At 61.5% G+C, this 57671-nt stretch carries 48 protein-coding genes, 1 tRNA gene and 1 pseudogene (2 of these 50 cut by a window edge); 22 read left to right on the top strand and 28 right to left on the bottom strand.

Annotation, left to right across the window (positions count from 1 at the left end; genetic code table 11):
* Positions 1 to 659, bottom strand: partial view of a tRNA lysidine(34) synthetase TilS gene (tilS, locus tag INP52_RS00525; RefSeq protein ID WP_194371481.1) — the 5' portion only. The gene continues 844 nt to the left of window position 1, outside the view; the window shows 659 of its 1503 coding nt (coding positions 1–659); the start codon lies at positions 657 to 659; its stop codon lies off the left edge, out of view.
* A gap of 111 nt (positions 660 to 770) precedes the next feature.
* Here tilS and INP52_RS10105 point away from each other — a divergent pair, with 111 nt between their 5' ends.
* The 4 genes and pseudogenes from INP52_RS10105 to INP52_RS00505 all read left to right on the top strand — a co-directional run bounded on the left by INP52_RS10105 (position 771) and on the right by INP52_RS00505 (position 3172).
* A complete protein-coding gene (locus INP52_RS10105) occupies positions 771 to 980 on the top strand; it encodes a DNA cytosine methyltransferase (RefSeq protein ID WP_408647681.1) in 210 nt (69 codons plus the stop codon).
* Positions 929 to 1639 (top strand): DNA cytosine methyltransferase, encoded by a 711-nt coding sequence (locus INP52_RS10100; RefSeq protein ID WP_194371479.1) that lies wholly within the window; start codon positions 929 to 931, stop codon positions 1637 to 1639. Before INP52_RS10105 ends, INP52_RS10100 begins: the two co-directional genes overlap by 52 nt.
* A gap of 55 nt (positions 1640 to 1694) precedes the next feature.
* Positions 1695 to 2369 (top strand): annotated as a pseudogene (locus INP52_RS00510) (DUF4928 family protein).
* Positions 2366 to 3172 (top strand): MBL fold metallo-hydrolase, encoded by an 807-nt coding sequence (locus tag INP52_RS00505; RefSeq protein ID WP_194371478.1) that lies wholly within the window; start codon positions 2366 to 2368, stop codon positions 3170 to 3172. The pseudogene INP52_RS00510 and the gene INP52_RS00505 overlap by 4 nt, the downstream one beginning before the upstream one ends.
* A 70-nt stretch (positions 3173 to 3242) precedes the next feature.
* Here the strand turns inward: INP52_RS00505 and INP52_RS00500 are convergent, their stop codons facing one another.
* The gene (locus INP52_RS00500) at positions 3243 to 3674 is read right to left on the bottom strand and encodes an Hsp20/alpha crystallin family protein (RefSeq protein ID WP_194371476.1); all 432 of its coding nucleotides are present in this window, start codon (positions 3672 to 3674) and stop codon (positions 3243 to 3245) included.
* Between the two features lie 269 nt (positions 3675 to 3943).
* Between INP52_RS00500 and INP52_RS00495 the strand changes: the two genes are divergently transcribed.
* Positions 3944 to 4393 (top strand): hypothetical protein, encoded by a 450-nt coding sequence (locus INP52_RS00495; protein WP_194371474.1) that lies wholly within the window; start codon positions 3944 to 3946, stop codon positions 4391 to 4393.
* 46 nt (positions 4394 to 4439) lie between these two features.
* Here the strand turns inward: INP52_RS00495 and INP52_RS00490 are convergent, their stop codons facing one another.
* The 4 genes from INP52_RS00490 to INP52_RS00475 all read right to left on the bottom strand — a co-directional run bounded on the left by INP52_RS00490 (position 4440) and on the right by INP52_RS00475 (position 11681).
* Positions 4440 to 4631, bottom strand: coding sequence for a hypothetical protein (locus INP52_RS00490; protein ID WP_194372950.1), 192 nt, complete (start codon positions 4629 to 4631; stop codon positions 4440 to 4442).
* Positions 4632 to 4636: 5 nt separating this feature from the next.
* Entirely contained in the window at positions 4637 to 6286 is a 1650-nt protein-coding gene (locus INP52_RS00485) for a PASTA domain-containing protein (protein ID WP_194371473.1), read from the bottom strand.
* Between the two features lie 499 nt (positions 6287 to 6785).
* Positions 6786 to 9032 (bottom strand): discoidin domain-containing protein, encoded by a 2247-nt coding sequence (locus INP52_RS00480; RefSeq protein WP_194371472.1) that lies wholly within the window; start codon positions 9030 to 9032, stop codon positions 6786 to 6788.
* Between the two features lie 102 nt (positions 9033 to 9134).
* Positions 9135 to 11681 carry a discoidin domain-containing protein gene (locus INP52_RS00475; protein ID WP_194371471.1) on the bottom strand — a complete coding sequence of 849 codons (2547 nt, stop codon included), beginning with the start codon at positions 11679 to 11681 and terminating at the stop codon, positions 9135 to 9137.
* Between the two features lie 203 nt (positions 11682 to 11884).
* Here INP52_RS00475 and INP52_RS00470 point away from each other — a divergent pair, with 203 nt between their 5' ends.
* The 5 genes from INP52_RS00470 (at position 11885) to INP52_RS00450 (ending at position 16747) form a co-directional block, all read left to right on the top strand.
* On the top strand, positions 11885 to 13288 hold the full coding sequence (locus INP52_RS00470) for an IS3 family transposase (RefSeq protein ID WP_194370839.1): 1404 nt from the start codon (positions 11885 to 11887) through the stop codon (positions 13286 to 13288).
* A gap of 272 nt (positions 13289 to 13560) precedes the next feature.
* On the top strand, positions 13561 to 15489 hold the full coding sequence (locus INP52_RS00465; protein WP_194371470.1) for a heavy metal translocating P-type ATPase: 1929 nt from the start codon (positions 13561 to 13563) through the stop codon (positions 15487 to 15489).
* 22 nt (positions 15490 to 15511) lie between these two features.
* Positions 15512 to 15739 carry a heavy-metal-associated domain-containing protein gene (locus INP52_RS00460; RefSeq protein ID WP_024540562.1) on the top strand — a complete coding sequence of 76 codons (228 nt, stop codon included), beginning with the start codon at positions 15512 to 15514 and terminating at the stop codon, positions 15737 to 15739.
* Positions 15740 to 15790: 51 nt separating this feature from the next.
* Positions 15791 to 16072 carry an iron-sulfur cluster repair di-iron protein, ric gene (locus INP52_RS00455; RefSeq protein ID WP_194371469.1) on the top strand — a complete coding sequence of 94 codons (282 nt, stop codon included), beginning with the start codon at positions 15791 to 15793 and terminating at the stop codon, positions 16070 to 16072.
* 24 nt (positions 16073 to 16096) lie between these two features.
* Positions 16097 to 16747: a Crp/Fnr family transcriptional regulator gene (locus INP52_RS00450; protein WP_194371467.1), complete on the top strand. Its 651-nt coding sequence runs from the start codon at positions 16097 to 16099 to the stop codon at positions 16745 to 16747.
* Between the two features lie 73 nt (positions 16748 to 16820).
* Here INP52_RS00450 and INP52_RS00445 read toward each other — a convergent pair whose 3' ends face one another.
* On the bottom strand, positions 16821 to 17072 hold the full coding sequence (locus tag INP52_RS00445; RefSeq protein ID WP_194371465.1) for a SemiSWEET family transporter: 252 nt from the start codon (positions 17070 to 17072) through the stop codon (positions 16821 to 16823).
* A 57-nt stretch (positions 17073 to 17129) separates the two neighbouring features.
* Here INP52_RS00445 and INP52_RS00440 point away from each other — a divergent pair, with 57 nt between their 5' ends.
* Positions 17130 to 17675: a hypothetical protein gene (locus tag INP52_RS00440; RefSeq protein WP_228478352.1), complete on the top strand. Its 546-nt coding sequence runs from the start codon at positions 17130 to 17132 to the stop codon at positions 17673 to 17675.
* A 440-nt stretch (positions 17676 to 18115) separates the two neighbouring features.
* Here INP52_RS00440 and INP52_RS00435 read toward each other — a convergent pair whose 3' ends face one another.
* The 12 genes from INP52_RS00435 to INP52_RS00375 form a co-directional block, all read right to left on the bottom strand.
* Entirely contained in the window at positions 18116 to 19936 is a 1821-nt protein-coding gene (locus INP52_RS00435) for a TIM-barrel domain-containing protein (protein WP_194371464.1), read from the bottom strand.
* Positions 19937 to 20716: 780 nt separating this feature from the next.
* Complete coding sequence (clpB, locus tag INP52_RS00430) at positions 20717 to 23386, bottom strand: ATP-dependent chaperone ClpB (protein WP_194371463.1); 2670 nt, start codon at positions 23384 to 23386, stop codon at positions 20717 to 20719.
* Between the two features lie 240 nt (positions 23387 to 23626).
* Positions 23627 to 24682 carry a MupG family TIM beta-alpha barrel fold protein gene (locus tag INP52_RS00425; protein WP_194371462.1) on the bottom strand — a complete coding sequence of 352 codons (1056 nt, stop codon included), beginning with the start codon at positions 24680 to 24682 and terminating at the stop codon, positions 23627 to 23629.
* A 78-nt stretch (positions 24683 to 24760) separates the two neighbouring features.
* Positions 24761 to 26191 carry a PTS transporter subunit EIIC gene (locus tag INP52_RS00420; protein ID WP_194371461.1) on the bottom strand — a complete coding sequence of 477 codons (1431 nt, stop codon included), beginning with the start codon at positions 26189 to 26191 and terminating at the stop codon, positions 24761 to 24763.
* A 61-nt stretch (positions 26192 to 26252) separates the two neighbouring features.
* Positions 26253 to 27146 (bottom strand): N-acetylmuramic acid 6-phosphate etherase, encoded by an 894-nt coding sequence (gene murQ / locus INP52_RS00415; protein ID WP_194371460.1) that lies wholly within the window; start codon positions 27144 to 27146, stop codon positions 26253 to 26255.
* A gap of 10 nt (positions 27147 to 27156) precedes the next feature.
* Positions 27157 to 28032 carry a MurR/RpiR family transcriptional regulator gene (locus tag INP52_RS00410; protein ID WP_194371459.1) on the bottom strand — a complete coding sequence of 292 codons (876 nt, stop codon included), beginning with the start codon at positions 28030 to 28032 and terminating at the stop codon, positions 27157 to 27159.
* 251 nt (positions 28033 to 28283) lie between these two features.
* The gene (locus tag INP52_RS00405; protein WP_194371458.1) at positions 28284 to 28745 is read right to left on the bottom strand and encodes a heat shock protein transcriptional repressor HspR; all 462 of its coding nucleotides are present in this window, start codon (positions 28743 to 28745) and stop codon (positions 28284 to 28286) included.
* On the bottom strand, positions 28729 to 29703 hold the full coding sequence (locus INP52_RS00400; RefSeq protein WP_194371456.1) for a DnaJ C-terminal domain-containing protein: 975 nt from the start codon (positions 29701 to 29703) through the stop codon (positions 28729 to 28731). Before INP52_RS00400 ends, INP52_RS00405 begins: the two co-directional genes overlap by 17 nt.
* Before the next feature lie 64 nt (positions 29704 to 29767).
* Positions 29768 to 30565, bottom strand: a complete 798-nt coding sequence (locus INP52_RS00395) for a nucleotide exchange factor GrpE (RefSeq protein ID WP_194371454.1) — start codon at positions 30563 to 30565, stop codon at positions 29768 to 29770.
* An 89-nt stretch (positions 30566 to 30654) separates the two neighbouring features.
* Positions 30655 to 32565, bottom strand: a complete 1911-nt coding sequence (gene dnaK / locus INP52_RS00390) for a molecular chaperone DnaK (RefSeq protein WP_194371451.1) — start codon at positions 32563 to 32565, stop codon at positions 30655 to 30657.
* A gap of 504 nt (positions 32566 to 33069) precedes the next feature.
* Positions 33070 to 33627 (bottom strand): phosphodiesterase, encoded by a 558-nt coding sequence (gene yfcE, locus INP52_RS00385; RefSeq protein ID WP_194371449.1) that lies wholly within the window; start codon positions 33625 to 33627, stop codon positions 33070 to 33072.
* A gap of 264 nt (positions 33628 to 33891) precedes the next feature.
* Positions 33892 to 34857 (bottom strand): homoserine O-succinyltransferase, encoded by a 966-nt coding sequence (locus INP52_RS00375; protein ID WP_194371447.1) that lies wholly within the window; start codon positions 34855 to 34857, stop codon positions 33892 to 33894.
* A 160-nt stretch (positions 34858 to 35017) separates the two neighbouring features.
* On the opposite strand from INP52_RS00375, the gene INP52_RS00370 reads away from it, so the two are divergent.
* The 5 genes from INP52_RS00370 (at position 35018) to INP52_RS00350 (ending at position 39852) form a co-directional block, all read left to right on the top strand.
* Entirely contained in the window at positions 35018 to 35956 is a 939-nt protein-coding gene (locus tag INP52_RS00370) for an aldo/keto reductase (protein WP_194371445.1), read from the top strand.
* Between the two features lie 158 nt (positions 35957 to 36114).
* A complete protein-coding gene (locus tag INP52_RS00365; protein WP_228478351.1) occupies positions 36115 to 36894 on the top strand; it encodes a methionine ABC transporter ATP-binding protein in 780 nt (259 codons plus the stop codon).
* Positions 36895 to 37572, top strand: coding sequence for a methionine ABC transporter permease (locus INP52_RS00360; protein WP_194371441.1), 678 nt, complete (start codon positions 36895 to 36897; stop codon positions 37570 to 37572). It abuts the gene before it with no gap.
* A gap of 72 nt (positions 37573 to 37644) precedes the next feature.
* Complete coding sequence (locus tag INP52_RS00355; RefSeq protein ID WP_194371439.1) at positions 37645 to 38499, top strand: MetQ/NlpA family ABC transporter substrate-binding protein; 855 nt, start codon at positions 37645 to 37647, stop codon at positions 38497 to 38499.
* Between the two features lie 90 nt (positions 38500 to 38589).
* Positions 38590 to 39852, top strand: a complete 1263-nt coding sequence (locus tag INP52_RS00350; RefSeq protein ID WP_194371437.1) for a DEAD/DEAH box helicase — start codon at positions 38590 to 38592, stop codon at positions 39850 to 39852.
* A gap of 125 nt (positions 39853 to 39977) precedes the next feature.
* Here INP52_RS00350 and INP52_RS00345 read toward each other — a convergent pair whose 3' ends face one another.
* The 6 genes from INP52_RS00345 to INP52_RS00320 form a co-directional block, all read right to left on the bottom strand.
* Complete coding sequence (locus tag INP52_RS00345; RefSeq protein WP_194371435.1) at positions 39978 to 41303, bottom strand: alkaline phosphatase family protein; 1326 nt, start codon at positions 41301 to 41303, stop codon at positions 39978 to 39980.
* 50 nt (positions 41304 to 41353) lie between these two features.
* Complete coding sequence (locus tag INP52_RS00340) at positions 41354 to 42265, bottom strand: metallophosphoesterase family protein (RefSeq protein ID WP_194371433.1); 912 nt, start codon at positions 42263 to 42265, stop codon at positions 41354 to 41356.
* On the bottom strand, positions 42216 to 43559 hold the full coding sequence (locus tag INP52_RS00335) for an ABC transporter substrate-binding protein (protein WP_194371431.1): 1344 nt from the start codon (positions 43557 to 43559) through the stop codon (positions 42216 to 42218). The genes INP52_RS00340 and INP52_RS00335 overlap by 50 nt, the downstream gene beginning before the upstream one ends.
* A 74-nt stretch (positions 43560 to 43633) precedes the next feature.
* Complete coding sequence (locus tag INP52_RS00330) at positions 43634 to 44512, bottom strand: carbohydrate ABC transporter permease (RefSeq protein ID WP_194371429.1); 879 nt, start codon at positions 44510 to 44512, stop codon at positions 43634 to 43636.
* Between the two features lie 13 nt (positions 44513 to 44525).
* Complete coding sequence (locus INP52_RS00325) at positions 44526 to 45500, bottom strand: carbohydrate ABC transporter permease (protein ID WP_194371427.1); 975 nt, start codon at positions 45498 to 45500, stop codon at positions 44526 to 44528.
* On the bottom strand, positions 45500 to 46579 hold the full coding sequence (locus INP52_RS00320) for an ABC transporter ATP-binding protein (protein WP_194371425.1): 1080 nt from the start codon (positions 46577 to 46579) through the stop codon (positions 45500 to 45502). Before INP52_RS00320 ends, INP52_RS00325 begins: the two co-directional genes overlap by 1 nt.
* Before the next feature lie 222 nt (positions 46580 to 46801).
* Here INP52_RS00320 and INP52_RS00315 point away from each other — a divergent pair, with 222 nt between their 5' ends.
* Complete coding sequence (locus INP52_RS00315; RefSeq protein ID WP_194371423.1) at positions 46802 to 48085, top strand: class I SAM-dependent rRNA methyltransferase; 1284 nt, start codon at positions 46802 to 46804, stop codon at positions 48083 to 48085.
* A 55-nt stretch (positions 48086 to 48140) separates the two neighbouring features.
* On the opposite strand, the gene tadA is transcribed toward INP52_RS00315, so the two are convergent.
* Entirely contained in the window at positions 48141 to 48641 is a 501-nt protein-coding gene (tadA, locus tag INP52_RS00310; protein ID WP_194371421.1) for a tRNA adenosine(34) deaminase TadA, read from the bottom strand.
* 59 nt (positions 48642 to 48700) lie between these two features.
* Between tadA and INP52_RS00305 the strand changes: the two genes are divergently transcribed.
* Both INP52_RS00305 and INP52_RS00300 read left to right on the top strand, forming a co-directional pair.
* Positions 48701 to 48788 (top strand) — tRNA-Ser (locus INP52_RS00305).
* 44 nt (positions 48789 to 48832) lie between these two features.
* A complete protein-coding gene (locus INP52_RS00300) occupies positions 48833 to 49384 on the top strand; it encodes a LemA family protein (RefSeq protein ID WP_194371419.1) in 552 nt (183 codons plus the stop codon).
* A gap of 145 nt (positions 49385 to 49529) precedes the next feature.
* Here the strand turns inward: INP52_RS00300 and INP52_RS00295 are convergent, their stop codons facing one another.
* Positions 49530 to 52586 carry a glycoside hydrolase family 3 N-terminal domain-containing protein gene (locus INP52_RS00295; protein ID WP_194371417.1) on the bottom strand — a complete coding sequence of 1019 codons (3057 nt, stop codon included), beginning with the start codon at positions 52584 to 52586 and terminating at the stop codon, positions 49530 to 49532.
* A gap of 347 nt (positions 52587 to 52933) precedes the next feature.
* Here INP52_RS00295 and INP52_RS00290 point away from each other — a divergent pair, with 347 nt between their 5' ends.
* The 3 genes from INP52_RS00290 to INP52_RS00280 all read left to right on the top strand — a co-directional run bounded on the left by INP52_RS00290 (position 52934) and on the right by INP52_RS00280 (position 57548).
* Positions 52934 to 54805 carry a magnesium transporter gene (locus INP52_RS00290; protein WP_194371415.1) on the top strand — a complete coding sequence of 624 codons (1872 nt, stop codon included), beginning with the start codon at positions 52934 to 52936 and terminating at the stop codon, positions 54803 to 54805.
* 74 nt (positions 54806 to 54879) lie between these two features.
* Complete coding sequence (locus tag INP52_RS00285) at positions 54880 to 56070, top strand: Nramp family divalent metal transporter (protein WP_228478441.1); 1191 nt, start codon at positions 54880 to 54882, stop codon at positions 56068 to 56070.
* 107 nt (positions 56071 to 56177) lie between these two features.
* Positions 56178 to 57548, top strand: coding sequence for an endonuclease/exonuclease/phosphatase family protein (locus tag INP52_RS00280; protein ID WP_194371405.1), 1371 nt, complete (start codon positions 56178 to 56180; stop codon positions 57546 to 57548).
* A gap of 36 nt (positions 57549 to 57584) precedes the next feature.
* On the opposite strand, the gene INP52_RS00275 is transcribed toward INP52_RS00280, so the two are convergent.
* On the bottom strand, positions 57585 to 57671 hold the 3' portion of the coding sequence (locus tag INP52_RS00275; protein WP_194371403.1) for a PRC-barrel domain-containing protein. Its footprint extends 960 nt past the window's final position; only the last 87 of its 1047 coding nucleotides appear in the window; the start codon falls outside the window, past its right edge — the gene reads right to left on this strand; its stop codon occupies positions 57585 to 57587.

Below are 57671 nucleotides of genomic sequence, written 5' to 3'. Positions count from 1 at the left end.
TAGCGCGTATTTGCGTTGCCCTCGTCCTCACGCCAGACGATTCCGCGCATGCGCAAGAGGTCGCAGAGCTCGTTGTGCGCGCAGTCCAAAAGCGGCCGCACGATGCGGTTGCGGCGACGGGGGATCGATGAGAGGCCCGCGGCGCCCGTCCCCCGAATCGCATTCATGAAGAAGGTCTCGGCGCGGTCGTCGGCCGTGTGGGCCGTGAGGATGCGCGCCGCCGAGCGCGGCGTGCCAAACGACGCAGACAGCTCGTTGGCAAGGCGCGCCGCCTCCGCGTAGCGCACGATGCGTCCCGCATTCTCCACGTTGCCGTCGGTCGACGCGGCGCGCGCGGCTATGTCGACGCGACGGATCGTGCAGGGGATGCCATAGCGTCGGGCCAGATCGCTGACGAACTCCTCGTCCTCCTCGGCGTCAATGCCGCGCAGCTCATGATTCACGTGCAACACGTGGAGCCGCTCGCGGGCGATGCGTGAGCGCCCGCGCCCGTCGTCGATGTCAAGCGTGGAGGTCACCGCCAGGACCAGAAGGGCCGTGGAGTCTGCCCCACCCGAGACCATGAGGACCACGGGAGCGGCAAGCTCGTTATTGGCGCGCCCGCTCGGGCGCTCAAAGCGGTTCTGGCCCGTTGCGTAGCGGCGAGAAACACTCGGCATAGGTGTCACCTCCAGCATCATCTCTGCGCGTCTCAGTGTATCAACTCGAGCCCACTATTATTGTCCTAGAGATGCACCATACTATGGCATAGGATACGCGGAGGGTTGTATATGTCTTTGGGCAAAGTCATTTCATTCGGAAATAAACTCACCGCACTAGAATTCTTCTCGGGCATCGGGCTCGCTCGAACAGGGCTGGAGCAGGCTGGGGTAAACACCATCTGGACAAACGACTTTGACTCCACCAAGTGTGCAATGTATCAGCAGCAATGGGGGGTTCCGAGCTCCATCATGAGAACGTCCATCAAGTTGATCCCCTGAGTGTCCCCCAGGCTGACATCGCTTGGGCGTCGAGCCTCTGTACTGATCTCTCTCTTGCAGGAAGGCGCGAAGGCCTTGCTGACGGGAGGGAGTCAGGCGCGTTCTCTGGATTCACCCATATCATTGAGATGATGCCTAAAGACAAACGCCCCAGCGCATTGGTGCTTGAAAATGTTACTGGTCTTGCCTCGTCTCATGATGGCAATGATTTTCGCACTATAGTTAGCATATTTAATGAACTGGGATATTCTGTCGACGCACTAGAAATCGATGCGCGAAGGTGGGTTCCTCAGTCTCGTCCAAGGCTGTTTATCATCGGCCTGCGGTTCCCCGTAGATTCTCCTGATTTACTCAGCTCATCTCTTCGGCCCGATCGAGTCGCCTGGATACATTCAGACCCTTCTCTTCGTACACATGTCACATCCTTGCCTGAGTATCCTCCCCTGCTCTCAAGTGGCTTTTCGGCCATTGCGCTGGAAGCGCCAAAGACAACCGACGCTTGGTGGTCCACCGAGAGAAAAGTGCGTTTCATTGATTCACTCTCTCACGTACAGGCAGACCGGTTGCGTGGGCTTGTGGGGGGGCGACGCATTCATTTTTCGAACCGCCTATCGACGCACCCGCTCGGGAGTATCTCACTGGGAAATTCGAGGGGATGACATTGCGGGATGCTTAAGAACCGCGCGCGGAGGATCCTCTAGACAGGCTGTCGTAATGGCGGGCCGGGGGAACCTCAAAATCCGTTGGATGACCGGGGCGGAATACGCTCAGCTCCAAGGTGCCATCTGGTTTAACCTCTTTTCTAAACAGCGATTAAAAGTTGATTTTGATTCCTCAAAGCCTGTATTATCAATTATTCGTGATATTCTTGATGTTGCTGACGCGCGCAACGATAAGCCCACTGGACTGGTTGCCCAGCATCTTGTTGGAGCAAAGCTTGAGCTTCGCTTCCCCGAAGCAGAGATTGGGCGCGACAACGCGACCGCTGCTGACGAACAAACTAATCGCGAAGGAGACTTTTAAATTGGAGATACCGCATTTCATGTAACCATTTCTCCTATGACAAAGCTTGCTCAGCGCTGTCAAGAGAACCTTGTAAATGAATTCAGGCCTGTTGTCCTTGTCCCTGACGAAAAGGTCATCTTTGCACGTGTCCTCTTTGAATCGGAGGGGATGAGCGCTCGCGTCCAAGTCCAAGGTATCGAAACTTACGTGGGGACCAACATCGAGGAGCTTGCTCTATACAGTTCCGCTGGCATTGGGACTGGCGTCTCTATACTGATACGGCAATACAATGATCGTATTCAAGAAATCGAATCCGATCAGTCTCTTCGTATAGAGGAACCAAAATGGATGACTTCTCTTTTGAAGGGTTATCAAACCACATGACCCCCCAGATTCACCTGCACGTCCTTGTCAGCGGATCAAAGGGCAACGCGGCGGTGGTCGAGGGACCCCAAGGCTCCGTGCTCGTGGACTGCGGCATCTCACGCCGCGCGCTGTTCGCGCGCGCCGACGAGCTGGGACTTGACATGAGCCGCATAGAGGCCGTGCTGCTCACGCACGAGCACACCGATCACGTGGGCGGCCTCACGGTCTTCTGCAACCACTTTGACGGCGCGCTCGTCGCCACTGCCGGCACCGTGGCTGCGCGCCCCTTCCTCTCCAAGCTCCCCTTCACGCTCGTGGGGCACTCGGACACCCTGGAACTCGCCGGCATGCAGATACGGACGTTCCCCACCTCGCACGACGTGGCCGACCCCATGGGATTTCGCTTCTCGACGTCCGACGACGCGCTCGGATTTTGCACGGACACGGGCGTGCTGGGCGACGAGGCCCTCGAGTCCCTCTCCAACGTGCGCATCCTTGCGCTCGAGTCCAACCACGACGAGCGCATGTTGGCCGCGGGTCCCTATCCGGGCTACCTCAAGCAGCGCGTGGGCGGAACGCGGGGACACCTCTCCAACGACCAGGCCGCAGAGGCGCTCGGCCAGCTCGTGGGCAAGGACACCGAGACCGTGGTGGCCATGCACCTCTCGCAAAAGAACAACCGCCCGAGCGTCTGCGTGCGCGCGCTCGCCGAGGCAACAGGGGCCGAGCCCATAAACGACGTGGCCACCCAGGCGCGCACCCCCGATGGGCATCTGAGCATCTGCGCCGCCGCGCAGGACCGCCCTCTTTCTATCTGGTAGCCGCACGCGCAAAGAGCGGGCCGGTACCCGAAGGCACCGGCCCGCTAGAACCTCATAGCGCAATTCCGAGCTAGTCGATGGAGACCTTGGTGACGTTGGCCTGCTCGGCCTGCTTGGGAACGTTCACCGTAAGAACGCCGCCCTCGAGCTTTGCCGTCAGCCCCGCGACGGCCGCATCCTTAAGGTAGACGCCACGCGTGGCGCTCCACTCGCTGCTCTCCTTGTAGAGGTAATTCTTGCCCTTGTCCTCGTCGCTCTCCTTCTTCTGGACGCCGATGGAGAGACGGCCCTCGTTAAGCTCAACGTCAATCTCGTCGCGCTTGACGCCCGGAAGCTCGGCGGTGACCACGTACTTGTCGTCCGCGTCCTCGACGTTCATCTTGAACGTCGAGCCGGGGGCCGACAGGGACTCGATGGGTGCCTCAAAGAAGTCACCCAAGCCTCCGAACGGCCAGGTGCGCAGCGCTCGCGCGTAACGATCGTAAGGAACCATGCTTGCCATAACGATCACTCCTTCACAACGTGTGAGCGTCTCAGAGACGCTCTCTTTGTACATAGATAGTTGTTCCCGCCTCGACGAGTTCTATACGCGCTCCTCAAATTTTCTTAGTCGTATTTACTCATACTATCTAAGCGTATATAACTTAGATATGACCTGTGCCGTGAGAAAACCTTATGCTTTGTACAGTCTTCTCGATGAATTTCACTCAGGACCCGACCTGCTTTATCATGACCCTATTGCCGTGCACAATCGCTATCGGAGGCACGAAGATGACTGACGAGAAGGACCTTCACAAAATCGCGGCAGCCGACCCCGAGGAGCCCTCCTCTCCCAAAGACGCCGCCAAGGCCCCCGCGCCGTCCGTCCCGTACGTGCGGGAGCGGCCCGCGCACCGAAGCGTTGCTCCCATCGACGGCCTTTCCCAGGAGGACGAGGACCACGAGCAGGTGGCTCACGACTCCGGCTTCACCACGGGAGGCGGCGCCCTGTCAGGCCGAGCGTATCGCCGCTCGCGTGCCGAGGGCCAACAGCTCCGGCGCGATCTGCACTATGGCCAGTACCTCGAGATCCCCAAGGGCCGTCGCGACATTTTCGCGTCCCGCGAGCACAAGACCCGTGCCAAGACGATCGTGGCGCTCGTGGCCGTCATAGCGGTGCTGGCCGTGGTGATCTTCTTCGTGTGGGAGTACATGCAGATGAACTGGGGCGCCGTCAGCTAGGGCGAGGCGATCAGCCGGCGCGATCGAGTCTCGCGGCCTCTACATCCTACGTCCAGGGGTCGCGCTCGAAGAGTGGCTCGGTTCGGGGGCGACGATCGGAGTAGGGATCGTAGCCGTCGTCGTCCTCGTTCTCGGCGCGTGCGAACTCGGGGCTTACCTGCTCGCCCGTGGCCTTCTCGGTAGGGCTCTTCTGGCGCTCGCCCTGTGGGTCCTGTCCCTTTGCGGTCTCTTCGTCCATTCCCGTTACTCCTCGTACAGATTGACGTAGGCAACGTAGTCGCAGACGCTCTGCCCATAGGCGGAGAGGTCAAGGCCCGAGAAGTGCTCGGTGGGCACGACCAGCGCCACGACCTTGGTCGCCTCGTCGCGGCCTCCTATGGCTACGGCCCACGTGTAGCCATCCTGCTGCCCGTGGCCGCAGATGAAGTGCACGTGCCCACTGTCCCTCTCGACGCCTTCGGGAAGCGCTACGTCATCTTGCGTACAGGTGTCCACAAGGTTACTAAGGCCGCAGGCAGACATGACCGTGCGCACGCCTTCCGCGCTCTCGCTCGCGGCCCCCTCGGGAAGCGAGTCGGTGGAGAAGGCGTAGCGCACTCCCCCGAGGGGCGCGCCCTTCGCGAGAATGTCTGCCTGAGAGCCGCCCGCATAGCTTCCCGACTCGGGGTCGTCGGAAATCTGGAGCACGTCGCCCGCGGCGTTCTGATAGGCCGCGTGCGCATTGCCGCCTGCGGCGTAGAGCTCCCCATAGAGCAGGGAGAACTTCTGATCAGAGAGGTAGGACGAGAGCTCCTGCGGCGTCGCCTCAAAGTATTCCAAGAGGCCCCACGGCTGCGACGGGTAGGGGCTCGAGACCTTGAGCTCCACCGTGGCACCGGATGACAACCGCTCGCCGGCTGCGGGACTTGTCCCCACGACGGTGTTCTTCTCCGCCGTCGAGTCGACGTAGGTCACGCTTGCGGTGAGACCCTCGTCCTCGAGGGCGGCCTGCGCGTCCGCCAGCGACATCCCCCCAAGGTCGGGGACCGTGTAGGCGCGCGCCACCGTGAGCGTCACCGTGTCGGAGGAGGTGAAGGCCGCCCCCTCGTCGGGGTCAACGGAGAGCACCGTCCCCTCAGCCTGGTCGGAGTTGTGATATGTAAGATGAATGGTCCCGACGCCAGCATCGAGCAACGCCTGGCGAGCGGCGGACACGTCCATGCCCACAACCGAGGGGATCGTGCGCTGCGCGGAGACGACGATTGTGACGCCTGCGGAGGGATCCACACGCGTGCCCGAATCAGGAGAGCATGACAGCACGACGTCAAAGCCATCGTCGGCGGCCTGATACTCAACGCTCACCGAGAAGCCACGCGCCTCAAGAGCCTGGGTCGCCTTGTCCTCGCTCATACCTATGACGGAGGGGATGGTCCGACCGCCCCAAATCTCCTGGTCATAGGCATAGTATGCCACTCCTCCCGCCGCCGCGAGCAGCGCCACGATTATGAGCGCCACGGCCCAGCGGGGCAAACGGTGCTTGCGCTCGGGCAGGCTCTGAACTGGCGACGGAATGGACACGGGGCTATGGGGCGCCGTGAGATCCTCGGGAACGACCGGCGAGTAATACGGATCGTCGAGCGCATCAAGGCCGTCGGGAGCTTCGGCAGGGGCCACGTCCCCTTGCAGGGGTCCCACAACCGTGGGGAGATCGTCAGAGGGGACTGCTATGCGCGTGGGGGCCGCGTCAGCCACCTGCGCGGCATTGGGGTCGACGCGCTGGGCGTCCTCGGTCGAGAGCTCTGCGGGTTTGGGTTCATTCGCGTACAGCTGCGTCGCGTCGGGGTCCTCGCTGGGACGCGACGCTGCGTCAGGGGAGGAGCCCATGGCCACCGTCTTGTCGTCCTTCTTGTCCATGACGCCCCCCCCCCCGCTCTTCCAGCGCCATCAAAAGCGGCACGCAAAAGGCCGCCGCCGCGAAACCACGGTTCCATCGTATCAGTTCCCCTCGTACGCTTCGCTTGCTCGCGTGGCCCCGCGTCTGATGGGTGCAGTTTTGCCCTTCGATGCATGAAATCTCAAAAGCGAATGTAGTTTTGCCCTTCAACGCGCACTCTCCTAGGGTTCGCCACTGACCCATCAGGAAAATATGCAATGGACATGGCTGGCAACGGCTGTTTTGCGGAAAATGTTCATTCGACATATGATTAATTTCGATTGGATCAGAAAAGATGCGCGTCGAAGGGCCACTCTACATCCGAGCCGGGGAAAACGCGCATCGAAGGCTTAGACTGCAGGGATAAGCGCTGCGTGCCCAATAAATATGCATGTTTGAATATGCTGGGCAGCAGAAGAGCCCCGAGCTATTGCCCGGGGCCCCTGAAGATCAACAGATCCTTCCTTCTAAAACCTTTCTTTAGCTCTTGAGATGACGAGAATCCTTACCAGGCGTTCGGCTATTCCTGAGACGAAGACCGATGCCCGCGCCTACGGCTGCAATACCCACAACCACGATGCCGATGATGAGGGGCAGGCTGGTGGCATCACCCGTGTTGGGAACGCCCGGCTTCTTCCCGCCGTTGTTGGTATCGCCCTTGTTGCCGGCACCACCATGGGAGCCGCCACCGTTGTCGTATCCGCCGTTGTCGCCGTTTCCGCCATTGGTGCCATCACCATTGTCGGTGCCGCCACCGGCCAGAAGGATTTCGTTCATGACCTTCTGGAGACGCACGAAGGCAGCGTTGACCTCATCCTCCGTGGCGTCGTCATCGGCCAGGGCGGCCTTGGCGTTCTCGAGCGCATCCTGGAACTCGGTAACCAGATCCGCCGGCATACCCTCGGTGCTCATGTTCGAAGCCACGTCAATGAGCGGCTGGAGGTCGCTCTTGTCCACCTCGACAGGCGCTGCCACGAGGTTGCTCGCGGCGGTGCTCAGACGCGTGTGGGCATCATTAATCTGGACCTGCGTGGCGTCGCCGTTTGCCAGAACGGCCAGCGCGTTGGTGAGCGCCGCACGGTACTCCGTGACCACATCGTCGGGCTTGCCCGCAGCCGAGAGGTTGGAGACCTTGCTGATCAGGCCCTGGAGGGCGGACTTGTCCGGATTCTCCACGGGCGGGGCAACGTCCTCGATCAGCTCGTCGCGAGCGGCCTGGAGCGCCGTTGTCGCGGCGTCCACCTCGGCCTGCGTGGCGTCATCGGTGTCAAGCAGGCGCTGGGCGTCGGCCAGGGCGTTCTCGAACGGGGTCCAGCTGTCGGCCGTGTAGTCGGACTCGACGAGGTTCTCGTCGGTGATCTTGTCGACGAGGACCTGGAGGTCATCCTTGACCACCGAGGCAGGCTCCTCGTGCTTGGTACCGTAGAAGCGAATCTCGGACAGGCTGGCGGCCGTAGGGTTCACATCCTTGGTGACCTCAAACCTCACGTAGCGTGCGGCCGTGGGGGCAAAGCTCGCACGACGGAAGATGGCACGGCTCACACCATCACCGCCCTCGAAGGTATAAGTTCCCAAGAGGGTGTATCCGTCATCGTCCTGGGCTTTGGAGCGGGTCAGGCCCTCGGAGTCGCCGTTCGTGGCCACGTATGCGTTGACCTCGAGGACGTCGGTCTTACCGTTGGACTGGCGTGGGAGGAACGTGACATCAGTGAGGTCGTACGTGTCACCGAGGTCGAAGGTCAGGCTCTGTGGAAGGCCCGCACTGTGGAGGTAGTCACTGTGCCAAAGGGTCCCGTTGTCGTAGTCAAGCACGTTCTCCTTGGCGTTGCCCTCAAAGCCAGCCTCACTCGTGGCGTCAATGACCGTGACGTCCGTATCGGCGCTCGTGTTGATCAGGTTAGCCTCGTTCAGGGGTTTGACCACCAAGGCGTCGATGGCATTGCGGATGTCCCCCGTAGCGGCCGCGATGTCGGTAGCCGTGTACTCGTCTGAGGCGAGCAGTTCGGTTCCGACCTGAACGGCATCGGCGAGCGCCGCGTAGCTCTCCTCGGTATAGGTATAGCGAGAGTAGACGGCCGCATCATGGAGGGCCGCCTGGAGCGCGGAGACGTCCACGCCTTCGTTGACCATGAGCTCATAGGAGGCGCTCTTGGTGGAGTCGAGCACGGAGGCGACCGTGATGGTCACGATGCCAGGGGCGTTGCCGCGCACGAAGTTAAGCACGTCGTCGCCGGACTGTGCCTGCGTGACGCTCGCGATGGAATCGTCGGAGCTGGTGACCGTGAAGTACGGGAAGTCGATCGTGTCGGGCAGGACCGTTGCGGTGACCGGAGCGAGGTCGCCCACGTAGATGCTCGTGGCGTTATCACCCAGCCGAACGCCCGTGACCTCGTCGACTCCTGTGATGTAGTTGAAGTTGATCTCGCGCAGCGTGAGCATGCGGTTTGAGGGGTTGTCGCCAGCAGCCGTTCCCGCTGCCGCAAGCGGTGTGATGTTGACGTTGGTGACCAGCTTGTCCTTGTTGGACTCGTCCACGGGGAGCGTGTACACGCTCTGTCTCGTATCGAAGTCCCCGCCTGCGAACTCCTGTGTGGTGCCATCCTCGAAGGTGATGGTCGCCTTCATGGTAGCTACGGAACCATTTCCGCTTGGCCGGTTGACGATCTGGACGTTGTCGAGCTTAGAGGGCTCCTTGAAGGAGAAGCGCAGCGTGGTGGGCAGCGTCACGTAGCTGGGGAGCTCACCGTCAATGCGGTTGACATCGGTGTCCCAGAGGAATTCGAAGTCGTTAGTCGTCTCGCCGCCGTCGAACAGGCCGGCGTAGGACTTCTACTGGATGAGCTTGGTGACGTTGGTGCCGTCATCGGTCGTGCGCTCGTCGTTGGTCATTGTGATGTCAAAGGCATCCTGGGCATACTCGGCTGCCGTGGGCTCGGGGACGTCGGGGAACTCGACGCTGCCGTCGCTTGAATCCTCCACGTAGTCGAAGCCGGGGCCGACAAGATAGGTGGTCGAAGGCAGGGCAACGTCACCGTCGGCCTTTGCGCGGAGTTGGAAGCTCGCGACCATGCCCGAGCCATTGTACAGAGCCTTATCGCCCCTGTTGGCAAAGGCAAGGTTCACCGTCTGCATTCCGTCTGTGAAGTCCGTGACAGCAATGGAACGGTTCTCCATACCAGAGATGTGGGGACTCTGAGCGACGCTTCCGGCCACGAATTCAAACTGGGAGCTGTTGAAGTTCACGAGGGCTCCGAGCGCGTTGGCGTTTTGAACACCATCGGCATAGAGGTCGACCGTAATGACGTCTCCCACCTTGACTGCGGTGGAGCTGGGGATGACGGCGAGCTCCCCGCCGATTTCGCCCTTCTTCTGGGTACCACCGTCAAGCTTGGTCATCGTAAACGAGAGATCATAAACGTCATAGACTCCGTTGCCGTTGAAATCGACGGAACGATTCGAGACATTTGTCTTGAAATCATCCGCATGCGGATCCCGATTCTCCTTGCCAATAACCTGGCTCAGATTTCCATAATCGGTGTCGGTTACGCTCTCATGATGGTCAAGGGACCCCACCTCATACCCACTTGTTCCGTCTTTCTTATAAAAGGCCAGTTCAGAGGCTGAGAAGTAACCGCCCACACTTGCGAGTGGAGTCAGTTTGACATATCGCGACGAGAAGTGAGTCCCCAGGTCAACGGTCTTGACATCGCTGCTCTTCTCCCATTCGACCGTCTGCTCGGCCCAATGGTTGCCGTCAAGGCTCGTCTCTATCTTCATCTTGGTAACGGTGCCATTTCCTGCATTGGCACGCGGATAATACTCGAACGTATTGAACTCATACGCGCTACCGTAATCAAGTGTCAGGGCATGATCAATGGCATTCGAATCGGTATGGAAGAGATTGTCATCGACCGAGTGGTCAAACGCGCGGCTCTCGACGCTGTTGCTGTAATAGCCTCCATCCCAGTCTGCTGCAACGGGAACCGGGGCGTTACGCCAAGGATCGGGTTTGGAGGCAAAGCTCTGCTCCGGGCTCCACACGGAGTAGCCGTTGGCATTGCGCGCACGAACTTGATACGTATGCGTGCTGTTATAGGCGAGATCTTCGTGGACAAAATCAGTCGCACTTCCCACGTTGAAGATCTGGCCATCAATCAAGAGCTCATAACTTGTAGCACTCTCAGAATTCTCGTCGCTCTCCCCTGCCCTTACTTCGTCCCAAGCAAGCGAAATGCTCGTGGGAGTGCTGGAGGTATCCGTGAGATTCTCCGGCGCGTCCAGGTGCTCGTTCAAGGTGTCCGCAGAAATCTCGCCGTCATTGACGAAGCCCGTGAGCGTCAGGATCTGGGCGTTCTGCTGGACGTCGGTCATGGCGAACTTGACGTAGAGCTTGGGCGTGGTCGTAATCTCGGTGTTGGAGAAGTCCTCGTCGGAGGGCGTGGCATTGAGGTTGGGGGCCTCGTCATAGAAGACGACGGCCTCGCTCGCAGCCGGCTCGACAGCGTCGAACTCGTCCTTGGAGGAAACCGCGATCTGCGTAAGCTCGGCATCGCCGTTTCTGGCAACGATCGTATCGGGCTCCTGGGACACGTTGACCACGAAGGTACTCGCGCGGTTGGAGTCATACCCGTCGTAGCCGCCCGTGGAGGCATCGATGGTGAAGGTCGCGGTACCATCCTCGCCCACGTGAGAGCTGTAGCTCGTGCTCACGTGGTCGCCGTAGGAGATGTTGTCGATCGTGCCGTAGGCCCCGTCGGACTCGTCCGTGTCGTTTTTGATGGATGCGCCATCGTCCTCGTAGGAGGTGTAGGACCCGTCGCCCGCGATGGCAAAGAACTCCGTGGTGCGCCGCGTCTTGTCCAGGCCCTCGGGGTTGGTGTCCGAGGGGACCACGGGGTTGTTGTTCGGCTCGTACATGGGGATGATCGCGTTGCCCTTGACGAACAGCGGGAGCTTCCACAGCGGGGCGTCAAAGTTATTGAGCACCTGGCCACCGCTGTACTGCTCGCCGGTGAAGTAGTCGATCCAGACCTGGTCCGCGTCACCGGGCAGGTAGATGTTGTTGCGGATGTCGTTGCCGGCATCGTCAGCGGCAGTGTCCTGGTACACCAGGGCCACGAGGAAGCTGTCACCGAACAGGTACTGATACTGCGTGGCGGTGCTCGCCGCGTAGTCGGAGTCGTCGTAGAGGAACATGGCGCGGATCATGGGCAGGCCCTCGTCGCCGTTGCCCGTGTCGATGTTGGACGCGCTCGCGGCGCTCGTGTAGATGTAGGGCATGAGCTGGCTTTTGAACTTGAGGTACATACGCGAGATGCCCGTGTAGGGGTCGCCGCTCGTGTACGGGCTCTTGACCAGGTTGCCCCAGCCGTCCATGTGGAATGCGTGACCGTGCTGACGAAAGAATAACTTAGTCGGTCAACCGACCAAGATAAGCGACTAAGTTACCGACTAAGATAAAGAAGAGTCCCTTCATGTTTAAGCGTGAAGGGACTTTTTTGTCCAATTATTTGCTCTTTCGTTCAAAATGGGACCCCGGACGAACGATCGGACCTTCTTGGTCCGGGAGGGAGCCCGGGATGTATACCAAAGGGGAGCGCGAGGGGACACTCTGGGAGTTCCACCGTAGCGGGATGAGCGTGGCGGAGGCCTGCCGCAGGCTCCCGCTGTTCCCCAACGAGTGGAACCTGAGACGGTGGCTGCGCATGGAGGAGGCGGGGGAGCTCGCCGCCCGCGAGATGCCCGAACGGGCCTCCCGCATGCACTGCGCCCACGGCGAGGGCAGCCCCGCGTACCGGAGGGCGCGCCCCCGCCCCGGGCCCGCGGCACGCGCGCGCACGGAGGGAAGGGGGCCCGACTTGGCCGGCACCGAGGGGCGCGAGGGGCAGACCGACTGGCGCGACTGGGGCGCCGACCTGCCGGAGGACCCGGCCGAGCGGGCGAGGGTGGCCGAGGCCAGGCTCGCCGAGGCCCTGGCGGTGTTGGACGTCCTAAAAGCACCCGGCCCTGGCTCTTTGACCAGCGAGGAGAGGTACCTCGCGGGCCAGGCGGCCAGGGAGGCGAGCCCGGCGGTGAGGCTCGCTGACGTCTGCGAGACGCCCTCCATACCCAAGAGCACCTACCTCTCGCAGCGGGCGAGGCTGTCGCGGCCCGACCCCGAGGCGGCCCTCAGGGCGCGCGTCCGCGCCTCCTTCGAGGCGTCCGGCGGCGCCTTCGGCTCCGAGAGCGTGTGGGCCGACCTCAGGCGCGGGGAGGGCGAGCCGGTCTCCTGGCGCGGCCTCGCGGAGGGCGACATGGCCACGCCGGTCGTCGTCTCCGAGAAGGTGGTGCGCCGGGTGATGCGCGAGGAGGGCCTCGTGCCCCGCAAGGCGGCCCAGGTGCGACGGAGGGCGAGGTGCAGCAGCTACGCCGGGGAGCGCGGCGAGAGGCCGGCCAACCTGCCCCTCCGCGAGGACGGGGCGCACGACTTCCACGCCGCCGAGCCCGGCCTGCTCTGCGTCACCGACGTCACCGAGTTCCGGCTGGGCGGCTTCAAGGCCTACCTCAGCGCGGCCGTCGACTGCTTCGACGGCTGGCCGGTGTGCTGGAGGGTGTCCCCGCACCCCGACGCGGGGCCGGCGCTCGGCACGCTCGGGGACCTGGTCGCCGCCGTGCGCCCGACGGAGGGGAGGCCGCTGGTCCTGCACAGCGACGGGGGCGCGGTGTACATGACCGACGAGTGGGCGGCGGCGTGCGCCGCCGGCCACGCGGCGCGCTCGATGTCGCGCAAGGCCAGGAGCCCGGACAACGCGAGGTGCGAGGGGTTCTTCGGCACCCTCAAGAGCGACTTCTTCCACGGGACCGACTGGAGGGGCGTGACGTTCGCGGAGTTCCGCGAGAGGCTGGGCGCCCACGTCGAGTGGCACGGGGGCGGCAAGCCGAAGAAGGCGCTAGGATGGAGGACGCTGAGGGAGCACCGCGCGGCGCTGGGCTACGCGGCGTAGCGGTGGTCCAGAGGAACGTCCGGGGTCCCGATCGGGCAAAATTGGACGAAAAAAGAGCTGGCTGGACGAAAGGAGCAACAGTCACATGAAGACAACTTGGCAAAAAGATGGCTTTACAATCCGCCTGGCAAAGGCCAGTGATGTAGACGATTATTATTTCCAGAACTACTGTCCCTTGGACAAGGAAGTGGCCAGACCTTGATAGAAATCAATTGGGGAATCCTGCTTTCCCGGTATATTAAAAGCATCAAAGCAAGGAGGTCAAAAGATCAATGCAAAAATGGTTAATGAAAAATCGCAACCGGCTGACGGCCGCTACGGGCATCTTAATCGTCCTGGCCTTTGCCGCAAAATGGTTATTTAAAAGTGAAACAGCAGAGTCCGGCCTGCTCCTGGCCGCCTCCCTCATCGGCGGCTTCCCGATCGCCGCATCCGCTTGGCAGGCCCTGAAAGTCAAAGTCATCAGTATCGACTTGCTGGTGACCCTGGCCATCTTAGGTGCCTTCGTCATCCAGGAATTCGAAGAATCCGCCATCGTGGCCTTCCTCTTCTTGTTTGGGGCTTACCTTGAACAAAAGACCCTGGCCAAGACCCGGTCAGCCATCAAGGAACTGGTGGAGATGGTGCCAGAAACCGCCCTCCGGCAGACGGCAGACGGCGACTTTGAAGAAGTTGACTTAGACGACCTGGACGAAGGGGACATCCTTTTGGTCAAGACCGGCGGCAAGATCCCGGTTGACGGGGAAGTCGTCTCCGGTTCCGGGACGGCCAACGAAGCCAGCATTACCGGTGAATCCATGCCTTTAGGCAAAAAGCCCGGCGACCCGGTCTATGCCGGTACTATTTTGGAAAACGGGACCATCCGGATCAAGGCGGAAAAAGTCGGGGATGAGACGACTTTTGGCAAGATCATCGAACTGGTCGAAGAAGCCCAGGACTCCAAGTCCCAGGCTGAGCGTCTAATTGACCGCTTCTCCAAGTACTACACCCCAGTCGTCCTGCTCCTGGCCATTATTGTTGGCCTCATCAGCCAAGACCTGGAACTGGCTGTAACCATCCTGGTTCTCGGCTGCCCGGGTGCCTTGGTTATCGGGGTTCCGGTCTCCAACGTGGCCGGAATCGGCAATGGGGCCAAGCAGGGGATCCTTTTTAAAGGCAGTGAAGTCATCACCAAGTTCAGCAAGGTCGACACGATCATGTTCGACAAGACCGGGACCTTGACTTACGGCGACCCCCGGGTCAGCCAGGTGAAAAAGTACGGCCAGGGCCAGCTGGCTGAACAGCTTTTGGTCAGCGTGGAAAAAGAATCTGCCCACCCTTTGGCGAAAGCCATCACTGGCTACTATGAAGACCTGGAAGCTAAAGAAGTTGAAGCTTCCCAGGTCCTCCAGGGCGGCGGGATCGTTGCTCAAGTAGCTGGCCAGCAGGTCCTGGTCGGCAACCGCTACCTGCTTGACCAGTACCATGTCCCAGTCACAAAAGAAATGGAAAGGGACATGGAAGAGCTGGCAAGTGCTGGTAATTCCCTGGTTCTGGTGGCTGTTAACGGGCAGCTGGAACTTGCTTTAGGCTTAAAGGATGAGATCCGGGCCGGGGTCAAGGAAGACCTGGCTGCTTTAAAGAAGCTGGGCGTCAAGAACCTGCTCCTCTTGTCCGGTGACAACCAGAAGACGGTTGACCTGGTAGCGGAAGAACTGGGCCTCACTGAGGCATATGGCCAGCTTTTGCCAGAAGACAAGGCCGAATTTGTCAAAAAGCGGCAGGCAGCCGGTGAAATCGTGGCCTTTGTCGGCGACGGGATCAACGACAGTCCGTCACTGGCCCGGGCAGACATCGGGATTGCCATGGGCAGCGGGACTGACGTGGCAATTGAGACTTCAAACGTGGTCCTCATGAACGGCAGCTTTGACCGGATTCCGCGGGCCCTGGCCCTGGCTAAGGCCACCCGGCGGAACATGATTGAGAACATCACCATCGCCCTGGCTGTCGTAGCCGTCCTGCTGGTCAGCGTGTTAGCCAGCTCATGGATGAACATGGCCATCGGGATGTTTGTCCACGAAGGCAGTATCCTGGTTGTAATCTTAAACGCCATGCGCCTTCTGGCCTACCGGTCAAAATTACAAAAATCGCGAAAGTTGATAGAAAACAATTTTTCGCAAGCAGCAGGCCCGTATACTAAGGGCATCGAAAGTATCCAATAGAAAAAAGAAAGGACAAGAAATCATGCAAAAAGCAATTTTACAACTTGAAACATTAGCCTGCCCGACCTGCATGCAGAAGATCGCGGGGGCCATCGCCAATGTCGACGGGGTTGAAAAGACCAGCGTCAAGGTCCTCTTCAACGCAAGCAAGGCCAAGGCCAACTTCGACCCGGAAAAAACCAATTTGGACACGATCACTCAAGCCGTGAAGAATATCGGCTATGACGTCTTGAAGGCCAGCGCTAAATAAGAGAAAAAAGCAAAAACAAGAAAAACGACTAATCAAGAAAAAAGGAGAAAAATGATGATCAAGGAATTTTTTACCAAGAACGATGAAATGTTAGACTTATATACGCAGGCAATTACCAAGGCCCACGGCGCCCACCACCCGGAAGTCTTTGAAGTCCGCAAGGTTTATGAAGACATCCAAAAGAAGGTGAAAGCCGGCCAGGAAGACTTGACTGCCGACTTCAGCAAGCTGCGGTCCTTGACCGCGGATTACGCCATTCCGGCCGACGCCTGCGGGGCGATGACTAAGACCTATCAGACCCTGGAAGAATTCGACCACTTGGTCCAGGGCTAATTTTTACCAGCAGAGAAGAGCAAAATGCAGCATATATGTGTCAGCCTGGTTCCCTTATTCGTGGACCTGCCAGAAAAAGACCAGCTTAAGATCAATTCCCTGGCCAGCCACCGGCGCTATCAAAAAGGTGAGACGATTTTTCAGCCAGGGGATGAAAAGCTGCAGATCGTGGCCCGGGGAAACATGAAGGTTTACCAGCTGTCCGCCAGCGGCCGCGAGCAGCTGCTCCGGGTTGCCCAGCCGGGTGACTATGAAGGGGAAAAGCAGCTTTTTGGCCTGGAAAACGACAGCTTCTTCGGCCAGGCCATGGAGAATACGGAAATCTGCAGCTTGAGCAAGGCCGACTTCAACCGGGTCCTCCTAGAAAATCCCCAGCTCTCCCTCAAACTGCTGGAACTCAGCACCCAGAAGCTGCTGGCCACGGAAAGACAGACCCAGTTCCTGGCCATGAAGCGGGTCGAAGAAAGGCTGGCCAGCTACCTGCTCGACTTGGCTAAAGTGGCTGGAAGCGACCAGGTCCAGCTGTCCATGAAGATGAAAGATATCGCCCTCTACTTGGGAACTACTCCCGAAACCCTCTCCCGCAAATTCAAACTCCTCGAAAAAATGGGCTATCTGAAAAGGACAGGCAAGCAGGTGAAAATCCTTGATGAAGATGGCCTGCTGGACTTGTAATAGACAAGAAAAATCTCCCTCTAGATTACTAGGAGGAGATTTTTTACTATCGAAAAAGAAAGATGAAGACGGCTTAGTGCAAGGCAGTTACAAAAGTGATCAGGCCGAAGATAATGCCAGGGACATTGGCAATAAAGACCGGCCAGTCCTTGTACTTCTGCAAAAGGGCGTAGCTGCACCAAAAGGAGCTGTTGATGGAGGCAACCAGCGGCTGCATGGGATTGCCATATTGGCCGTGCAAGTTGTTGATGATCTGCGGAATATATGAGACGTACATCAGAATTGACATGATGCTGGCAATCCGGCCGACAAGCATGGCTTTCATGCGATTCCTGACTTCAGTAAGCAAAGCATCGCAGACCGGGCTGAGATCTATCTGAGAATGGCAAGTGACATCTGGAATCCAGACGCCATTAAGGAAATCGTTGGTGGATGGGCCGATGACGATGAGAAGGACTTCTTCAAGAACGAGAAGGGCCGTGAATTTACAGTCGGCTATGCAGAAAGAAGCTGGCCAGACGCTCTGGAATACGGATTCCTGTCTGCGAACCTTGGCGGCAGCGGGAAATCTATTTATAACGTTCAGGTCGGAGATACGGTTTATTGCCATATCGCTGGATATGGCTTTGTAGGTATTGGCGAATGCACATCAACCGCTGTGCCGATGAAGAACTTCAAAGTGATGGTCGACGGCGCTTCAACTCCTGTAGCAGACGCGCCGTGGAAATCCGAGGAATCCAAGGAGAAACTTGATCCCAACAAGGAAGTATTTATCGGAGTTGCATGGAAGAAATATGTGACGGATATTAACGACGGCTACTGGGAGAAAGGAATGACGACAGTCCCGCTTGTAGCCTACATGCTTAATGATAAGACGACGCATCAGAAGGTCAGAGACCATTTCGGATACACCGACAGCGCCGATTAAATCTTTCATCGGTGGCCATACTTTTTAACGATTGCAGATTGGAGGTGTCGCGGAGCCAGTAGCAGAATGCCAGTCGAGAATCTGCGACGGTAGAAACCGGACATTGAAAAGCAAAACCGGACATTCAAATAGAAAACCGGACATTGGAGTCATGACGGAACCGGTTCAAGAAGAAACGACTTGATCGGTGACCGACCAAGATAAGCGACCAAGATACCGACCAAGTTAGCGGCAGACAGGGTTGAGACCGTAATAATGAAGTAGCAAGCTGCAATGGAGCAGGTCGAGACGATGGCCTCCCTCCTGCCTGCCGTATATATATGGTAGAGAAAGCGCATGGACAAGTTTCCGCAAACGGAGAGCACCTGTAAAAACGCCGATTTTCGGCTTTGAGCAGTTCCCGCGTACGGACGGAAAATGTAGACATTCAGGTGCTTGTTTCAAGCCATGTCGAGCATGAGCGGAGTGAACGTCTTCCACTCCTGGTCGCGCGTGGCGATAAGGGCTGAGCCGCCAAAGATGCCGTCCATGTCCGAGCCGATGTTGGGGTTACCCGCCAGGCTCTGGCCAATGTAGGTCGGGATGTGGAAGCGGATGTACTCCCAGTTGCCGCCCGTCTGGTCACCAGTCCAGATGGCGCCGAAGCGCTGCGTGCCGGCCCAGCCGCACAGGGTGATGATGTTCGGTCGCGCGTTCACGCCCGTGGTCACGATGTCATAGGCCTGCTTGACGCCGCTGAGCTCCATGGAGTAGCCGGCGCCGACCCAGGCCACGTCGGTCTTGAGCGTGGTAACGCCGCCGACCTTGACCTCGGCGTCGAAGTCGCGCAGGCGCTGCCACATGGTGCCGGAGTTGGAGTCGGGCACGAGGTAGGACTGGGTCCAGAGGCCCGTGCTCACGCCGTGCTTGTTAGCGTAGTCCGTGAACTCCGCGAGGTTGTCCACGTTGGCGGCCACGGCGGCGAGACGCTCAGAGGAGCTCGTGCCGTCCGCGTTCACACCGCCGGTCATGAAGTAGCCGTTCTGGCCATAACCGGCACCGTAACCGTCGTTTGGAAGGAACCACCCGAGCGGCATGTCGTTGTCCGCATAGCGGTCGATGACCGCCTGCGCGGAGAACTCACGACTGAAGTTGACGCCTTCGAGCTTGTCCCCGGAGACGGTGGGGCCGTGGCCGTTAAGCGTCTCAATGCTCAGGCCTGAGGCGACGGGCGCGTCGCCCTGCATGTTCTTCTCGTAGGTAGTGGTGCCCGCGCTCGTGGAGGGCTCCCCCTCCTTGATGGTCCACGCCTTGCCTCCGGAGGAGTTGTCGGTGCTCCAGGAGTCGCGGTTGTAGGCGTTGAGGTGACCGAGGTAGAAGGCGTACTCCGGGAGCAGGACCGGGTTGCCGGTGACCTTGTAGAAATCCTGGAGCATGTCCTGAGTCACGGCAGAGCTGCCCGTATCGCTTGTCACGAAGTAGTAGGCGTCGAGCTCGTTCTCCTTGTGCGTCGTGGTGACGGCGCCCGAGGAGGTCTTGCCGAAGTCGTACGTTCCGTCTTGGAACGTGTTGCGCAAAACGCCGTAGCCGTTGGACGTCCAGTAGAACGGGTTGGGGCTGGAGACGCCCTCGTCGACCCAGCTGGCCTCGTTCGCGATGTTAATGCTATTGCCCGTGTGGACGAAGCGACCGTTCTGGGTTCCGCCGCCAAAGAAGTTCTCGCCGTTGTTCTCCGTGAGGGTCTGCACCGTGGAGCCCGCGCTGAGCGAGAGGGGCGCGGACTCGCTCATGACGGTCTTGTCGCCCACCGAAACGCTCATGAGCGCCGTGTCCTTGTCGAAGGAGATCGTGGTGTCGCCCGCGGAGACCGTGAACGCGTCGCCCGCGTTCGCGATGCTGGTCGCGGGATGGCTGTACTCGTCCGACTTGTCCGGGTACTGCTGAATCCTGGCGGTCTGGCTCGCCTGACGCGGCGTGGCGTACTCGGAGAACGCGCCCGAGGGATCCACGTTGTAGCGGAAGATGCCGTCCTCGAGAAAGGTGATCTTCCCCATAATGCCGTCATTGAAGGTGACGTAGACAACGTTGGCGTCGGTGTCGTCTTGAGTGACGCCCTCCACCGAGGTCAGTGATCCTCCGACGCTCTGCGTACCAACATCTGCGATGCCTGGGGACTTGGCCGCGAGCGCCGCTGTGGGCAGTACTACATTAGCGACGAGTGAGAGGGCCAGGCTGAGACCAACCCCTCCTCGCGCGACTTTCTGTACATGCTTTCTTTTCATGCTACCGTCCCTCCTTGTTCTTTTGGGGCGCTCTTCGAGTGGTCAAACGAGAAAAGGCTCGTGAACAGACCTTTTCAGTCTGTGTTATGAGAGCTGTAAACCTTCCTCGACAAACGGCGAACGGTAGCACTTTATAGTGTGAACGTTACATCATTAAATGAATTTATTTATCAATAAATGACGTGGTATCTAATTATAGGTACCGCATATCTCTAATTTATAATACCAGTTTCTAGATGTATTTTTTATTTAAACACCAAGAATTGACTTGAGTTGTGCTCGGCTCCCAAGACTCTAGGGCTACCAATTGAAGGACGCACGCTTCCGTATGCCAGACTCAAGCGGAGCGCCCCCAGACGGGGTTGCCCCACTTCTCCCGCCGGAGCGCTTCTAGTAGGCGGCAATGCCATACGCAAGCGTCTACTCTTGCAGTTTGGGCCTTCAATACACAAAATCCCAAAGTCGAATGTAGTTTTGCCCTTCGACGCGCACCTTTTTGACCTATCGGGAATTAATCATATATCGAATGATATATTTTTCTGTAAAACAGCTGTTGTCAACTGTGGGTATTGCATACTTTCCTGGCTGGTCGGAGGTGGACCCCAAGGGAGTGCGCGTCGAAGGGCCAAACTGCATTCGGGCCGAGGAAAATGTGTATTGAAGGCCCAAGCTGGGAGGGTAAGCGCTGAATATCAGGCAGGGCTCTTAGATTTAGAGAACAAGAAGACGGCGCCCGACACATACCTGCCGGGCGCCGCAAAAGGGCCAAATCGCAAACTATTACTCCAGCGCGTCCGGCTCAAGCGGAACGTCCTCGGACGCGGCAGGATCCTCCTTGAAGCGCCTCTTCTCGGAGGCCGCATCGTCGCGCGCGGCAAACAGACGGTCGTCGTCCCCCACGTCCACGCGGACCACATCACCCTCGGCAAGCTTGCCGTCGATGATAAGGTTAGCCACGTTGTCCACCACCTGGCGCTGAATGAGGCGCTTGAGCGGGCGAGCACCGTAGACCGGATCAAGACCGTCGAGTGCCAAAGACTGCACTGCAGAAGGCGTGAGCTCGAGCTGAATGCGGTCACGCGCAAGACGCTCGCGCACGTCGCGTAGCTGGATGTCCACGATCTGCTCGATGTCGGACAGGCCAAGCGGATGGAAGACCACGACGTCATCGATGCGGTTGAGGAACTCCGGCTTGAAGGTCTGACGCAGCGCCTCGTTGACCTGGCGCTGGACCTCCTCGGGGTCGCTCGTCGCATTGGCGGCAGCGATGAACTGGCTGCCCACGTTGGACGTCATGATGATGATCGTGTTCTTGAAGCTCACGACGCGACCCTGGCCATCTGTAAGACGCCCGTCGTCGAGCACCTGAAGAAGGATGTTAAAGACATCGGGATGGGCCTTCTCCATCTCGTCGAGCAGGATGACGGAGTAAGGATGGCGTCGCACGGCCTCGGTGAGCTGGCCCCCCTCGTCGTAGCCCACGTATCCGGGAGGCGCGCCGATGAGGCGCTGGACGCTGAACTTCTCCATGTACTCGGACATGTCGATGCGCACGAGCGAGCGCTCGTCATCGAACAGGCACTCAGCGAGCGCCTTGGCGAGCTCGGTCTTGCCCACGCCGGTGGGGCCCAGGAAGAAGAAGCTGCCGATGGGTCGATCGGGGTCAGAGAGCCCCGCGCGGCTGCGGCGCACGGCGGCGGCAACGGCCGAGACGGCCTCGTCCTGGCCCACCACGCGATGGTGCAGCTCATCCTCCAGGTTCTTGAGCTTGTCCATCTCGCCCTGCATCATCTTGGAAACGGGCACGCCCGTCCACGCGGAGACGACCTCGGCAATCTCCTCGGAGGTTACCTCCTCCTTGAGAAGCCCGCCCGCCTCCTGCTTGGCGCTGAGCGCCTTCTCCGCCTCGTCGTAGTCGCGCTGAAGACCGGGAATCGTGGAATAGCGCAGCTCGGAGGCGCGCGCGAGGTCACCCGAGCGCGTCACCCGCTCCATCTCGGCCTTGGCGTCCTCAATCTTGGACTTGAGGTCCTGCACGCGATCGATCGCGCTCTTCTCGTTTTGCCAGTTGGCCTTCATGCTGTCGAGCTTCTCGCGCGTGGTGGCAATCTCGCCGCGCAGGGTCGCGAGGCGCTCCTTGGAAGCCGTGTCCTCCTCCTTCATGAGGGCCTGCTCCTCAATCTGCATCTGGGTGAGCTGGCGGTCGACAGCGTCAATGTCCGCAGGCATGGAGTCGAGCTCCATGCGCAGGCGGCTCGCGGCCTCGTCCACGAGGTCGATGGCCTTGTCGGGCAGGAAGCGGTCGGATATGTAGCGGTTGGAGAGGTCGGCCGCCGAGACGAGCGCGGAGTCCATGATGCGCACGCGGTGGTGCTGCTCGTAGCGCTCCTTGAGGCCACGCAGGATGGAGACGGTGTCCTCAACCGTGGGCTCCGAGACCAGAACCGTCTGGAAGCGGCGGGCCAGCGCGGCGTCCTTCTCTATGTACTTGCGATATTCATCAAGCGTGGTGGCACCGATGGCGTGCAGCGTGCCGCGGGCCAGGGCGGGCTTCAAAATGTTGCCCGCGTCCATGGAGCCCTCGGTCGCGCCCGCACCTACGATGGTGTGGAGCTCGTCGATGAAGAGGATGATCTGGCCGTTGGCCTTCTCAATCTCCTTGAGCACGGACTTGAGTCGGTCCTCGAACTCGCCGCGGTACTTGGCACCGGCCACGAGCGCGGACATATCCAGCTCAACGAGGTCCTTGTCGCGCAGGGTGGTGGGCACGTCGCCGGAGACGATGCGCTGGGCCAGGCCCTCAACGATGGCTGTCTTGCCCACGCCCGGCTCGCCGATAAGAACGGGGTTGTTCTTGGTGCGACGCGAGAGCACCTGGATGGTACGGCGAATCTCCTCGACGCGGCCGATAACCGGGTCGAGCTTGTTCTGGCGCGCAAGGTCGGTCACGTTGCGACCGTACTTCTCGAGGGCCTCGAACTCGGGCTTGGAGTCCTGGCTGGTCACGTGCTCGTCTCCGCGCAGGTCGTCGTAAGCGCTCTCGACGCGCTTGCCCGTGACGCCAGCGGACTTGAGAATGCTGCCGGCATCGGACTTGTCGTCTGCGAGCGCGCAGAGCAGGTGCTCGGAGGTGACGTAGGAGTCGCCCATCTTGGTGGCGAGCTTCTCGGCCGCGTTGCCCACGCGCACAAGCTCATTGCTCACGCCCATCTGCTCGTTGCCGCCACTGACCTTGGGCTGGTTAGCCATAGCCTGATCGACCTGCTGCTCGATAGCCGCGGGATCCGCCCCAACGCGCTCAATGATGGCGGACAGATTGTGCTCGCCGGAGCTGAGCAGGGCCTTGAGCAGGTGAATGGGCCGCAGCTGACCCGCCTCAGCGTCGGCGGCAACGCCGAGCGCCGACTGCAGCGCCTCCTGAGCCGTGACGGCCCACTTGTCTATCCTCATAGTGCTCTCCCTTCCGGGACATAGTTAATCGATACTTAGTGTTCCCCCTTAAGCGTAGGTTTATACGAAAATCTAAGTGCCTTTATATTAGATTATGTGGTTTGCGAGACGTGGGGAAAAAATCAAGCTTGGTATCTCCTTGTCACATGCACAACGAACTCCCCGTCTGGTTTAGTCAAAACAGAGACGAGAAGAGCGCCTCAAAGTGACTAAACCAGACGGGGAGTTCTGGGGGCAAGATCATATGAGCCGAAGCCCAAACCCCTCGCGTACATACGAAAGCAAGTCCAAGTCCTCTGCGTCAACCTGCCCCACCACGTTCGTGCGCACATCTCCCAGCAGATCTCGGCGCGCAATTTCGAGCTCGCCTTCATAGCGCAGATACGCACTGTTCGACACCGCAATGCTCCCCACGGATCGTGGGGCACCGGCTGTTGCGTCAGGCGCAAGAGCCCTCTCGGGGCGAAGGGTCGTCCTTGACTCAGGAGAGCGAAACACCCAGGGGCTCGAGTCAACTCGGTCGTGATGCACCTGGCCGCGAAGGTATTCGTAACCGGATTCCAGCGTACACCCCACATCCACGAAGCCCCTGGAAAGCTGTCCCAGCTGGTCCCAGCCGGAGTCGGTCAGGTCTACGTCCCCCACGATTACGATGTCACACCCACCGTCGAGCGCAAGCTCAAGGGCATTGACGGCAATCCTGTCCCTCTGGTTGCGCTGTCCCTCAACCGTAGGAAGCCCCTCGAAGAGCGGCCCGCGCATCGTCTTGTTTCCCGGTACGAAGCCAATGGTCTCAAACCCATAGGCCGCAAGGCGTCGATTCATGCGTCGCACGTCTGCCAAATCAAGTCCCGTCCAGCGCTTGGGATAGTAGTTGTGACAAGCGGCAAAGCGGGTGAGATCAGCGCCTGACTCGCGCCAAACAGAGACTTCCTGTGCGGACACAGTCGACGCATTACATACAATATGGAAGGTTCTTGAGAGCTGGGCTGTCTGTTGCGGGTCAAAGCCGTAGTCAAGACGCACATGCGTGACACCCATCTCAGCCAGATCCTCGATGCGCGAACAGCCAAGCTTCTCGCAGGTATCCGGACCAACGTCTGCAATCAGCGAGATATCTGCTGCATCAAGTAGTCCCAGCAGATGGCGGACGCCACGTCCGTAGTCGACGCCAGACTCCTCGGGAATATGCAGCGAAGTGAACGCATAGCTCACGTGCGCCCTGCGCGCGCACGCGATAACTCGCTCGTTTACCTCAAGGTCACTCCCCAGATAAAGCGAGATACCCGTCTGCATGTCTGTCTCCCTATGAACGGGGCGACCCCTCTTACAAGGGGCCGCCCGGGCCACCGCACGCGTTAGCGCAAAATCACGCTACTCACCATAGAACTCGTTGATACGCTTCTCATCCACGCCAAAGAACCAGGTGAGGACAAAGCCGCCCAGGTAGGCCACAAGCATGGCAATGACATATGTCAGCTGCTGACCGGGCACCACAATGAGAAGGCCAAAGAGACCTGAGACGCCCTGGGACACGGTTCCGATATGGAACAGGGACGCGAGGATGCCGCCGAATCCCGCGCCGAGACACGCGGTCACGAAGGGACGAACGAGCGGTAGCGTCACCGCATACATCATGGGCTCGCCCACGCCCAGGATGCCAACGGGGATGGACTCCGCCACGAACTTCTTGAGCTTCTTGTTCTTCGACTTGGAGTAGAGCGCGAAGCCAGCGCCCACCTGTCCGCCGCCCGCCATCATGAGGATGGGCAGGAGGTAGTTAACGCCTTGCGTAGGGCCGGTAGGATCATTCAGGAGGGCATGAATGGGCGTGAGCGCCTGGTGCAGACCCACCGAGACCAGCGGCAGGAAGCCTGCGGACAAGATGTAGCCGCCAATCACACCCATCTTGTCATACACGAACTGGAGCACGAAGAAGATGCCCTGGGTAAGCCAGGCACCCACGGGCTGGATGACAAGAATCATCGCAAAGGAGCCAACGATAAGTACGAGCAGAGGGGTAATAAAGGTGTCGAGAATATTGGGCATCACCTTACGAATCTTCTTCTCGATAAACGCAAAGAACGCGCCAGCGATGAGGGCAGCAATCATGCCGCCTGCCGCGGGGTTGTACACCGCGTTGGTAAGCGGCAGGAGGATGGCCTTCTCGGGGTCTGCCGCGCCGGCGGCCAGAAGGGGCATGGCCGCGTTTGCGATGCACATCATGCCAGCAATGCCGCCGAGCGACGCGGACCCTCCGAACTCACGGGCGGCATTGTAGCCAACCAGAATGGGAAGATAGGCAAACAGCGCCCAGCCCATGGAGCGAATTCCCTGGTACCACCACACGCCAGCAAACGCATTACCCGAGGTGACGTTGATAACATTGCAGATGCCATTGATGAGGCCGGCTGCGATAATGCCGGGGAGAAGCGCCACAAAGATGTTGGCGATCTTCTTGAGGAAGGCCTGCACGGGCTTCTGGCTGTACTTCGCCTTCTGCGCGGCCTTATTCTCGGCGGCCGCAGAGGAGGCGTCCTCGTCAGACATACCCTTGGGAATGCCGGTGAGCTGGGAGAACTCCTCGAGCACCTTGTTCACCTTGCCAGGACCGAGCACGATCTGCATCGTCTCGTCGATGACGACTCCCATGACGCCGTCGAGCTCCTTTATCGCGTCGACGTTTACCCTGCTCATGTCCACCACGCCCACGCGAAGACGAGTCATGCATGCCGCGTTGGCCGTGATGTTTTCCCTCCCCCCGAGCAGCACAAGAAGTTGCTCGCTGAGTTCCTTGTCGGTCATTACTTCCTCCTTTGAATACGCTTCCCCATTGAACGCCAAGGCCCCCGCATAGGCCCGCCCCTTACCCAATGGCTGCCCGCACGTGACCGTGGGCATCGTCCAGGCGTGCTCGGGCCCGGGCGGAGCTGCAACCCAGCAGCACGGAGACGATGGCTGTCTTCACCTGGCCATCCGCCTGCTCGAGCGCCTCGATTGCCCTCTCGCGCGTACAGTCACACGCCTGCATCACAATATTCTGGGCACGCGTGACCAGCTTCTGGTTGGTGGCCTGCACGTCCACCATCAGGTTCTGATAGGCCTTGCCCGCACGGACCATGCTGCCCGTCGAAATCATATTGAGGATGAGCTTCTGCACCGTTCCTGCCTTGAGCCGCGTTGAGCCCGTGAGAACCTCGGGCCCCGGGGCCACCTCAATGGCGAGCTCCGCCTCCTTGCCAATGGTGGAGTCGCTGCTGCAGGCAATGGCGACGGTCTTGCAACCCATCTGGCGCGCCAGGCGCAAGCCGCCCACCACATAGGGCGTCCTTCCGCTCGCGGCAAGGCCAATCACGACATCCTTCTCAGCAAGGTCTAGGCCCCCGAGGTCACGCGCCCCCATCGGGGCGTCATCCTCTGCCCCCTCCACCGCCGTCACGAGGGCCTTGGGTCCTCCGGCAATAAGGCCGACGACAAGGTCCGGGGAGACCCCAAAGGTGGGCGGACACTCGGCTGCGTCGAGCACGCCGAGTCTTCCGCTTGTCCCCGCTCCCATGTAGATGATCCGCCCCCCTGCGCAGAGCGCCTTGGTGGCCCACTCAATCGCGGTGGCCACCTGGGGCAACACCCCCGTGATGGAGTCGACGGCCTTGGCATCCTCCGCGTTCATCACGCGGGCAATCTCAAGAGGCGTCATCTGATCGAGATCCATGGTCGCCGGATTACGGGCTTCGGTGGATAGCTTGGTGAGGTCTAGCACGATTCCCTCCTTACTCTTCTCCGGCCCGCCCCTTTGGCGGACGTTTCTCTATGTAGTTCTGGCGCAGGAGGGATACGTTATGCTCTCGATTCCTCATGACGCACATGGCGTAGAGCATGTCCACGACCATGAGCTGCGACATCCTTGACGCCATGGCCCCGCTGCGAACAAGGGGCTCGTTCGCAGCCGTATAGACGACGGCATCCGCGTATTTGACCAGCGGTGAATCTGCGCAGAAGCGCGTGATCGCAATGACCTCCGCGCCCCGCTCGTGCGCAACGCGCGCGCATTCGATCGTCTCACTGGTGAGGCCCGAGTAGCTGATCGCGACCCCGAGGGCTCCCTCACCTGTGTTCTTGGCGCAGAGCAGCTGGCTATGCCAGTCATCGTACACGTGACACTCCTTGTTAATGCGCATGAGCTTCATCTCGAAGTCATGCGCCACGAGGAGGGACGATCCGATGCCAAAGAAGTCGACCACACGCGCGGACAGTATGGACTCTACGCAGGTAGTGAGCGTCTCGTTTGAGACCAGACGCACAGTGAGCTCGATTGACTTCTTACAGCTGCCCGCCACTTTTCTTACGATTTGCTCGGGACCATCTCCCTCGACAATCCCCTCGAGAGAGACGTCTTGCCCCTCAGGGGCCAGGGCAAGCTCGTAGATGAGCTCTCTCCTGAACTCCTTGTAGCCGTCGCATCCGAGCTTGCGGCAGAGGCGGACCACTGTGGAGGGCGAGGTGTACGTTGCCTCGGCAAGGGACTGGATGCTCTGCATGGACGCCTCGCGCGGATTGCTCTGAACGTAGTCGATGACGTTGCGCTCAGCAGGACTCGCGAACTGCTTGTGCTCCTTGAGCAGATAGATCAATCCACGGCCATTCATGCGACTCACCCCTTGGCCCATTAAAGGACAAAGAAACACTCATGTCAGCAGGGTGAGCAAAATAAGAAACTTTGTGCCATCTCTTGACGCATCGCAGGTCAAACCCTGCCACTGACCGCCTGCTCAGTGCCGCTCAGCCTAACAGAAGAATAAAACATGCCGTCCTATCCCCCAGGTGCTCAAGAGAAAACCCCTCGCATCTATCGAGACGAGGGGGTTAAGTACGTTCAATTGATCGAGATAAGAACGCGCTACTCGGGCTCGGGTGCAGCGTCGTCCTCTGTGTTATCCGCCTCGTCAGGAGAGCCTCCCAGCAGCAGACGATGCATGATCTGCTCGGGGCTGCCGTCATAGCGGGCGAGCTCCGTGATCTTCTCCTGCATGCGAAACTCGTGAACCTCGTCCTCGAGCTCGCGCACGCGACGGCGCAGCTCCTCGAGCTCGTCGTCGCGCCTGCGCATGCGCTCCCGCATGTCGATGATGCGCACGACGCCCGCAAGGTTGATGCCCTCGTCCGTGAGCTTGGAGATGAGGTTGAGCCGCTCGATGTCGGACTGGGAGTACAGGCGCGTATTGCCGCGCGAGCGCCCGGGTGTCACAAGGCCCTTCTGTTCATAGACGCGCAGAGTCTGTGGGTGCATGCCCGTGAGCTCGGCGGCCACGCTGATCATGTACAGGGGCTTGTCCCTGCCCTCGCTATCGCTGCGTCCCATAGCGGTTGACCTCCTCGCGATAGTCGCGCGTGTCTGCGTCGCGCAAGGAGGCCAGCGCATCGCGCTCCTTCTTGGTGAGCAGCGTGGGAACCTTCGCGCGCACCGTCACGTAGAGCGCGCCGCGCGAGCCCTTGCGTTTGACGTTGGGAGCGCCCAGGTCGCGGAAGCGGAAGGTCTTCCCATCCTGCGTACCGGCGGGAACCTTGAGGCGCACCTCGGTTCCGTCGGGCGTGGGAACGTCCACCGTCGCCCCGAGCGCTGCCTCGTAAATACTGATGGGAAGGTCCATGCGCACGTCGGCCCCATCGCGCTTGAACAGCGGATGTTCCGCTACGTGCGTGGTAATCACGAGGTCACCGCGCTCGCCGCCCTGGGTGCCGTACTCGCCGCGGCCGCGATAGCGAAGCTTGCCGCCATCCACCGCGCCAGCGGGGATCTTGATGGTGAGAGACTGCTCTTCACCCGTGGAAGGGACCCGATAGCTTGCCTTGCGCGTAGCCCCCCTGAACGCCTCGTCGGCGGTGACGTCGATGGACATGGTAAGGTCACCGCCCTTGGTCGGGCGATTCTGCGCGGCGCGTGCCCCGCCCGCCCCGCCAAAGATCGACGAGAAGTCAAAGCCGCCAAACGCGCCGTCTCCACTGCGCATGTTGTCAAAGATGTCGGACCAGTCACCGCCCACGTTGGTAGTGTAGGTGTAGCCGTTGCCCCGGCCTCCCGAGCCGCCAAAGTCGGCACCGGGAATGCCCCCGAACATGAGCATCTGATCGTACTCGCGGCGCTTCTTCTCATCAGAGAGCGTTGTGTACGCCTCGCTGACTTCCTTGAACTTCTGCTCGTCTCCGCCCCGATCGGGGTGATACTTGGCAGCCAGCTTGCGGAAGGCCTTCTTGATCTCGTCATCGGTGGCATCGCGCTTCACGCCCAGAACATCGTAATAGCTCTTCTTGTCTGCCATGGCCTCTGCACGAGCCCCCTCTCATACCATCGCGCCCGAACCATGAGGTCCGGGCGCCGTTTGTCTACTTCTTCTCCGCCGAATCGTCGGAGACGTCCTGCGCGACCTGGTCGGCACCTGCCGCGCCAGAGCCCTCGTTTTGCGGTGCGGGACGCTTAGGCCCCCCGTAGGCCACGGTCACCATGGCAGCACGGATGACCTTCTCCCCCATGCGATAGCCCTTCTGATACACCTGGGCCACGGTCTCGTCGAAGACGTCCTTGTCCTCGACGCGGCCCACGGCCTGGTGCGCGAGCGGCTCGAACGGCTCGCCCACCGGATCGATGGGCTCGACGCCCTCCTTGTCGAGCACGGAGAGCATCTTGGTGTGTACGGCCGAGACCCCCTCGACGAACTGCTGCATCTGGGTGTCCCCCTCGGCAGAGCCCGCGTGCTCGATGGCGCGCTCGAGGTCGTCGAGGACGGGAAGCAGGTTGCAGACGAGCTTCTCGGCGGCACGCTCCTTCTCGGCAAGACGCTCCGCGGCCGTGCGCCGACGATAGTTATCCCAGTCGGCCTGCAGACGCACGAGACGATCCGTCGCGTCAGCAGCCTCCTTCTTGGCGGCGCCGATCTCATCCGAGACGGACGAGAGCTTCTTCTGGAGCTCGTCGCGCTCGGAGCGAATCTTTCCCACGTTCGAGGCGAGCTCCTTCTCGGCAGTCTCCTCGCCCGCGCGGATAGCGGCCTCTATATGAGCGCGCTCCTCGACCTCGGGGTCGAGAACGTCTTGGTCGGCGACAGACGCGGAATCGGACTCAAAAACTTCGTCGGGCTCGATACCTGCGCTTTCCTTATCATCTGCCTCGATAGGCACCTTCACGTCACCCTCCTCACATCGCTCGAGGAGACGGCGCGAGGCCGCCTCCCCGTCTTAGTCAGTAGGCTAGGTTGGGTTTTGGAAACCGCGACCTAGTTGTTCTTCTTGTCGTCGTCGTCAACGACCTCGTAGTCGGCGTCGACCACGTCGTCTCCGTTGGGGGCACCGCCGTCAGAGGACGAGCCGTCTGCGGTCTGGTCCTGCGTGTTGGCGTAGACGACCTCGGCGAGCTTGTGGCCCACCTCCTGGAGCTTGTCGCCCGCAGACTTGATGGCGTCGACGTCGGTGCCGTCGAGGGCCTTCTTGGCCTCGGCGATAGCGTCCTCGGCGGCCTTCTTCTGGTCTGCGGGGACCTTGTCGCCCAGGTCGGAAAGGGTCTGCTCGGTGCTGTACGCGAGGCTGTCAACCTGGTTTCTAATCTCGATCTCGTCCTTGTGCTTCTTGTCCTCCTCGGCGTGGGACTCAGCGTCCTTGACCATGTTGTCAACTTCCTCGTCCGAGAGGGCCGTAGAGCCGGAGATCGTGATCTGCTGGGACTTGCCAGTGGCCTTGTCCTTCGCGGTGACCTTCACGATGCCGTTAGCGTCGATGTCGAAGGTGACCTCGATCTGAGGCACGCCGCGACGAGCGGAGGGGATACCGGTGAGGTTGAACTTGCCCAGGGACTTGTTGTCCCCGGCCATCTCGCGCTCGCCCTGCAAGACGTTAATCTCGACGGATGTCTGGTTGTCGGACGCCGTGGAGTAGACCTCGGTCTTGGACGTGGGGATCGTGGTGTTGCGGTCGATCATCCTGGTCATGATGCCGCCCATGGTCTCGACGCCAAGCGACAGCGGGGTGACGTCGAGCAGCAGGATGCCGGAGACGTCGCCGGTCAGGACGCCGCCCTGGACGGCCGCGCCGTCGGCCACGACCTCGTCCGGGTTCACGGACATGTTGGGCTGCTTGCCGGTCATCTGCTTGACGAGCTCCTGCACGGCAGGCATGCGGCTGGAGCCACCGACGAGAATGACCTCGTTTACCTGGGAGATCTGAAGGTTGGCATCCCTGAGCGCCTTGGTGACAGGGTTCTTGCAGCGGTCGAGAAGGTCGCGCGTGATGCGCTCGAACTCGGCGCGGGTCAGCGTGTAGTCGAGGTGCTTGGGGCCGCTCGCATCGGCCGTGATGAATGGCAGGTTGATCTGTGCTTGCTGGGCAGAGGAGAGCTCCTTCTTGGCGTTCTCGGCACCCTCCTTCAGACGCTGCAGGGCCATGGGATCGTTGCGCAAGTCGATGCCATTGTCCTTCTGGAACTTGTCTGCCATCCAGTCGATGACGCGCTGGTCCCAGTCGTCACCGCCGAGGTGGTTGTCGCCGTTGGTGGCAAGGACCTCGACCACGCCGTCGGCGAGGTCGAGCAGGGAGACGTCGAAGGTGCCGCCGCCCAGGTCGAAGACGAGGACCTTCTGGTCGATGTCCTTCTTGTCCAGACCGTAGGCGAGGGCCGCAGCCGTGGGCTCGTTGACGATGCGCTGGACGTTGAGGCCCGCGATCTTGCCGGCGTCCTTGGTGGCCTGACGCTGGGCGTCATTGAAGTAGGCAGGGACGGTGATGACGGCGTCGGTGACGGTCTCTCCGAGATACTTCTCGGCGTCAGCCTTCATCTTCGAGAGAATCATGGCGCTGATCTGCTCGGGCGTGAAGTCCTCGCCCTCGATCTCAACGACGGCGCGGCTGCCGGTTCCAGCCTTGACCTTGTAGGGGACGGTCTTGAGCTCGGAGGTAACCTCGTCGTAGCGACGGCCCATGAACCGCTTGATGGAGAAGACGGTGTTGGTGGGGTTGGTGACAGCCTGGTTCTTGGCCGCCTTGCCCACGATGCGGTCTCCGTCGGCGCGGAAGCCCACGACGGACGGGGTGGTGCGGTCGCCCTCGGCGTTGACGATGATCGTGGGCTCGCCGCCCTCGAGGACCGCCATCGCTGAGTTGGTGGTGCCCAGGTCAATACCTAAAATCTTGGACATGATGTTCTCTCCTTCTCCTGTGCGTTAGAGAGGTGATGTCTCCCCGTTGCGCTTAGTTCCCTTTTACACGATTGAGTTTATCCCCTCTGCGCCCAGATTCTATACATAATCTAAGTCTATTCACAATAGATTTGTTGAAGCGCAGATTTTAGGGGTTGAGCGGGGCGGGATGGCAGGCTGTGGGCGTTACGACGGCAGCCGCGGAGTGCACTTAGGGATCCGGGGCGCGGCACATGGCGGGGCCTTCTCTCCTGCCACGGTGACAGATTCGTAAGCAAACCATCCTCGTGCGTGTCACAGCCCCTGATTTGTGAGCGCAGCCACGATCAATGGCGGATTGTGGGCTTTCAGCGTCGAGTGCGCGAAAGTCAGGTCCCTTTGGCGGATAAAAACATCTTTGGGACGGAGTTTTCCCAGTTGGTCTCCAACTCCGACGCGTGCTACGCGTGGACTTTCGCGCGCTCGACGCTGAATGCCTGCCGGGGCGACTACGCAGCCCGACGCCTACTCTAAAATACGGAACTCAAAGTGTCCGTCCTCGTAGACGCCATAGCTGTGCGTGCCGTCCTTGGGAAGCCCCACGGAGCCGGGGTTGAAGACCCAGACGCCGGGGTGCGTCGCGCTGGCCTCGTTGACCTTCTTGTGCGTATGCCCGTAGACCATCGCGGAGCCCTCGGCGAGCACGGGCCAGAAGTCCACGCTGTTGTGATAGCCGGGCCCGAAGACGTGACCGTGGGTGAGAAAGAGCGTGTAGCCGACGCCGTCGCGCGCGGCAGAATCGAAGAGGATGTTGTGGTCGGCCATGCAGGGGAAGTCGAGGACCATCTGGTCCACCTCGGCCTCGCAGTTGCCGCGCACGGCAATCACACGCTCGGCGAGGGGGTTCAGCATCTCGATGACGCGCTTGGGCGCATAGTCGACAGGCAGCTCGTTTCTGGGGCCGTGATAGAGCAGGTCGCCGAGAAGAACCACGCGGTCGGGGGCCTCGGCATCAATCGCGGCCATGAGCTTCTCGCACCACGAGGCGGCACCATGGATGTCTGAGGCAATAATGAGCTTCATAGGGAGCGCTCCCTTCGTTGGATGTCTGGTGCTGATTGTAGCCAGCCCGAGAAGATCTCGCTAAAAAAAGTACCCGACCAGTCATGCAAGTGGTCGGGCACATATGCTTCAATTTTCGGATCTTTGTCTTACGAAAGGTTAGATACCGCGTATTCCGCCTCTTCATCGGTAAACTTCTCCCCATAATGACTCCCACGGGCTGGACATAGCCGAAATTATCGACAAATAAGAAGAGTCAGAAATGCCTCGTGGTAGCCACACGCCCTAGAACTTGTCCACATGGCCGTGAGAACGGACGCGCAGCTCGTGGATGGCGGCGGGAATCTGGTCCATGTCGTAGGGCGTCATCTGGTAGACCCAGTTGAGCCAGTTGCGATACAACAGGTTGGCGTGGGCACGCCAGGTAAAGAGCGGCTGCTGCTCGGGATCGTCGTCCGGGAAGTAGTTCTCGGGGACGCGAATGGGCAGGCCCCGGTGGAAGTCGCGCCAGAACTCGTCGGCTAGGGTGTCGCGGCCGTACTCGAAGTGGCCGGTCACGTAAATCTCATGGAAGTCGCGCGTGGCAAGAAGCGCCGGTCCGCTCGTGAAGCCCTCGGACAAGACGCAGAGCTCGGGATGGGCGGCCAAGGCACCCGTGTCGATGGCGGCGTGGCGCGAGTGCGGCATGTAGTGCACCTCGTCGAAGCCGTTGGTGAGGAAGCTGTACTCGTCGCAGAGGCGCTGCTTGAAGACGCCAAAGAGCTTGGAGCCCAGCATGCGCTTGGGGATCTCATAGAGGTGCCAGAGCGCGCCGAGAGCGCCCCAGCACAGAAACAACGTCGAGAAGACGTGCTCCTGGCTCCAGTCCACGATCTCGCAGAACTCGTCCCAGTAATCCACGTCCTCGTAGGCGAGCTGCTCGACTGGCGCGCCGGTGATGATGAGGCCGTCGTAGTTCTTGTCGCGAAAGGCGTCGAAGGTGTCGTAGAACTTGACCAGATGGTCGTGAGAGACGTGCGTGGCCTCGTGCGTTGAGACGCGCATGAAGTCGCAGCTCACCTGCAGGGGTGACTTGGAGATGAGGCGCAGAATCTGGGTCTCGGTCTCTACCTTGGTGGGCATGAGGTTCAGGATAACGACCTTGAGCGGGCGAATCTCCTGGTGCTGAGCGACCTCCTCCTCGAGCGCGAAGATGCGCTCCTGCTGGAGGATGGCCTTGGCAGGCAGTCCGTCTGGGACGTTAATGGGCATGCGGTCTCCGTTCGTGCGGGTGAGACCATTCAGTATAGACGCACTGAAGCGGCAGGCCACCGAGCTCTGGGGCCCGTTCAGACATACCGAGCGACCATCCGAGACTCAGGCTCCTACAATGAGAGTCTAGACAAGAGACCGCCTACCCGAAGGAGGAACCATGAAGTACGGCGAGCTCGGAAGCACCGGCATTGAGGCATCGCGCGTAGCGCTCGGCGTCATGAGGCTACAGTCGAAGAGCACCACTCAGGCCTGCGAGATCGTGAGGACGGCACTGGACGGTGGTATCAACTTTTTTGACACGGCCGACATCTACACGCACGGCGAGAGCAGCCGTCGTCTGGGCCAGGCGCTACGTGACCTCAAGATTGATCGCAGTTCCATCTACCTGCAGACCAAGTTCGGCATCTTCAAGGACCCGAACGACAAGAGCATCCAGCGCTACGACTTTTCCAAGGCCCACCTGTTGGAAGCCCTCGACGACGAGCTCAAGAACCTTCAGACCGACTACGTGGACTTCGCCCTGCTCCATCGACCGGACACCCTCGTGGAACTCGACCAGCTCGCCGACGCGTTCAATGAGCTGGGGGGCTCGGGCAAGGTGCGCCACTTTGGCGTGAGCAACATGAACCCGATGCAGGTGGAGCTTCTACAGAGCGCGCTCGACCAGAAGCTCGAGGTGAATCAGCTGCAGTTCGGCCTGGGCCATACCGGCATGGTGAAGCAGGAGCTGCACGTCAACATGGAGGACCCCGCGAGCGTCGACCACGACGGTGGCCTTATCAGCTACTCGCGCCTGCGTCACATGACCATCCAGGCATGGAGCCCGTTCCAGCATGGCATGTTCGAGGGCCCCATCGTCGACAGCCCAAAGTTCCCCGAGCTCAACGCGGAGCTACAGCGCGTGGCTGACGCGCACGCCACCAACAAGAGCGCCGTCGCGGTTGCGTGGATCTTGCGCCACCCGGCACGGATGCAGGTGCTTCTTGGCTCGATGACGCCCAGCCGCCTCACCCAGATGATGGCCAGTGCCGATGTGGAGCTCGACGCGCAGGAGTGGTACGACCTGTACTTCTCCGCAGGCAACGATCTGCCCTAAGGCCTGCAGGCACAGGTAACCACATAAGCTGATATAGCAATAACCTATGACTCGTCATAGGTTATTGCTTATACGAGTGGAGCTGAAAGCGCTCTATACTCAACCCCATGATTGAACTCAGAGACATAACCAAGTCGTTTGCGACGCCGGCGGGTCCCGTGCACGCTCTGTCCGGCGTGAGTCTGACCATTCCCACCGGGGAGGTCTTTGGCATCATCGGCGAGTCCGGTGCAGGCAAGTCCACGCTCGTGCGCTGCATCAACCTGCTGGAGCGCCCCACCTCGGGCAGCGTGGTCTTTGACGGCCGCGACGTCACGAGCCTCACGGGCAGCGAGCTGCGCGAGCTGCGCTCCAACATTGGCATGATCTTTCAGAACTTCTCGCTGTTCCAGCAGCGCACCGTCTGGGACAACGTGATCTTTCCCGCGACTCTCTCTGCCGCGCATGGGCGCCTGAGCGCGGAGGACTCGGTCGAGAATCGCGCGTACGAGCTGCTGAGCATCGTGGGGCTCGAGGGTCGTGAGCAGGCGTATCCCGGCCAGCTCTCGGGTGGCCAGCAGCAGCGCGTGGCCATCGCGCGCGCCCTTATGACGCGCCCCAACACCTTGTTGTGCGACGAGGCCACAAGCGCCCTGGACACCCTTACCACGAGCTCCGTGCTCGACCTCCTCGCTCAGATCAACCGCGAGCTGGGCGTTACCATCGTGCTCATCACGCACTCGCTCGCCGTGGCCCGACGCATCTGCGGCCACATCGCCGTCATGGAGAGCGGGCGCGTCGTGGAGGAGGGCACTGCCGCAGAGGTCCTGGGCAATCCGCAGGCCGCCGTCACGCGCGCGCTGCTTCAATTCGAGGGTGCGGGCACGCCGGCGACCGCAGGGGCACCTGCTGCAGTTGCGGGGACTGCTGCGCCCATTGGGCCCGAGGAGGTGGCCTAGATGGACCTCTCCGCGTTTCTCGTCCAGTACGCAGGCCTTCTTGGCCAGGGAACCCTCGACACCCTTGTCATGGTCATTGGCTCCACCGCCTGGGCACATCTCGTGGGCATTGCGCTGGGCGTTCTGCTCGTCGTGCTGGCGCCCAGGGGGCTTCATCCGCACCGCCGGGCCTATGCCGTTCTGGGCTGGGCCATCAACATGCTTCGCTCGCTGCCCTTCATCATTTTGATGGTGTTTATCAGTCCCTTCACACGCGCCGTCGTGGGCACATCGCTCGGCGTCAGGGCGGCCATCGTCCCGCTTGTCGTGAGCGCGGGACCCTTTGTGGCGCGCATGGTCGAGCAGTCGCTCGCCGAGGTGGATTCTCGCCTTGTGGAGGCCGCGGCCTCGATGGGCGCGTCCACATGGGAGATTATCGTCAAGGTCTACCTGCGCGAGGGTCTTCCGAGCCTTTTGCGCGGCCTTCCCATCGTAACGATCACCATCTTGGGCTATTCCGCGATGGCCGGCGTCACCGGGGCCGGCGGGCTGGGCGACATCGCCATCCGCTACGGGTATCAGCGCTATCAAAACGACGTCATGGTTGCCACGATTCTTATCCTCGTGGTGCTGGTCCAGCTCATCCAGACCATAGGTAACCTGCTTGTCCGCATCTTTGACAGGCGAATGCGCTCCTAGCGAGCGCAGACTTCATCTCCACCCACACCGCATGATCATTTCGTATTATATTATATCAGAGAGGAAATTACTATGTCCCTTGGAAGCCGTTTGAAGACCATCCTGGGAGGCCTCGCGTCCCTTGCTCTGGTAGGCGCGCTCGTCGCCTGCGGTGGCAGCGCTGGCTCTGGCTCTACCGACACCGCCGATGCCGCCGCCGACAAGACCATCACGGTTGGTGCCTCCCCCTCCCCACATGCCGAAATCCTCGCCCAGGCCAAGCCCCTACTCGCCGAGAAGGGCTATACGCTCGACGTTGTCGAGTACGATGACTACGTCCAGCCCAACGTGGCTCTTTCCGAGGGTGATCTCGATGCCAACTTCTTCCAGCACAAGCCCTACCTTGACGACTACAATGCCCAGAATGGCACCGACCTCGTAAGCGCAGGTGCCATTCACTTTGAGCCGATGGGGCTCTATGCAGGAAAGAGCTCCAGCCTGAGCGCTATCCCTGACGGGGCCAAGATTGCCGTTCCCTCGGATGCCACCAACGAGGCGCGCGCCCTTCTGCTCCTCCAGGACCAGGGCATCATTAAGCTGAGCGACGAGGCGGGCCTCGCGGCGACCAAGAATGACATCGTCGAAAACCCCCATAACGTTGAAATCGTCGAGGTCGAGGCCGCAAGCGTGCCCCGCACCCTGTCGGACGCGGACTTTGGCGTCGCGAACGGCAACTATGCCCTCTCCGCAGGCCTTGACCCCTCGACCCTTCTGGCAAGCGAGGCCTCCGACTCGGTGGCCGCTCAGACCTACGCCAACGTTGTGGCCGTGCGCTCCGATGACGCAGACTCCGAGAAGACCCGTGCGCTTATCGAGGTGCTTACGTCCGATCAGATTCGCGACTATATCAACGAGAATTACCAGGGCTACGTCGCCCCCGTGTTCTAGCGTTTATCGCAGGCTCATCACATCGTCTTCTCATGCAAGTCCGCGGGTTCTCCCGTGCAGAACCTGCGGACTTGCGGCATACTTGCAGCTATGATTACTTCATTTGCCGAGCTCGGGCTAAACGAGCAGATTCTTGCCGGGGTAGATGCCCTCGGCTTCACCACGCCAACTCCCGTCCAAGCGGACTCCATCCCCCTCGTTCTTGAGGGGCGCGACATCGTGGCCTCGGCGCAAACAGGCACGGGCAAGACGGCGGCCTTCGCCCTGCCCGCTTTGCAGCTCGTAGCGGGTGCCAAGGGCAAAGGGCCGCACGCCCTCGTGGTCACGCCCACGCGCGAGCTCGCCGTGCAGATCGAGGACGTCGTCAAGGTCGTCTGCGAGGAGACCGGCCAGCGCGCGGTCATCGTCATGGGCGGCGCCAAGTTTGACACGCAGATCAACGCGCTCGAGCGCGGCTGCGATCTGTTGGTGGCCACGCCAGGGCGCCTCATTGACCTCATGGAGCACAATCACGTAAGCCTTTCGCAGGTCAAGGTGCTCGTGCTCGACGAGGCTGACCGCATGCTCGACATGGGATTTTGGCCGTCCGTGCGCCGCATCATGCAGGAGCTGCCCAAGAAGCGCCAGACGCTGCTCTTCTCGGCGACGATTCCGCCTTCGATCAAGTCCACGATCGACGCCATGCTCACCGATCCCGCCGTCGTGGAGATCTCCCATGTGGGCGAGACGGCCGACACCGTCGACGAGCACCTCTGCCCCATCACCCAGGGTCAGAAGACAGAGCTCCTGCGCACGCTGCTCGAGACCGGCGGCGCATCCGGCCAGAAGCCCGAGCGCGTCCTGGTGTTCTGTCGAACCAAGCATCGCGTGGACGACGTGTCCAAGACGCTCGAGAGCGCCGGCGTGGCGGTCGACGTCATGCACGCCGACCGCCCGCAGCCCGCGCGCGCCCGCGCGCTCGAGCGCTTCCGCGCTGGCAAGGTGCAGGTGCTCGTGGCGACCGACGTCATGAGCCGCGGCATCGACGTCTCCGGCATCGACGCGGTGGTCAACTTCGACGTGCCCATGGACCCCGAGGACTACGTGCATCGCATTGGCCGCACGGGCCGCGCCGGAGCCACTGGTCATGCCTACACCTTCGTTGCCCCCGACGAGATCAGCCCCCTGCGCGAGATCGAGTACTTCACCAAGAAGCGCGTCCCCGTGTGGGACCTGCCGGGCTTTTCCTATGATGAGGGGCGCATCGTACCCCCGGAGGACCGCTCCACGAGCAAGCCCACGCGCACGATGTTCTCGGGCTCGCGCAGCCGCGGACGCGGCTTCAATGCCGGCCGCTACGGACGCCATTACTAGAGCGATTCGGGGGCACGCACGAATCTTGGAGGCCTTGCCGCGCCCTATTCCCAGTTCGCTAGCAGGCCCCTTCTTAAACAGCTACCAATGATTCTCCTTAGAGGCGGGCCGCATGACCAAAGGGCCTACCAATCGTTGGGAAGACTCACGGCACGAGAGCCGGCGGCGGCAAGATCCTCCCCATCGAGGAGCGCGGCGTTGAACGGAATGCCCGCGAGGGACATCATGGTGGGAGCCTCGTCTATCAGGCGCGCGCCCGCGTAGCGACCCGGGACCACGCCGGGTCCGGCCACGATGAACGGCGGCTTGTCCCCGCGAAAGGGAAGATGTCCATGGGTCGAGACGGCATAGCGATAGTCATCGCTACCGGCAGGGGTAACGAGTTCACCCGCGCAGTCACTCCCAATCCCATAGTTGGGTGCCGCCTCGACCATGAACGCAAACGTACCTGTCCCATGGAACTGCTCTCGGACGTCCTCATACGTGAGGACGTCCGAGATGAGCCCCTGGTCTATCAGAGGCTGGAGAGCGTCTCGCGCCGCAGGGCAGTCCTTCTCGTCGCGTGCGTAGAGCTGCCCGCTCACGCCCGAGCTCTGCAGGTAGGCCCGCCAGCCGAGCACGGAGCCGTCCTCGGCCACGTCGATCAAGCCCGCCCGGGCAAGAAGAACGTTGGGGCTGAGCTTGTAGTCGACTCTCACGTGGCCGTGGTCGCCCGGAATCACGAATACGGTGTCGTCATAGGTGCCGGCGCGCTTCAGGGCGGCGATGCATTGCTGGAGCCAGCCGTCATGCAGGCGCAGGGCCTCCTGTACCTCGGGGGCAAGCACCCCGTGCGCATGGCGAGCATGGTCGAGCGTGGCCTGGTGCGTGAATAGAACGTTGGGCCGATAGCGCTCTATAAGGTCCACGTTGCAAGCGGTGTCGAACTCGTCGAGAGCGGGCGTGCGATTGTTGTCAAGAAGCCCTCTGTGCGCTTCGTAAAGCTCCCAGCCGCTCGGAGAGCAGCCATGGCGATACACCTCGTCAAGCGCCGGCCCCAAAGACGCGGGAGAGGCAAAGAGCGCAGGGTCAGCCACCCACACCTCGGGAACGTTATGATCGATGGAGCCGGCGCCCGCCGTGACAGGCCAGCCCACCGAGGCGGTGGTGAGCTTCGCAAGGTGCGCCCAGTCGAACACCGTAGGCACATGCAGGCTCGTATAGTCCCAGTACCAGGCGCGGTCCTGAGTGGCGGGGTCAAGAATCTGATTGTGGGGAACGCCGTGTCTCTCGGGCCAGAACCCGCTCATGATGCTCGCGTGGCACACGTAGGTGAGCGTAGGATACACACAGTAGACGTCCTCGTAGATGGCCGCGCGACCCAAGATCTCAGCAAATCCTGGCAGATGGCGCACGTCTGCCAGGTTGTCCGTGAAGAGGGCGTCAACGCTCATGACGAACAGGTTGTGCATGTGCTTCTCCTCGCACTTCTCTACTCTGGGCCTCGCTCTTCGAGCCTCCCTTACCGGGGGATGGAGATCCCCGCAAAGGTGCATCCGTTCTCGGCGGGGCCACGTCCCTGATGTGTGTAGATGGGAATTCCGGACGCGAACGGATGGCTGTCCTCGTCATCGAAGCGACGATAGCTCACGCCCACCTCGTCAGCATGAAAGTCCAGCTCAAGGTAGGACGAGACGTCAGGGACGTCCGCAAGCATGAGGAAGTGCCAGGTCCCCCGCCGAGCGCAGCCGTTTCGGTGGGTGTGTCCGCAGAGGTAGATGCCCGGTGCGCCCTCATGGCGCTCGAGTACTTCGAACACCTGCTCCGTATTGTCCACGAAGTGATTCTCCGAGTTGCTGTAGGGCACCGTCGTGTCAAAGAGGGCATGATGGCCCATCACCACCAGCGGTCGTCCCTGGGCAGCCTCGACTTCAGAGGAGAGCCACGCGAGCTGCTCCTCATCGAGGTGTCCTCCCCAGTGCTCCATGTCAAACGGATTCGTGGTGTCAATCACCACGAAGTGGACTCCCCCCTGATCGAAGGCATAGGTGGCAGTGCGCCCAAAGATCTGGTCCATGTGCGCCTCGTTCACGAACATGGTGTCGTGGTTTCCGTAGACGTAGTGCACGGGAAACGCGGCCTGGGCGAGATGGTTGCGCACGTGGCGCATACCCTCGGCGCTGCTCGTCGTGGAGACGTCGCCCAGCGAGACGAGAAGGTCCGCTCCCGGAGCCGTGAAGGCATCGAAGGCCTTCTGATAGAACGCCGCGCGCTCGTTATCGAGCGACAGGTCGCGAATCTCTTCCGTGTAGTGAAGGTCCGCAAAAAACGTGCAATCATCACTTCTCCTCTGAGTACATCTTGTGTGCAGCCGATCAGACCTGCTAGCTCCGCAGGATGGGATCAGCCTGTTCCTTGGCGGTGTCGAGAACATCCTGGACGTCGCCCGAGCCGGCCATAATCTTCTCGATGGCGTCGGTGTAAACCTTGGATGCCTCGACGTAGCCGGCGTTCATGTAGTCACCAATGGCGTACTGCAGCTGGTCAAAGGCCACCTGGTACTCGGGAGTTTTGGCATAGGCCTCAATGATGCGCTGGTCCTCGGCGTCGGACTGACGCGTGAGCAGGTAGCCAGTCTTGAGGTGGTTCTTCACCGCGGCGTCCCTGGACGTCATGAAGTTGATGAACTCGCCCGCAGCGGTGCGGCGCGCGTCTGCGACACGCGAGGTCATGACGAGGTTGCAGCCGCCCGTGGGCACCTTGTTCTGCGTGTTCTTGGGGATGAAGCCCACACCGATCTCATAGCCTCCCTGACTGGCAAGATCCATGTGATTGGTGAGGTCGGCGGTGGAGCTCATCCACATGCCCACCTTCTGGTTGGCGGCGTTGGTCTTGAGCGTGTCGGAGCCGTTGGACCCGCCAGAGAACGAGAAGTTATGGTTGTCGACGCCGTCCTTGAACCACTTCACCATGTCGACCGCAGGCTTCTCGTTGAACGTGGCCGCCTGGGCCGAGAGGCCATCACCGAACAGAGTCCCGCTGTTGCAGTACGCAAAGGCGGTAAACGCCCAAATATAGGCGAAGAAGCCGTAGCCGCCCACGCCCTGGCCCTTGAGGGCGTCGGAGGCGGCCACCATCTCGTCCCAGGTGGCGGGGGCGGCGTCGGCGGAGAGGCCGGCATTCTCGAAGAGGGTCTTGTTGTAGTAGAGGACGGGCGTGGAGCGCAGGTAGGGCACGCCGTAGAGGTCCTCGCCGGCGTAGCAGTTCTCCATGAGGCCCGGCCAGAAGTCCTTCAGGTCCTCATCGGCGACAAGGTCGTCGATGGGCTGAATCATACCGCCGTCGGCGAAGGCCTGGGTGCCGTTGATGACCATGACGCAGACGTCGGGCTCCTCGCTGGCCGAGTAGGCCGTCTTGAGCTTGGTGTTGAGATCATCGTAAGAGCCCTGGTACTCGGCGGTGACGTGGATGCCCTTGTCGGCACCGATACCCTCGTTGAACTCGGCGACGCGTTCCTCGTTGTTCTCCTTGATCTTATCGGTCCAGCTGTACCAATACGTGAGCTCGATGGTTCCGTTGTCACTTGTCGCGGCAGCGGAGCTGGAGCTAGATCCGGACTCGCTCTGGCCGCAGCCGGAGAGGCCCGCAGACACCGCGAGGGAGCCGACACCCAGCGCCGCGGCACCTAGGAACGAGCGGCGCGACAGGGGGACAGGGGATTTCATCATAGCGTGGATCCTTTCTTCGTGCTTCTTGTCTTTTCAAAACGAACGAGAGGAATCTCCCCCGAACTACGTGAGCGCTACTTGTCTCCCACGTAGGCAAAGGCCTTGATGATGTGCTTGCTCGCAAAGGAGTAGATGATGGCGATGGGGACTGTGAGCAGCACGTTTGCGGCCATGAGAATGTGATAGTTGACGCCCGACTCGCTAGCACGCATGCTGGCGACGCCGACCGGAAGGGTTCGTACAGCGTCGTTAGTGGTGAGCACGAGGGGCCAGAAGTAGTCGTTCCACGTGGCTATGAGCGTGAGCAGGGCACAGGTCGCCAGCGTCGCCTTGGCCATGGGAAGAAACAGTCGCACGATGATCTTGAGCTCGCTCGCCCCGTCCAGGCGGGCGGCCTCCACGAGCTCCCGGGGCATCTGGTTGAACGTCTGACGCAGCAGGAAGATGTTGAAGGCACTCGTGGCGAACGGTAGGATGAGCGACCAGTAGGAGTTTATGATTCCCCACTTGGCGAACAGCGCGAACAGGGGCAGGAACACGAGCTGAGCCGGCACCATCATGGTCACAAGGGTGATGCCAAAGAGGACCCCTTGACCGGCGAACCTGTACTGCGAGAAGGCATAGGCCGCCGGGACCACCGTCAGCAGCTGGAGCCCCAAAACGGCGAGGGTCACGATGACGGAGTTCATGAGGTAGTGCGCAAAGGGGATCGACGTCCACGCGTCGGCGAAGTTCTGCCACTGTGGATCAGCTGGCAGCAAGCTGGGCGGGAACTGCATCGTCTCACCCAGCGTCTTGAGCGAGCTGGAGAGCATCCAGAAGAACGGGAAGAAAAACAGGAGCACGAGAAGCACGTTTATGACCCAGCGACCCACGCATCGTGCCCCTCTAATCACCGCGCGCCTCTGGACCCCGCGCGCGGTCCCCGTCCCCTCATTCGAAGCCTGGTTCATGATCTCCTTCTCCCTAGCGATAGTGAACTCTGTTGGCGAGCAGCTTGAAGTACGCGACCGCGAAGATTCCGATCAGAACCAGAAGCACCATCCCGATGGCGGCCGCATATCCAACCTTGTTGAACTGAAAGCCGTACTGATACAGAGAGAACACCAGGGTGTTGGTGGCGTTTTGCGGACCGCCCAGCGTCATGATCTGGATGGTCTCGAACACCTTGAGCGAGGCGATGACGTCCACGACCACAAGAAAGAAGAGGGTCGGAGAGATCAGGGGAAGCGTAATCTTGCGAAAGGTCGTCCACCCGTCCGCGTGATCCAGGCGCGCCGCTTCGTAGAGATGGTGGGGGATTCCCCGCAGGGCGGAGACAAGGATGAGGGAGTCGTAGCCCACGGTCTTCCAGACCGAGATCGCTATCAGCGCGGGGAGCGCGACGTTCGGGTCCCCGAGCCAGTCAACCCCCGAGATGCCAAAGGCGGCAAGGATGCTGTTGAGCGGGCCGTAGTCCTTGTTCATGATCCACATCCAGAGCAGGGACACGGACGCCAGGCTCACCACGTAGGGCGAGAACACCACAGCCTGAAGAAAACCGTTGGTCTTGGTGTTCTTGCGCAGGTAGATGGCCGTGACTAGGCCCATTCCCACACCGATGAGAACCACGAAGAAGGTGTAGGCAAGCGTGTTGGCAAGGGTCTGCCAGAATTGCGCGTCTGCGAAGAGGTTCTGGAAGTTCTCAAGGCCTACCCAGACCATCTCCGGGGAGATTAGGTCCCACTTGAACAGCGAGAGATACGCCATGTCAAAGATCGGGTAGATCCAGAAAACCACCAGGACGATAAGGGCGGGAGCAATGACCACGTAGGGCTTGATCAGCGCAAGGAAAGAGGCCGCACGGCGACGACCGGCCGAGACGACAAGGGTGGGCTTTGTGGCAAGGGAGGCTTCCCCGATCCCATCGCCGCCGCGCGCGGCTTTGTTCGCAAGGGGCATCAGAGTCTCACCCTCTTCTCGTCCTCGTCGAACAGGTAGAGCGACGCGCGGTCGACGACAAGGTCAATGTGAGTCCCCACCTGAACCTGGGGCTGATTGAACGTCTTGAACGAGACCGTGCCAAAGCCGACCTTGACCTGATAGATAATCTCGCTCCCCATGATTTCGCGTATCGTGACGACGCCGTCGAAGACGCAGTCCCCCTGCTCGGGCACGCGGCGCTCGGTACGCGCGGGCGTGCCGTCGGCGAGGTAGCCCTGCGCCTCCTCTGCAAAGAGGACGCGCGAGGGGCGAAACCCCACCCAGGACACGTCGGCGGGAAGCCCCAGATCAGGAAGGCTCCTGCGAGGGAACACGTTCATCGCGGGCACACCAATGAACTGCGCGACGAATTTGTTCCGGGGGTCCCCGTAGATCTTGAGCGGCTCGTCGTCCTGCTGAATCTCGCCGTCGCTCATGAGCACGATCTTGGACGCCATGCTCATGGCCTCGGTCTGGTCGTGCGTGACGTAGACGAAGGTGGTACTCAGGCGTTGGTGAAGCGCAATGAGCTCGGTGCGCATCTGGGCACGCAGCTTGGCATCGAGGTTGGAGAGGGGCTCGTCCATGAGGAAGACCTTGGGGTGCTTCACCATGGCGCGGGCCAGGGCGACGCGCTGGCGCTGCCCACCAGAAAGCTGCGTCGGCTTGCGGTCGAGGTAGTCCGCGAGCCCCACGATGTGAGAGAAATCCTCGATGCGTCTATCGCGCTCGTCTTTGGGGACCTTTGCGTTGATGAGACCGAACTCGATGTTTCCCCGCACGCTCATCGTGGGGTAGAGGGCGTAGTTCTGAAAGACCATGGCGATGTTGCGCTCGCCCGGGTCCACGTCGTTCATGCGCACCCCATCGATGAAAAGGTCTCCGGAGCTAATCTCCTCAAGGCCGGCGATCATGCGCAGCGTGGTGGTCTTGCCGCAGCCCGAGGGTCCCACGAGTACCGTAAAGCTCCCATCGGGTATGGTCAGACTCATGTCGTTGATGACGGGCCGCTTGCCGTCGTAGGTTTTTTGAATGTGGCGAAGCTCAATACTCGACACCTATTCCGCCCTCCCCTGTCCTGCCGTTCGCGAATTCCGCGCTGAGACAGAAGTGTCGAGCAGACGCGTCAGGACGGCGTAAAGGGCCTCCCCCCAAGTCTGCCAGAGTTCGATAATGAGACGGTAAGTGCGCGGGTAGAGCCCCGCGTTAGACGTCAACGCGACGTGCGTGGCTACGCCATAATGAGACGCACGGCCACGTTCGCTCTTTGAGGAGCCCCTATGAAGCAGGTTCGACCCTATCCGCAGGTCATCGTCACGCACAAGGCGGCGTGCTCGCTCAAAGCGGGACACCCCTGGGTCTTTGAGGGCGAGGTCATGCGCACGGAACCCGCACCCACGGACGGACGCGCGGCCGCAAACGGCGACCTGGTGGACGTCTTCGAGGAGAACGGCACCTGGCAGGGGGCCGGCCTGCTCTCCGAGCGCTCGAAGATTCGCGTTCGCGTGGTGAGCCGCAACGCGAACGACCGCCTTGATAAGGCATTCTGGGCTCGGCGCGTGGAGTGGGCCTGGCAGCATCGCGTCACGACCATGGGCACGCTCGCGCTTCCTGGGTGCGAGCCCGACACCACCTGCTGCCGCGTGATCTTCTCGGAGGCGGACGGCTTTCCCGGGCTCGTCGTAGACCGCTACGAGCAGGTCCTTGTTGCCCAAGTGGGCACGGTGGGAATGGGCCGTCTGCGCCCCCTCATCTACCCGCTGCTGCTCCAGACTCTGCGCGCCGACGGCCAGGACGTGCGAGCCGTCTACGAGCGCAACGACTCCCCCTCCCGCGCCAAGGAGGGCCTGCCTCTCGAGAAGGGCTGGTGGGACGCTGCGGGCGCCCCCGACTCAGCGCGCCTCGTGGTGAGGGAGAACGGCCTCTCCTTTGACCTCGACCTGGAGAACAGCCAGAAGACAGGCTTCTTCCTCGACCAGAAGTACAACCGCCGTGCCGTGCGTCAGATTGCGCGGGGGCGTCGCGTGCTCGACTGCTTCTGCCACGTGGGTCCGTTCGGGCTCAATGCCGCGGCCGGCGGCGCCGACTTCGTGCGCGGCGTGGACGTGAGCGCCACGGCCCTCGACCTTGCGCGCGAGAACGCCCGACTGGACGGCCTTGACGCGCGCATGGACTTCACCTGCGCCGACGTCCTCGAGTACCTTCCCGAGCTCGTTGGGGACCGGAGGCGTCTGCGCGCGGAGGGCGGCCCCTTTGACCTCATCGTGCTCGACCCGCCGGCGTTCACCAAGAGTCGCGGCACCGTCGAGCACGCCGCGCGGGGGTATCGCCAGATAAACTACGACGCCCTGCGCCTTCTGCCGCGCGGCGGCTACCTTGCCACCTGCAGCTGCTCGCACTTCATGACGCGAGACCTTCTGGCCAAGGCAATCTCTCAGGCCGCGCACGATGCCAACGTACAGCTCAAGCAGGTCGAAGAGCGGCAGCAGGCCCCCGATCACCCCATCTTATGGGGCGTGCCGGAGACTCACTATCTTGACTTCTTCGTATTTCAGGTGGTGTAGGGGCAGACGGGATCATCTAAGAACATGTAAGTGCACTTAGCGGCATTCATCTGCACTAGACCCCGCGCCGCCGGGCACGGAAGAAGGCGCGCAGCTGAGCTGCGGCCTCGTCTCCCAAGACGCCGGGCGTGACCTCGAACTCATGGTTGAGACGCTCGTCGTGGCTCACGTCAAAGAGCGTGCCTAGCGCTCCTCCCTTGGGATCGGGTGCGCCGTACACGCAGCGGTCGATCCGAGCGTTCACCATGAGTCCCGCGCACATGAGACAGGGCTCCAGGGTCACGTAGACCGTACACCCCGTGAGCCTCCAGCGCCCCAGCGCCTGAGAGGCAGCGACAATCGCGGAGAGCTCCGCATGAGCCGACGGGTCGGCATCGTTCTCGCGACGGTTGTGCGCGCTGGCCACCACCTCGTCGTCGCAGACTACCAAGGCGCCGATGGGAACCTCGCCCTCCTCGGCGGCACGCGAGGCCTCGGCAAGGGCAAGGCGCATGTAGCGCTCGTCCTCGGACGCCTGGTCCCCATCGGCGGTCTGGCCCGTCTCGTCTGCGTCCATCGCGCCTCCAACGTCTCTGCGTCTCTCACATAGGGTAGGATACTAGTGCTCGCGCACTCGGAGGAGTGGCAGAGTGGTTGAATGCAGCGGTCTTGAAAACCGTCGAGCGGTCATGCCGTTCCGAGGGTTCGAATCCCTCCTCCTCCGCCCGCACGTTCCCGCGCGCCCACGCGCCGCCCTAAGGAGGAACTATGCTTGCCGTCATCATCGTCCTGGTCATTGTTGCCATTGTCGTCATCTGGGGCATCAGCATCCGCAACGGCATTGTCCGAGCGGACAACAAGTGCGACACCGCCTGGCAGACCATCGACGCCCAGCTCCAGCGGAGAAACGACCTCATCCCCAACCTCGTGGAGACCGTCAAGGGCTATGCCACGCATGAGTCGAGCACCCTCGAGGCCGTAACCGCCGCGCGCGCCGCCGTTGCTTCTGCCCCCACGCCCGAGGCCAAGATGGAGGCATCCAACGTCCTCACGGGTACCCTCAAGAGCCTCTTTGCCGTGGCCGAGTCCTATCCCGACCTCAAGGCGAACGCCAACTTCGCCCAGCTCCAGTCCGACCTTACGGACACCGAGAACCGCATCAGCTACGCGCGTATGAGCTACAACGACGTGGTCCTGGACTACAACAACGCAATCGAGACCTTCCCCGGCAGCCTGGTCGCCGGCTCCAGCTTCCGTCCGCGCCCCGGCTTCGAGGTGGCAAACGAGTCCGCCCGCGAGGCACCTCAGGTCAAGTTCTAGTCTCTGCTGATAAGTGCACTGAGTCACAGCCCCGCGCCAGCCTGGTGGCGCGGGGCTTTTTGTGGAGCGATTGAAAGAGGATGGAGAGCTATTCTTTGAACGGGACGAGACCCGACTTACAATCAGGTATACGCTCACATGAGCCCTATGACCGACGACGCTCCAAACGCCGATGCACCCAACCAACCACGGCCAGGCTCGCAACGGCATCGGCCACGGCGAGCGCGGTGCCTATGTAGTCGAAGCCAGGAGCCTTGACGGGCCGCTCAAGTGGCACGCCGCCGTTGGCGCCCGCGTCCTCGTTGTAGGAGAGGTTGGTCTCGCGGGCGTTCAGCCAGGTGTAGAGCACGTCCTCCGTGGCTCGACGCAGGTTGGTCAGGTAGCTCGCGGCGCGCGGAGCGTCAGGGGTGCCCGCCGCAGCGGAGAGCTCCTCTTGGGTGTATCCACACGCAAACGAGCCGTTGCGAAAGACACCGTCCATGTAGAGGTCGCCTCCGGCGCGCAGGGCCTGGTCGGCGTTCATGTACTGCTGGTGGTCGCAGTAGTCCGTGATAACGGTGCCGTCGAACCCCCACTCGCCGCGAAGAACGTCAGTGAGCAGAGCCTTGTTGCCTCCTGCCCACGTGGCGCCGATACGATTGTACGCGGTCATCAGTCCCGTGGCCCCCTGCTTGACCGCCAAGCGAAACGGCGTGAGGTAGATCTCGCGCAGCGACTGCTCGGTAAGCCAGGTGTACAGGGAGTCTCGGTAGGAGTCCTGATTGTTGACAGCGAAGTGCTTGAGATAGCAGTACGTTCCCGCATCGAGCGAACCACCCACGACTGAGGAGGCCATCGTCCCGCAAACCAGGGGGTCCTCGGAGAAGTACTCGTAGTTGCGGCCCCCCAGCGGCGTGCGATGCACGTTGGCGCAGGGTGCGTACCAGCCGTCCACGCCCAAGACGGCGCACTCCATACCCACCTGCTGCCCGTACGCGCGTGCAAGATCGGCGTTCCACGTCTGCGCCAGAACCGAGGGTGCAGGGTATCCCACGCCATAGCTGAGCTGGTTGAACGACCCCACCTGTGCCGGACCGTCGACCTCCTTGGTGCGGGGCTTGCCAAGCTCGTCAAGGGCCCCCGTGGCAAGGTAACCGTGGAGCACAAGCCTCTTCATGTCGCTCACCGAGAGGTTGTCAAGCACGTCATCCCACGTAGCGTTCGTGTAGTCCTGGCCCAGAAGCCTCCCCAGATAGGTGAGCTTCCCGTTGCGATACAAGACGAGGGTGGGGTCCGCGACCGTGCGCGCGGGCTGCTCGAGCGACGTCGTTTCCGCCGCGTCCACGTAACCGAGGGCGTCGGCCGCCACCTGCTGCTCGCCGTAGAGGTTGAGGGTCGCCACGCTATCCGTCATCTCTCGGTCGGGGTCGCTCGCGCGAGGAAAGGTGGCCGAGAAGTCCGCACGCGTGAGATAGGTGATGTTCGCATCGGAGTTGGACCCGTCAACGGACACGCCGTCGACCGCGGCGCCCCCCGTGAAGCGATTCCCCACCGTGGAGCCCGTCGCAAGGCTGTCCTCGCAACGCACAGTCCGGGGCAAGACGACGGTCGTCTGCGCTCCCTCGCAGTCCGCGAGGGTGTGCGCGTCCTTCTTGAGTTCCACCACGTAGCTCCCGCCGTCGAGCTCGTAACCCGTAAAGCCGTCCTGGTTGGCGTCGTAGCAGTCGTAGGAGGCCACGTCATCCAAGGTGAACGAGAGGGTCACGTCCTGGCTCTCGCTCGGAGCGAGCAGTTTGGTCTTCTCGTAGGCAACAAGGACGGTAGAGGACTTCTCGATTCCTCCGTCAACGTAAGGGGGCGAGCAGTAGAGCTCTACCACGTCTTTGCCCGCAACCTGACCGGTATTGGTCACGCGCACGGTAAGGGAGAGGTCCGACGTGCGCCCCACGGCCATGCCCAGGCTCACGGAGCGATCGGTGACCTTCCACGAGAAACTCGTGTAAGAAAGCCCATGGCCAAACGGATACTGGACAACGCCGTCGTAGCCCGCACCATGCGCGTTGGATACGTCGTTCCAGAAGCCCTCCGCGTCAGCCGTCTCGTACCAGCGATAGCCCACGTAGATGCCCTCGACGTAGTCCACGAAGCGCACGCCGTCGTAGGCCTCGGGCACGCCGACGTTCGCGTTGAGCGTGCCGTCCGCCGGGTAGAGGCCGTCCGCGTTGGTGTAGAGGCCCTCTCCCGCAGTGCCTGCGTTTGCCCAGCTCGCAGACGTGGAGAGGTCGTAGGCGTAGGTGTCAGCCGTGCGCCCGGAGGGGTTAACGTCACCCCAGAGGGCCCCGACCACAGCCGCAGCGCCCACCTCTCCCGTAGTGCCCACGAGAAGGGCCGCATCGATGCCGGGAATGGTCTCCAGCTCACCGAGCTCCATCACGTTCGTCGAATTGACAAGCACCACCACGTGCTCGTAGTTTGCCCCCACGTAGCGCAGCAGGGCCTCCTCCTCGCTCGAGAGCTCCAGGTAGCCCCGGGTGGCGTCGGTGTCCACTGAGCCGTCGCGCGCGCTGACCTTGTACTGGACCGAGGGGCAGTCAATCGACTCGCCCGCGACGCGAGAGATAACGACAAGCGCGGTGTCAGAGTAGCGTCGGACCTGTGAGAGAAGGTCATCTGAGTAGCAGCTCTTGTCGTAGACGCTCGGCTCGTAGAGGCGGCAGAACTCGGAGTCGCGGCTGTTCAGGGCTCCCGCGCTCTGGTAGGCACGCGCTCCGCAGAAGCTACGATACATGTCCGTGAGCTGCGTGTTGTATGAGATTCCCCGCTCGCTCAGGGCGTCGAGAAGACCCACGGTGTCGCCGGCCACCTGCCCGGAGCCCGATCCCGAGGCCACCCACTGGGTGGAGCCCCAGCCAAAGACGTTAACCTGGTTCACGTCTGCGGGCAGGGGGAGCGTGGCGTCCTCGTTGCGCACCAGAACGAGCCCCTCGCCCTCGATGCGCTCAGCAAGCGCGCGGCCCGCCTGCGCGGTGGCCGCGCTCTGCTCAGGGGTAACGTCCACGACATCCGAGCTCAAAAAAGACTCGACGGTATCGCCCAGGAGCACCGTTGCCACATTGGCTGCCACGAGTCCGACGAGTGCCGTGACGCAGGCCACGCCCGCCGCCGCACGTACGACGCGCCGGCGCTTCTCGTGGCTCTTCTCACTGCGAACGCGCTTGGTCACGCCTTCCTCCGGTCCCGTTGCGAACGCTTACATGATAGCGGCCAAACGCGTCAGATATCTGTTCGCCAGGGGTCAGATCGTCCCTCCTGGGCAATAAGAGCCAGCATAGGCAAGGTATGGGAAGCTGTATGCGCCGTCCGGTAGCCGTAAGCGTCGTGTACAATAACATGCGGTTGCGCTGCGCAAGCACGTGCGTGTGGCCGCCTATTCGCCGAAGAGAAGGGCCCGTATGAAACCTCGACCTCACAGTCGATAGCCCCAACGGTGTGCTCCCACCTGGCCACGCCGCACGGGGTGTGACAGCCGTCCGCCTTTGCAGGCGAGCAGCGCAAACGTAAGGAGCATTGATGATCTATCTCTCCCAACTTCTGGGAAATCCCGTTCTTGACTCCGATGGTGAGAAGGTTGGCACCGTTTCCGACCTAGGAATCGCCACCGGCGAGGTCTTCCCCCGTGTGACGAGTCTGGCCTTTACGGGCACCGGCCGTACGCCTCTCATGATCAGCTGGCGCAAGTATGTGAACACCTATGACGAGAAGGAAGTGCGCCTCAAGGCAACTTCGACCGACCTGCGCTTCTCCTATCTGCAGCCTGACGAGGTTCTTCTCGCTCGCGACATCTTGAACAAGCAGATCGTGGATACCCACGGCATGCGCGTCGTGCGCGTGAACGACCTCAAGCTCTCCGACACCAGCTCGACCCAGCTGCGCCTGCTTGGTGCGGAGGTAGGCATGCGCGGCATTCTGCGCACCCTGCACCCCGCCCTGGAGCGTCTGGCCCTGAAGCTCGCGCACACCTTTGGCCACCCTCTGCCCGAGCGCATCATCGCGTGGAGCTACATGGACCTCGTGGAGCGCGACCTTTCCAACGTCAAGCTCTCCGTCTCGCACAAAACCCTCGACGAGCTGCACCCTGCCGACATCGCCGACATCATCGAGCGGCTCGATCCGCGCCTGCGCGGCCAAGTCTTTGCTCAGCTCGACGACGAGCAGCGCGCCGGTGCCCTCGCCGAGTTCGACGACGACGCCATGGCCGCCGAGCTCATGGGCGGCATGAACGAGTCGGACGCCTCGCGTACGCTGTCCGAGATGGACCCCGACGACGCCGCCGAGCTCGTCAGCGAGCTGGACTACGACAAGGCCGAGAAGCTCCTGCGCCTCATGGGCGTCAAGGAGCAGAACGCCGTACGTCAGCTGCTGGGTTACCGCGAGGACACGGCGGGCCGCATCATGACCTCCGAGTTTGCCGCCATCTCCCACGACGGCACCGCCGCAGACGCGATTGCGCTGCTTAAGGGACTCGACGAGGACTTCGAGACCGTGCGCTACCTCTATCTGACGGATGACGACGGCCGACTGTGCGGCGTGGTGACACTTAACCACCTGATAACTGCCAACCCCGACGACCCCCTTATCGAGATAAGCACCGAAGAGCTGGTCACCGCGAATCCCGAAGACGACCAGGAGGACGTGGCCGAGGGCATCGCCAAGTACAACCTCCTGGCCATGCCCGTCGTGGCTGACGATGGGCACATTCTGGGCATCGTCACCGTCGACGACGCTCTCGACGTCCTCGAAGAGGAGCACGCGGAGGATCTGCAGATTGCCGGCGCGGGCTCCGACGGCAGCGAGGGCTCCGAGCGTGCGGGCGCCCTCGCGTGGCTGCTTCGTCGCAACGTGTGGGTCTTCTTGTGGGCGCTCGGCATCCTTGCGCTCACGTTCGTGTCCGGTGAGCGGCTCCGGCCGCAGGAGACGCTTGTCTGCTGCCTTCCCCTCGCCGTAGCGCTCGTGCTCGCCGGCGACTCTATCAGCTATGTGACCAACTTCTTCCTGGAAAATGACCCTGACGACGAGGACTCCCCCTCCCTGGTGGGCTTTGCGTTCAAGAGCCTGGGCGTCGGGGTTGCGTCTGGCATGCTTGTGGCGCTTATCTCGGTGGCCCTGGTGAACCTGCTCGCCTCTCCCGTGATGCCCGCGCACGGCCTTGACGGCCTTCTGGGGCCAGCGCTGACCACTGGTGGAATCGGAGCCGCCGTCTCGACCTTTGTCTCGTTTGCGCTCGCGCCGACCTACCTCGTCGTGCTGCGCCATCGTGACGACAAGAACCGCGAGACTTCGGGATTTGCGCTCTCCATCTTAGCCATGATCGTCGCGGTGGTGACCTTCGTCGTCGCCTCGGCGCTCCTGTCAGGACCTTGCGGGCTGTGGTGGGCTAGCTGATGTCAGGTATCGGTAAGACGGACCCACCTCAGCACCAGCGGACAAGGCTGAAGCCAAGGCTCATCCTCGCCGCCATGGGGCCCGGCATGGTCGCAGCCCTCGCCGGCGCGGATGCCGGCGGCGTTGCCACCTACTCCAACGCGGGCGCTCTCTTTGGCTTTGGCCAGCTCTGGACCGTCCCCGTCATGTGCTTTCTCCTCATCGTGGCACAGGAGACGGCCGCGCGCATGGGCTGCGTCACGGGCAAGGGCTTTGCCTCGCTTATCCGCGAGCAGTTTGGTGTGCGCATGAGCGCCCTGGCTATGCTGGCTCTTCTGATCTCTAACACCACGGTCACGCTCTCCGAGTTCGCGGGTATCGCCTCGGGCATGGCCCTGTTCGACGTGCCCATCTACGTGTCCGTGCCCGTTGCCGCCGTGATAATCTGGCTGCTCACCATGAGCGGCTCGTATCGACGCATCGAGAAGGTCCTCCTGGCCGTAAGCTGCGTCTTTGTGACCTACGTAGTGGCTGGCATCATGGTGGGGCCCAACTGGGGAGACGCGCTCTTTGCCACCCTCGTGCCGCAATTTGACAGCAATCCGCAGTACTTCTCGCTGCTCGTGGCCAACGTGGGCACCACCATTGCGCCGTGGATGGTCTTTTTGGCCCAGAGCAACGTGGTCGAGAAGAACGCCACGGCGCAGAGTCTTCCCTACCAGCGAATCGACACCGTGACGGGTGCCGTGGTGGCGAGCGCGATCTCCTGGTTCATCATCCTGACCACGGGCGCCGTGCTGCACCCGGCGGGCGTGGTCGTCAACGGTGCCCAGGATGCCGCCAGCGCGCTAGCGCCCCTGGTAGGCGACTATGCGGAGGTGCTTTTTGGCGCGGGACTCGTGGGCGCGTCCTTCTTGGCCTCATGCGTCTTGCCGGGCATCACCTCGAGCGCCGTCTGCGAGGCCTTTGGCTGGGAGCACGGAGCTGATCACGGCTGGTCAGAGGCCCCCGTCTACCGCGGCGTCATCACTGCCGTGATCGTCATCTCGGCGACCGTGGTGCTTGTCCCCAATGTGAATCTCTTTGGCATCATGATGGTCGCGCAGGTCATAAACGGCGTGCTCCTGCCGGTCCTTCTGGTGTTCATGGTCCGCATTGCCAGCGACCGACACGTAATGGGCAACCACGCGAACGGCCGCGTATGGAACGTGCTCACGTGGTTCACCATCATCGCCGTTGTAGTGCTGACCGTGGTGATGCTCGTGATGCAGGTCACGGGAGCGTAAGAGAGACCAAGCCACTAACGTCATTTGCGACGTTTTCGTCAGAGCCGACCAAGGTGCCCATGGCTTCGCTAGGATAAACTCTATGCCCTTTTACGCGAGAGGATCCCATGGCCCAGCAGCCCTCTGACAATGCACGCAGGCCCTCAGACGACACCGCGCGCCAGTGGGAGCCCATCTCCGACGACGACTGGGCGGTCAGCGAGGGAGCGTCTGCTGGGGGCATCGCGACAGGGAGCGCTGCGCACACTGCCCCCACAGATTCCGACGACTGGGGCACGCCCGAGCGCACCGTCGTGCGGCCGCACGTGGTCGATCGAGCACGGGAGAACATGGGCGACACAGCTCCCCGAGCGCGCGTGCTGCACCGTCAGCGCCCCGTGACGCAGCGCGCATCAGTCACCGAGGACGCCCCCGAGCCTTTCGAGGAGCCGCCACGCAAACGTCCCCCCCGCCCTTCTCGTCCGCGCAGCCGCGCACGACACGGCTGTCTCTCGTTCGTACTCTGGATCGTTGTGGCAGGTGCCGTGGCACTTCTCTCCCTGCGCTATTTGCCCTCTGAGCTGGCCACCGGACGCGCAGTGCCGGAGCTCGTCTCGTTCGTGCCGCTCATGCTCATTCCGCTTTTGCTTTGCCTGATTCTGGCGGCGCTCTGGCATCGGCGCGTCTTGCTCGTGGCATGCGCCATCACGCTGGCCGTCACGCTCTGGTGGCACAGAGGCTACTTCCTGCCCACCGCACGCGTCTCGAACTCCGCCACGGCGACAGTCCAGACGGCGGCCTCGACCGACGATGACACCATGCGCATCATGACGCTCAACACCAGGAACGGGTCTGCCTCGGCCGAGGAGGTCGTCTCGCTCGTACGCTCTCAGAACGTCGAGGTCCTCTGCCTCCAGGAGCTCTCAGCCGACTTCATCGCCCAGCTCCAGGACGCCGGCTTGAGCGAGGTCCTGCCCTACTACGTGATCTCCGACGCTGCCTCCACGGTAAACAACGGCGGTCGCAACGGAATCTGGACCCTCGCGCCCATGAGCGACACGTCCGGCAACCTGCTCAGCATCGACACGAGCTCCATGCCCGCGGCAAGCATCTCGGTGGGTGGCCGCACGCTGCGCGTTGTTAGCGTGCACCCCAACTCCCCGGTACGTGGCGCGCAGGACCTGTGGGATGAGGGGCTCTCGGTCATCGGGTCCCTCTCTGACTATGATCACGCCTACCTCATCATGGGTGACTTCAACTCCACGTGGGACCACGCGCGCTTTCGCGAGCTCCTGGGAACGTCCTTCGTGGACGCGGGGGAGCAGAGCGGAGAGGGATTCCACATGACCTATCCCTCGTACGGAGCCTTCCCCTCGCTCATAGAGATAGACCACATCGTGTACGCCAAGGACGCCAACGTCGTGGTGAGCGACCTTGAGACCGTCAAGGTCACGGGCTCCGACCACCAAGCACTTCTCGGCACGCTCGAGGTGCGGTAGGCCGGCGGGGCACGCCGCCGCCAAACCCCGATCGCGCTACTTATTCGCCTTGTCGAACTCGTCCTTGAAGGAGCCGAACATCTTGCCCATGGCTCCGAGCTGCTTGCCAACGGCCTTCGCGGC

Origin of the sequence: Thermophilibacter immobilis (assembly GCF_015277515.1) — a bacterium.
Taxonomy (GTDB): domain Bacteria; phylum Actinomycetota; class Coriobacteriia; order Coriobacteriales; family Atopobiaceae; genus Thermophilibacter; species Thermophilibacter immobilis.
The sequence above is the reverse complement of the archived record's forward strand: the minus strand, read 5'-3'. Positions and strand labels throughout refer to the sequence as shown.

Coding starts and splice junctions, on each gene's coding strand:
- INP52_RS00290 (WP_194371415.1), top strand. CDS start 52,934: ATGATCTATCTCTCCCAACTTCTGGGAAATCCCGTTCTTGACTCCGAT.
- INP52_RS00490 (WP_194372950.1), bottom strand. CDS start 4,631: ATGGACGAAGAGACCGCAAAGGGACAGGACCCACAGGGCGAGCGCCAG.
- INP52_RS00400 (WP_194371456.1), bottom strand. CDS start 29,703: ATGGCAGACAAGAAGAGCTATTACGATGTTCTGGGCGTGAAGCGCGAT.
- INP52_RS00500 (WP_194371476.1), bottom strand. CDS start 3,674: ATGGCAAGCATGGTTCCTTACGATCGTTACGCGCGAGCGCTGCGCACC.
- INP52_RS00460 (WP_024540562.1), top strand. CDS start 15,512: ATGCAAAAAGCAATTTTACAACTTGAAACATTAGCCTGCCCGACCTGC.
- INP52_RS00315 (WP_194371423.1), top strand. CDS start 46,802: ATGAAGCAGGTTCGACCCTATCCGCAGGTCATCGTCACGCACAAGGCG.
- INP52_RS00340 (WP_194371433.1), bottom strand. CDS start 42,265: ATGTTCTCGACACCGCCAAGGAACAGGCTGATCCCATCCTGCGGAGCT.
- INP52_RS00335 (WP_194371431.1), bottom strand. CDS start 43,559: ATGATGAAATCCCCTGTCCCCCTGTCGCGCCGCTCGTTCCTAGGTGCC.
- INP52_RS00280 (WP_194371405.1), top strand. CDS start 56,178: ATGGCCCAGCAGCCCTCTGACAATGCACGCAGGCCCTCAGACGACACC.
- INP52_RS00285 (WP_228478441.1), top strand. CDS start 54,880: ATGGGGCCCGGCATGGTCGCAGCCCTCGCCGGCGCGGATGCCGGCGGC.
- clpB (WP_194371463.1), bottom strand. CDS start 23,386: ATGAGGATAGACAAGTGGGCCGTCACGGCTCAGGAGGCGCTGCAGTCG.
- tadA (WP_194371421.1), bottom strand. CDS start 48,641: ATGGACGCAGACGAGACGGGCCAGACCGCCGATGGGGACCAGGCGTCC.
- INP52_RS00355 (WP_194371439.1), top strand. CDS start 37,645: ATGTCCCTTGGAAGCCGTTTGAAGACCATCCTGGGAGGCCTCGCGTCC.
- INP52_RS00495 (WP_194371474.1), top strand. CDS start 3,944: ATGACTGACGAGAAGGACCTTCACAAAATCGCGGCAGCCGACCCCGAG.
- INP52_RS00440 (WP_228478352.1), top strand. CDS start 17,130: ATGGCAAGTGACATCTGGAATCCAGACGCCATTAAGGAAATCGTTGGT.
- INP52_RS00300 (WP_194371419.1), top strand. CDS start 48,833: ATGCTTGCCGTCATCATCGTCCTGGTCATTGTTGCCATTGTCGTCATC.
- INP52_RS00410 (WP_194371459.1), bottom strand. CDS start 28,032: ATGAATGGCCGTGGATTGATCTATCTGCTCAAGGAGCACAAGCAGTTC.
- INP52_RS00465 (WP_194371470.1), top strand. CDS start 13,561: ATGCAAAAATGGTTAATGAAAAATCGCAACCGGCTGACGGCCGCTACG.
- yfcE (WP_194371449.1), bottom strand. CDS start 33,627: ATGAAGCTCATTATTGCCTCAGACATCCATGGTGCCGCCTCGTGGTGC.
- INP52_RS00330 (WP_194371429.1), bottom strand. CDS start 44,512: ATGAACCAGGCTTCGAATGAGGGGACGGGGACCGCGCGCGGGGTCCAG.
- INP52_RS00425 (WP_194371462.1), bottom strand. CDS start 24,682: ATGCAGACGGGTATCTCGCTTTATCTGGGGAGTGACCTTGAGGTAAAC.
- INP52_RS00445 (WP_194371465.1), bottom strand. CDS start 17,072: ATGAAAGCCATGCTTGTCGGCCGGATTGCCAGCATCATGTCAATTCTG.
- INP52_RS00375 (WP_194371447.1), bottom strand. CDS start 34,857: ATGCCCATTAACGTCCCAGACGGACTGCCTGCCAAGGCCATCCTCCAG.
- INP52_RS00435 (WP_194371464.1), bottom strand. CDS start 19,936: ATGAAAAGAAAGCATGTACAGAAAGTCGCGCGAGGAGGGGTTGGTCTC.
- INP52_RS00325 (WP_194371427.1), bottom strand. CDS start 45,500: ATGCCCCTTGCGAACAAAGCCGCGCGCGGCGGCGATGGGATCGGGGAA.
- INP52_RS10100 (WP_194371479.1), top strand. CDS start 929: ATGGGGGGTTCCGAGCTCCATCATGAGAACGTCCATCAAGTTGATCCC.
- INP52_RS00350 (WP_194371437.1), top strand. CDS start 38,590: ATGATTACTTCATTTGCCGAGCTCGGGCTAAACGAGCAGATTCTTGCC.
- INP52_RS00455 (WP_194371469.1), top strand. CDS start 15,791: ATGATGATCAAGGAATTTTTTACCAAGAACGATGAAATGTTAGACTTA.
- INP52_RS00475 (WP_194371471.1), bottom strand. CDS start 11,681: ATGGACGGCTGGGGCAACCTGGTCAAGAGCCCGTACACGAGCGGCGAC.
- INP52_RS10105 (WP_408647681.1), top strand. CDS start 771: ATGTCTTTGGGCAAAGTCATTTCATTCGGAAATAAACTCACCGCACTA.
- INP52_RS00345 (WP_194371435.1), bottom strand. CDS start 41,303: ATGCACAACCTGTTCGTCATGAGCGTTGACGCCCTCTTCACGGACAAC.
- INP52_RS00505 (WP_194371478.1), top strand. CDS start 2,366: ATGACCCCCCAGATTCACCTGCACGTCCTTGTCAGCGGATCAAAGGGC.
- INP52_RS00405 (WP_194371458.1), bottom strand. CDS start 28,745: ATGGGACGCAGCGATAGCGAGGGCAGGGACAAGCCCCTGTACATGATC.
- INP52_RS00485 (WP_194371473.1), bottom strand. CDS start 6,286: ATGGACAAGAAGGACGACAAGACGGTGGCCATGGGCTCCTCCCCTGAC.
- INP52_RS00450 (WP_194371467.1), top strand. CDS start 16,097: ATGCAGCATATATGTGTCAGCCTGGTTCCCTTATTCGTGGACCTGCCA.
- dnaK (WP_194371451.1), bottom strand. CDS start 32,565: ATGTCCAAGATTTTAGGTATTGACCTGGGCACCACCAACTCAGCGATG.
- INP52_RS00370 (WP_194371445.1), top strand. CDS start 35,018: ATGAAGTACGGCGAGCTCGGAAGCACCGGCATTGAGGCATCGCGCGTA.
- INP52_RS00420 (WP_194371461.1), bottom strand. CDS start 26,191: ATGACCGACAAGGAACTCAGCGAGCAACTTCTTGTGCTGCTCGGGGGG.
- INP52_RS00470 (WP_194370839.1), top strand. CDS start 11,885: ATGTATACCAAAGGGGAGCGCGAGGGGACACTCTGGGAGTTCCACCGT.
- INP52_RS00360 (WP_194371441.1), top strand. CDS start 36,895: ATGGACCTCTCCGCGTTTCTCGTCCAGTACGCAGGCCTTCTTGGCCAG.